A 57671-nucleotide genomic window follows, 5' to 3' on the forward strand; every position below is an offset into this window, starting at 1 on the left:
ATCTTTATGCTCGAAACATTATCATTAAATCCAAAAGTTTTAAGGTTATCATAATCCCCCGGATCAAACTCCCTGTGGCCACCTTTCATGTGCTTGTCTTTATACAATACCACTGCTGTACCTACCGGTACTTTCATAGAGGAAATGGTATCATTTTTCAGAAAGGGAAATGCATAATCTGAGCTCTGCCCTACTCCTGCCAGGCTTTGCTTGAAGCCCTTGAATCCGATATGCTCATAAAACTGGATCAAAGGAAAAAGGTCTGTATCATGCTCAAACACTTCAATAGAGCTGATCTTATCATTCCAATTTGGAATAGAAGTATAATCTCCGGCAAAGATCACTCTGTATGGTCCCCTAAAACCAGAATCTCTGTAGAACTTTACGAAAAAGCCATCTTTTACCTTAATCGAACTGATAGAATCATTGCCAATAGGAATTCTGGCATATTCGCCTATTCCCAACTCAGCCTTGCGGCCTTTAAACTTTACATCTCTATAAATTGTAACTGCCATAGTAAATAGATTTAAAAAATTATAGGTTAAACATTAAAATCTCTCTATAACAAATTTACCTAGCAAGCATGTGCTAAAAATATAGCATTACCGCCATTTAATGATACATTTCCGACAAATAAGGCTATAACAAAATCGACAAATTGGTAATATTCCGACGGTGAGTAATGTAAAGGATTCTGGATGAGAGGGTTATTGTTAAGTGTATAACAAGTAGAATTACTATTGAAGCCAAACGAATAGGTGGAGTCTAGAGTCTCACTTTTTTCGGATCTTGTCGGCTATCAAAAACTCGGTTAACAAAAATTTTAGAGCCTTCTTCTCTATATATTAGAAGATAATTACTAATGATTAGTTTTTGATAGTTTATTTCTGGATGAAGATCGCTAATGTAGCGCGTGCCTCCAATGATAGGATTAGAAAGCCTTTCTACCTTAGCCATAATTGAATCAATAATTTTAAAGGATTTTTTCTCTCCTAATAATGGTAAGTTAAATTCATAAATCTGGCGAAGATCAGACTTAGCATGTTCTGTCCAGATTACTTCTTTCTCCAAGATTGAATTTCTTCTTTTAATGATTGGTGGTCTGTTAAACGACCTGCTTTTATGTCAGCCTCAGACGCCTCCAGCATACTATCCATCATTTCTTTGGATATGGACTTTACCTGTCCATCTTGAGAAGATAGCAACGTATAGACCGCCTCCAATAAGCGACTGTCATTGATCTGATCTATGATTCTATGTAGCTCTAGTCTTATCTCTGGTGTATTCATCTGTATGACTTTACAATTTTTTAAAGATAATGGTTTCATTTTAAAGTTGCTGTCTTATTCTACATCTCAATAATATTAATCAAGTATCTATAAAATGACCTAGAGCATTATCCAGACATATCTACCTCAACACCATCACATTTCACATCATCTTTCCTAATTTTAGCAAAAAAGCTACTATGACTAAATTCTTTCAGTGTTTCCTCCTATCACTTTTATTTATTTCAGGCGCCGCATGTGCTCAAAAATCAGAGCTAGCAACCACAAAAGCCTCAGCCAACTACGGGAAATCTGTGGCTGTATTTGGCGGTTCTGTTTCTGTAATACCTCCCAGTGATAGTGCTAAAGTATTGTGGGAAAGATTTTTAGGAATGAAAATCACAAACTACGGCGTGCCTGGTGCCGGGTTTTCATCATTACAAGGAAAATCTATGCAACAGCAGATAGATGAAGCTGGTGTGTTTGATATATATGTACTTTGGGCCTCCACTAATGATTATACAAATAACAGAGCCATTGGAGAATATACGGACTACACTGAGTTTGACAACTATAATAAAGAAAAACTCACCACTCAGGCAGGGGGCATCAATTACTGCATCAAAAAAATATATGAGCTCAACCCGAAAGCCACCATCTATTTCTTCACTTCAAGTAAGGCCTTTACCGGCAGAGGTGGCTATGATCCGTTTGATGAAAAAGGCATGGTGAAATATGTAGATATGCAGAAAAAAATATGTGAGCTGCACGGTATTCCTTATCTGGATCAGTTTACCCTTGGTGGCTACAGCATTTACAATAAGGATGTATATTATCATGATGCTATCCATATGAACGCTTTGGGCTACACCAAGCTAGGCGAACTTCAAGTATCTTTTCTGGCGTTTCCCAATTAAAATCATTGATAAGTCGCTCGGCTTTCTGCCGGGTAACCAATCTTACTACAATATCTACCAACCTGGCTACAGTATTTGGTAATTAGGTTCACAGCTTTGCATGAATCAATAAATGGAATCATGCAAAATATAAAAAACAAAGTAGTAGCAATAACAGGTGCCAGCAGCGGCATCGGTAAAGCCATAGCAATTACCCTGACAAAGCTGGGAGCCAAAGTAGTTCTGGGAGCCAGAAGAGAACATCAACTTCAGGAGGTAGTGAGCGAAATTAAACACGCACATGGTGAAGCCTTTTATCTACGAGCTGATGTAACACAACAACGTGACTTGCAAAATCTAGCTGAACTTGCCGTGGAAAAATTCGGTAAATTAGATGTGATTGTAAATAATGCAGGCGTAGCGGCCATAAGCAGAATAGACGAACTAGACATCAAAGGCTGGAATAATATGATTGACATTAACCTTAAGGGTACTCTTAATGGTATGGCTGCTGCCCTCCCAATTTTCAAAAAGCAGCATAGCGGACATATCGTGAATATCATTTCTACCTCAGGGATTAAAATCACACCGCTACAAGGAGTCTATGCCGCCACCAAAAATGCCGTTAGAACCCTATCAGAAGCATTTAGGCAAGAGTCTGATGGAAAAATACGTATTACTTCCATATCACCCGGGATGACTAAAACAAGCTTTGTTGATGATATAGATAATGAAGAATTAAAATCAGCGGTTTCAAAAATAGCCATATCACCTGAGGCTATAGCTAACGCAGTGGTATATGCCATAAGTCAGCCCAATGATGTGGAGGTGGGCAGCATCGTTATCAGACCAGCTGTACAAAATTAAACGGTAATGGATCAGGATATCATTCATTATACTAACATATCTGATTTACTCTATGACCTGGGAGAAGCCGGGCCTCGCCATCCGCTTATTGCTCTGGTTGATTATGATCAAGCGACCGTGCGAAACATAAAAATGGGAGCTAAAATAACACTCGACTTTTATAAAATCTCCTTTAAAGATTCGTTCTTCGGACAGGTAAAATATGGTCAGGGCTATTATGATTTCAAAGCTGGTGGACTTGCATTTTTGAAACCTAAGCAGGTGGTAATTGCTCCTGAAAACGAAGACAGTTATCAGGGCAAGGTGATCTACTTCCACCCGGATTTTATTAGGCATCATCAACTAGGAAAAACAATTCATCAATATGGTTTTTTCTCCTATGATGTGGCTGAAGCACTACACCTCTCAGATCATGAGAAGACCATTATCAGCAATTTATTCAAATCAATAGAAAGAGAGCTTCAAAACAACATTGATCAATTCAGTCAGGATGTGTTAGTTTCATCTCTGGAGCTACTACTTAATTATAGCAACAGGTTCTACAATCGACAGTTTATCACAAGAAAAGTCATTAATAATGAGACCATTGCCTCTTTAGATCAACTGCTTGTAGAATATTATAATGGAAACAAAGCCCTGCAAAGCGGATTACCATCTGTACAAGAAATTAGCCATAAGCTTGGTGTTTCTCAGCGTTATTTAAGTGACATGCTAAGACAACTCACAGGTATTAATACTCAGCAATACATTCAAAATAAGATAATTGAGCACTCCAAAGATTTGCTTGGCTCAACTTCATTATCTGTATCGGAAATAGCCTACCAACTCGGTTTTGAGCACCCTCAATCATTTAGCAAACTATTCAAAGCCAAAACCGAGCTAACGCCTCTTCAATTTAGACAAAGCTTTGATAACCAATAAATTTCAATTACCAGCACCTAGTATTTAAAACTTTTCTTGCGTCCGCCTTCTGACAATCCATGTCGAAGTTATCATTCAAATTATTTTTATTGAGTTAAAAACCTCTTATTTGCCTTCAGCATTTTTCACCTTAACCATGAAAAAATATATATCTGAGCTGATAGGCACTTATGGCCTGGTATTCTGCGGTACTGGCGCTATTGTGATTAACGATGTTTCCGGAGGGAGTATTACCCATCCGGGCATAGCGATCACCTTTGGCCTTATTGTAATGGCCATGATCTATACTTTTGGTGAAATTTCAGGAGCTCATATGAATCCGGCCGTTACCATTGCCTTTTGGTTTGCAAAGAGATTTTCCGGGAAGCAGGTTTTGCCCTATATCATTGCGCAACTTGTAGGTGCACTTGCCGCCAGCTTTACGCTGAAAATGCTCTTTCCCAGCCACATCACTTTGGGTGCTACGCTACCTTCTGGAGATATATGGCAAACTTTTGTAATAGAAATTATTCTTACCTTCTTTCTCATGCTGGTGATCATGCACGTATCTACCGGCTCAAAAGAAATTGGAAATCTGGCTGGGATGGCCATTGGAGCCACAGTACTTCTTGAAGCTATGTTTGCCGGACCAATAACAGGGGCTTCCATGAACCCTGCTCGATCCCTAGCCCCGGCACTGGCCTCAGGACAGCTACAGCATTTCTGGGTGTATATTCTTGCTCCTGTAATAGGTGCATCGCTGGCCATCTTGCTATGTAGATTTTTGAATACGGATAAGGAATGCTGTTAGGCATTCTTCTATAATTTGAACATAAATAAACTAAAAATAAGATATGGGATATAACATTACAGGTTACGCCACTAATGCTTCAATACAAAGCAAAGAAGACCTGGAAAGCCTCTGCGGTGTACAGCTTTCAGATCTGGAAAGCGAAGCTCCTGCTTATGAAGAAGCAACGGCAAGCTTTAGAGAAGATGGTCAGTTTTACATTTATTCGAATGACAAAGGGTCTATCATCTTCCCAAATTTCGGTCAGCTGGCTCAGAATATCCCAAGTAGTGGAGAGTTCATTCAGTTCATTGTGTCTGACGTATCTGATACGCACTATTTTGAAATGTACAATAACGGTGAGCTTACCAGAAAACTCATTTTAACTGACGGTGAAGTAGCAGAAGAGTACGGTGAAGGCTTTATTGAAGAAGGCGATGAGGTGTTCGAGAAAGTTTGGGATTATATACAAGAAACAATAGGAGTTTCTGAAGCTGATATTATGGAGTTGCCTTTTAGAGCCTATTCTATCGTTTAAAATATTAAAAACGGCAGTAAACAAAAAAAGCCCTGAAAATTCAGGGCTTTCTTTTTTAGAGGCGCTGAGCGGATTCGAACCGCTGTACAAGGTTTTGCAGACCTCTGCCTAGCCGCTCGGCCACAGCGCCATTTCTAATTAGGTCTGCAAAACTATAAATAAACGGATATCCATCCAACCTTAGTCGTACTTTTTTATTAACCCGTACATAAATTTCCTATCGCTCCTGCAAAACCGATAAAATATTACCTGCAGGATCTTTAAACCAGGCTATATAAGGGCCTTTTTCGTCCCGGCATATTCCTTTGGCATCGGTCTTTATGGGTTCATCATATTTTTCAAATACCACTCCTTTGGCTATAAGTTCGTCCACCGCACTATCAATATCATCTACAGGAAGGTTCATCACAGTGAAAGTAGCCGGTTGATGATTAGGTTTGGGATACACCACAATCGGGTTAATTCCATCGGCCTGAAGATGAATAGGGCCCATGGCGCTGTCTTTTACTTTAAAACCCAATACCTTTTCATAGAACTGTCTGGCTGCTGCCAGATCGTCTACCGAAAAACTTGAGAATATTTTAGATGTAGATATCATAAGCTTAGTGTTTAACTTCTATAATATAAGAGGTCATTTTGCTAATCCTGGGGTCCTTAAGCCCTTTAAAAGTAAAGACATCGCAGAAATGCACTTCACCCTTTTCGCCTTTACTGTTCACGTATGACACCTTTCCATTACAAGTGGCCTCATAACCATGAGTAAGAATATGATCCAGCTTTAAGGATGATTCCATATCGGTAGGCATACTATATAAAAACTCCTTCATTTTTTCCTTACCTTTCAAATGCCTGTCTCCTATTACCTCCCATTCAACATCATCAGTAACCAGGCTTAAAATTTTATCAAAATCGTTGGTAATGAAGCACTCGTTATAGGTTCGGATCAGTTTTACTTTATTATTTATTTTCATCATTGTTTTATTACTGGCACCCACACTTCAACCCCGCCAAGACCTGTTTGTGGCTCAAAGGATGGTCCATATTTTTCAAAAAAGAATCGATTATTAAAATCTGGCTGATATTCATATGCTTCATCCCAGCCTTTGAATATAGCATCTACCGTATTACTCAACTCACTAACATGACCTTCGTGCAGAAAAACTCCATATTCATGAGCTTTCAGGCTTCTGTGCTCAAATTCTGAAGGTAGCTGATCAGCAGGATTAACTTTAGTGGCAGCCCAGTACTCCATTTCATCGTCGCTGATATGCCAGCACACGCCATAAGTCATGCTGAGATTACCAGACTTGAGCTTAGGGAAATAGCGAAGAAACTCAATCCACTGACTGGTTAAATCCATCTTCCCCGGAATGGCATACTTTTTTACCAGACACCCCAAGTGAAGCGGCTCTTCGATTGCTTGTATATTATTAGGTATCATAAGATGAACATGGGTAAACTAAATACATCATCAGGTAGCGGTTCAGCCACTACCTGCTGTTCTCTTAAAAGGGATATTACCTTGCTATTATCAATCCAGACCGAACTTTTTACCCTCAAAATATTGTCGCAGTCGTCAAGATCAAAGTTGACTTCAAATTCAGGAAAAAGATCTTCCATGAGCGTGATTAAAGCATCTGCTTTATTCTTGTTAGTTAAATTGGTTTTGTAAACTTCTACCATAAGCGGTTAGTTAATGTAAGTTTCTATATGCTCTATTTGGTGTAGATGGCGTTTGGTATGGCAAACCATAAAATCTATCCATTCGTATTTGGTCAGCTCTCCATAGCCAGGATGATCCACTACACATATCTCTTCAAGGTCTGTAGTACTCAGAGCCTCCTCCATTTTAGCCAGTCGTTCATTTAAATCTGCCAAGAGTTTTTCCTTTTTAATAAAACCTTCGGATGGCAAAAGCATTGAAGGAGATTCATATTTTACAGTAAAATCAAGGAAATCACTATGGATGTCTGGCACAAACTGTTCAGGATCTCTTGTACATTTCTCTCCCGGAACTTTAATTCCGTCTGCCAGATTATAAGATCGGTATAAATGGTCGGCCACCTGGGCTACGGACCAGCTACCCTCAAACGGCTTGAGGTTCAGTTGCTTCTCGCTCAATTTTTCAATACGAGCCATCAGTTGGCTTGTAGATTCTTTAAATTGAGATACTATGTTTTTGGTATTTGAAGTGATCATATACAAAGTTTGTATCTATAATTATTTCATGCATGGTGCAAACCCGTCTATCTATGGGGTTGATCACGACCGTAAGGGATGCTATTTTTGATACTATGAAACTCACTTAAATTATGAAACACATATCTCTGATCATACCGCAAGGCGATACCAGCTTTAGTAATCTGGAAGCCACCTTTAAAATGTTTACCATGACCAACGCTCAGCTGGAGCGCGAAGGAAAGCAACCTCTTTTTGATCTTCATTTGGTAGGCCTTACCATGGAAAGCTATGCCAGCAATGGCTTTTTTAGTGTAACACCAGATGTCACCATCCATGAAGTGCGCCATACAGACATGATTATAGTGCCCGCCATTCACGGAGACGTAGATGAAATATTAAAGGCCAATGCGGACTTCATCCCCTGGATAAAAAATCATTATGAAAATGGTTCCGAAGTGGCCAGCCTATGCATAGGTGCCTTTTTATTGGCTAAAACAGGGGTGCTTAAGAACAAATGCTGCTCTACCCACTGGCTCATGGCCGATGAGTTTAGAAGCCGATACCCAGAAGTGAATCTGGTAGATGACAAGGTGATTACAGATGAAAAAGGCACCTACACCAGCGGAGGCGCATATTCTTCACTCAACCTTAATCTATATTTGATAGAGAAATTTGCCGGCAGAGAAATGGCCATTTTATCCTCAAAGATCTTTGAAATAGACTTTGACAGAGATAGCCAGGCGCCCTTCATCATCTTCAAAGGACTTAAAGAACATTCTGATGATCAGGTTATTAAAGCTCAAAATCATATTGAAGAGAACTACACCGAGAAAATGCAGGTAAGTGACCTGGCCGACATGGTAGGTGTAGGGAGAAGAAGTTTTGAACGCAGATTCAAGAAAGCCACAGGAAATACAGTAGTAGAATACATGCAGCGTGTGAAGGTAGAAGCCGCTAAAAAAGAGCTGGAAAGCAGCAGAAAGACCATTAACGAGGTGATGTACGATGTGGGCTACAATGACACCAAAGCCTTCAGAGAAGTATTCAGAAGATTCACCGGAGTTACTCCTTTGGGGTATAAGAATAAGTATAATAAGGAATTGGTGGTGGCGTAACGCTTTCACCAATACTATTTTACCAGAAAATCACTAAGCATTATTAAAAGAAAGGCGGGCTCCTAACCTGCCTTAAACATTGCGGATATTATAAATTTCACAAATAAACCTCCTATAAAAATTTATATGATAATTATCTGCGTATGTGGTACATATTTTTAAAACCTTTCCTTACTTTGAGGTGTATAAAACTTAGCACCAATTAACACCCGCTATGTTAAAAATAGGACTAGCAGCAGACCACGGAGGGTATGACCTCAAAGAAGAACTAAAAACATCCCTGCTAGACGCCTCTCTATATGAAATTATAGATTTTGGAGCTTCCTCCTATGATAAAGATGACGACTATCCTGATAAAATTATCCCTTTGGCAGAGGCCATGTCTTCAGGAAAAATTGACAAAGGCATAGCCATTTGTGGTAGTGGCGTAGGCGCATCTATTGTAGCTAATAAATTTACTGGTGTAAGAGCCGCTCTGATCACAGAAACGTATTCTGCACATCAGGGTGTAGAGCATGATGATATGAACATTTTATGCCTGGGCGGCCGGGTGTTGGGTACAGCTTTGGTTACTGAGATAGTAAATGCCTTTCTAAAGGCTAAATATATTGGAGAAGGTAGGTTTGAGCGAAGATTACAAAAATTAATTCAAACAGAAGAAAACAATTTAAAAAAATGAGCGACACAGGTTATGACTTCGGAATGGTAGGTCTTGGGGTAATGGGTAGAAACCTATTATTAAACATTGCCGATAGCGGCTACAGCGTTATAGGTTTAGACAAAGACCCTGAAAAGGTTTCATCTTTAACGGCTGAGTCTGAAAAAGAACATGTAAAAGCTACTACCAGTGCAGAAGAATTTATCTCATCATTAAAATCTCCTAGAAAGATAATGATGCTGGTACCGGCAGGTGCACCTGTAGACTCTGTGATAGCCGAGCTTACTCCGCTCCTATCTGAAGGTGATCTTCTTATGGACGGAGGTAACTCTTACTTCCCAGACACGGACAGAAGATATGCTGCACTTACTGAGAAAGGCATCCATTACATGGGTGTGGGTATTTCCGGTGGTGAAGAGGGAGCCAGAAGAGGACCTAGTATTATGCCTGGTGGCAGCGCTGATTCCTATGACATGATCAAACCTATTTTAGAAGCTGCGGCGGCCAAAGTAAATGGTGAGCCGTGTGTTACTTTCATAGGTCATAAAAGTGCTGGTAACTATGTAAAAATGGTGCATAACGGCATTGAGTATGCACTTATGCAGTTAATTTCAGAGTCATACCACCTGTTAAAGAAAGGCGTAGGCCTTACGGATGGTGAGCTACAAAAGCTTTACTCTGAATGGAATGAAGGTGAATTAAATTCATTCCTTATGGAAATCACCGCTGACATCTTCGCTAAGAAAGATGACGATGGCGAAGCACTTATTCTTAATAATATTCTAGACAGAGCTAGATCTAAAGGCACAGGAAAATGGACTTCTCAAAATGCAATGGATCTGCAAGTTGCCGCTCCTACCATTGACATGGCTGTAGTGGTAAGAGATATCTCTGCCATTAAAGAAGAGCGTGTGGCCGCTGGCAAGGTATTCCCTGTAGAAGAATATAAAATGGATGCTGATAAGCAAACGGTGATCAAGCACGTAGAAAACATGCTGAAGTTTGCCTACATCACAGCTTATGCTCAGGGGTTTGCTATGATCAAAAAGGCCAGCGCAGAGTACGGTTATGAAGTAAACATGGCCGAAGTAGCTAAGATCTGGAGAGGTGGATGTATCATTAGAGCCACTATGCTTGAAGATTTCAGACAAGCCTTCACTGAAAATGAGTCTTTAGATAATATCATGATCAACAGTGGGTTAGCAGAAAAACTAAGCAGCTACCAAACAGATATTAGAGAAGCTATTAAGCTAGGAATGGATGCAAAGATTCCAATGCCTGCTACCATGGCTTCATTATCATATTTTGATTTGTACAGAAGCAGCTGGTTGCCTCTAAACCTGATCCAGGCGCAAAGAGACTTCTTCGGTGCTCATACTTATGAAAGAATAGGAAAAGAAGGTGTATTCCATACTATTTGGAAATAATCATAAATAAGACCCTTAAAAAAATTCATTAATCTCATGATGATTGATTCAATAAAAAAGCCAGGACCTACCGTATTGGTAATCTTCGGTGCCTCGGGAGATCTTAGCCAGCGCAAGTTGGTACCCGCACTATATAACCTTATGCTGGATCATTGGCTACCCGATAATTTTGCCATGGTAGGTGTTAGCCACCATGACAGAACTACGGATGACCTGAGAGAAATCCTAAAGGAGGGCGTTAGTGAGCACTCGAGACAGGACTTTAAGGGTAATGGGGATTGGGACACGCTGTCTGAAAGCATTACTTATTACAAGGCAGATTTTACAGATCCTGAAGCTTATAAAGGTCTGGCCAAAGAGCTGGATAGCTACGATGAGAAATGGAATACTTCTGCCAGCAGAATCTTCTATTTGTCAGTGTCTCCGCAGTTCATTGAGCCGATTGCTCAAAACATCAATACTTCTGGTATTGCCAACAATGTGAAGACCAGCCGAATAGTGGTAGAAAAACCTTTTGGTAGAGACTATGAGTCAGCCAAGCACCTGAATAAAAAGCTTCGTGGGCATTTCCTTGAAAGTCAGATTTATAGAATCGATCATTATCTGGGTAAGGAAACCGTTCAGAACATCATGGCTTTCAGATTTGCCAATGCCATTTTTGAGCCTTTATGGAATAGAAACTACATAGATCATGTACAGATCACCGTATCTGAAACGGTAGGTGTAGAGCACAGAGGAAACTACTATGATAAGTCTGGTGCCCTAAGAGATATGATCCAAAACCACTTACTTCAGCTCTTGTGTATGATAGCCATGGAACCACCCATCACCTATCATGCAGATGAGATTCAGAACAGAAAAGTGGATGTACTGAATGCCATTCGCCCGTTTTCTTCGGAAGAAAAAGTGAAAGACAATGCCGTAAGAGGACAATATACTGCCGGTAAAGTAGACGGAGAGACTATAGAAGGTTATAGAGATGCTAAAGGTACTGATGAGAAATCTAACACAGAGACCTATGCAGCCATGAAGGTGTATCTGGATAACTGGAGATGGAAAGATGTGCCATTCTATTTAAGAACAGGAAAGAGTCTGCCGGAGAAAAATACGTCCATCACCATTCAGTTTAAGCCGGTGTCTCATCAGCTTTTCCCTTGTGACGCTACGAACACCATTCCTAACCGCTTGGTAATCCACATCCAACCTACTATGGGCATAAAATTGTGTATGCAGGCCAAAAAACCGGGCATTAAAATGTCTCTGAATAATGTAGAAATGAACTTCGACTATGATGATGCCTTCTCTGAAGCAACACCTGAAGCTTATGAAACATTGTTATTAGATGTAATGCAAGGAGACTCTACCTTATTTATGAGAGCAGATCAGGTAGAAGCTGCATGGAAAATAGTGATGCCTATCTTAGAATACTGGGAGAATAACAAAGATGAAGACTTCCCTAACTATCCTGCAGGATCGTGGGGACCTAAAAAAGCCGATGACCTACTAGAAAGAGATGGTAGAACATGGCTCGTACTTTAAAAAATAGAATATGATTAAAGTTTATAAAGATAAAATCGAGGCTAGTGAAGCAATGGCCGAAGATTTAAAAACAATTGCTTTAAACAGTGTAAAGGAAAACGGAAGATTTACCATAGCCTTAACCGGTGGTAGCTCACCAATTCCTTTGTATAATCTACTGAAGGAAAAGCCTTTAGTTGATGAAATCCCATGGGATAAAACCTACATTTTCTGGGGTGATGAAAGATGTGTGCCCTTCGATCATGAAGATAATAATGCTAAAATGGCATGGGACACTTTTCTGGATTTCATTCCTATTCCTCTAGACCATGTTTATAGAATGAACAGTGAAGTTCATCCCAGACAAGGCGCGGAAGAATACGAAAAAGAGCTGAAAAACCATTTTAAAGATAGTGACCCCGTATTTGATCTAATCTTACTAGGCATGGGAGCCGACGGGCATACTGCCAGTATATTCCCAGGCTCAGGAGTGATCCATGAAAAGGAGAAATGGGTAGATCGTGGGTATAATATGGAGTTAAATTCTGATAGAATTACTTTAACAGCACCTTTAATCAATCAGGCTAAGAACATCTTCTTTGGTGTTTATGGTGAAGGAAAAGCTGAAACATTGAAGAATGTTATTGAAGGAGAATATAATCCTCTGGAACTGCCTTCTCAACTTATTAAGCCAGACCATGGAAACCTGGTTTGGTATACAGATGAGGCTGCAGCGGCACTTTTAGAAAGTAAATAATAGCATTTAAATCATAATGATCCCAACAGATAATCGGCTATTGCTGAGCAATTGTTGGGATTTTTTTTGCCTTGAATAATAAAATTCAATTCCTGCCCCCTATTCTTCTGACTGTTTAAGTCATTTTATCAGCATAAGCCGTAAAAAACAAGGTAGCCTACCATTTAAATCCGCCCACAAATGATTATATTAATATAGAATCATTTGGGCCAAGCTGTCATAGTGTGATCAGCCGCCTTCAGGCTTATTTTAAATATGACTACAGAATCAATTGAAATTAAAAAGCAACTGAGCAAGGTAGATGATATTCTGAAAAACCTTACGGCCATTGTCCAATCAGAATTTCATTACATATCTAACTACCTTAGAAATTTCTCTTCAATTACCTACGCCCACCCCGAACATCAAAAAGCTGTTCATGCCGTTATTAGAGAACTACAATATTTTGATCTCCTTCATCAGAAAGTAAGCCATGTCATTGATATTCATAATAAAATAGGTGAAGCAGCACCTTTTAATATTGAGTCGTCTCACAAGTTGTCTGGTTTTTCAGTGTTTAAGCTCAACCTTCTTCAAATGGGGGTAGCTATCAAAGAGCTGAAGGAAAAGATGGACATAGTCAATCGCTATCTTTCTATGCTGGACTATAGCTTCAGCATAAGAGGTGATTTTATTGACATGGTCAGCTCTTTTCAAAATAATCTTAAAATTCATTATCTCATCCTTCAGAATAAATATGAGCACCTGCAGTTCATAGATGTCACTGCAGCAGAAAATGCTATCATGCAGACATATTCTACCTTTTCTGAACGCAAAGTGATGGAATTATACCTGGAAGACCATACCGTGACAATAGATAGAATTAGTGATTATCTGAGCACCGTTCAAGATGACTCTTCTTCAGTTGATCTTTTTTAATATGGAAGCAATAGTAAAACTAAAACCGGATGTTAAATCAAGAAGTCTACAGGTTCTTTTTACGGGCTCCTTAACTTCTACATATGCCACGAAAATCCATCAAGAATTAGATAAAATCGAATTTGAAAAATACGAAACCTTAATAATGAGTATCCAGAATTCTGACATCATAGACCTGAGTTTTTTACAGATACTTTGGGCTTTTACAGAGCACTGTAAAACCTTAAATATTGAACTGTCCTTGAATTCAGAAATTGCTGAAGAGCAACTTCAACTCATTGAGGTAACAGGTTTAAAACCATTAATAGAACTATAAAAGGCTTTAACCATGAGTAAAACTATATTGGCAGTAGATGATTCTAATAGCATAAGAGTACTCATTGATATTACTCTGAGCAATGCCGGGTATAAGGTAATCATCGCTGCAGATGGAGACAAGGCAATAGAACAGCTAAATGGCCAACATATCGACCTGATTATCACTGACTTGAACATGCCTAATCTTGATGGTATATCCTTGATAAAACAGGTGAGATCTCATGAAAATTATAGCAAGGTTCCCATTCTGCTATTATCCACTGAGTCTCAGGCCGTAAAGAAAGAGGAAGCAAAAGCGGCGGGTGCTACAGGCTGGCTGGTAAAGCCGTTTGAACATGACAAGTTACTGGCGGTAGTGAAGAAAGTAATCAGATAAACTATGGATCAACTCCAAAAGACTTTTTTGCTTGAAGCTGAGGAGCTGATCACTGATTTAGAAGAAGCTCTGCTTGCCCAGGAACAAGACCTGCATAATGAAGCGCATGTAAAAGAAATATTCAGAATACTACATTCCTTAAAAGGCGGTGGAAGCATGTTTGGATTTAATACCATAAGTACCGTAACACATCATTTGGAAAGTATTTATGATGAAATAAGAAACCACAGGCTAGCGCCCACCAAAGAAATTCTAAACATCACTTTTGAAGCATTGGATCATATTAAAGCCACTCTGCATGATCAGGAGCTATCAATCCCAAGAAACAAGGCCAATCATGATAAGATAAATGCCCGAATTGAAGTATTAATAGGAGAAGAACTGGAAGCTGAATATATCCCAAATGCTGAACCCTCTGTAATTACTACTTACTACATCCTTATTCAGCCGAAATCTACCATATTTCAAAATGGCACTAATCCACTGTATCTGGTAGATGATGTGATTAGCCTGGGAACTGGTATAGTGCTACCATCACTTAGCAAGGCACCCTACTGGGACACTCTGAATCCTGAGCTTTGCTTCACTGACTTTGAAATAATATTGGCAACCTCCGAACCAGAGTCAGAAATAGAAGACGTTTTCATTTTTGCTCAGGATCAGTGCGAGCTAAGCATTCAAACCATTGGCGAGGGAAGCCTGCTTGAATTGGACGGTTTCAAATTATCTTTACTCAGTAAGCCGATTAACGCTGAAATATATGGCTATGAAACTATAGAAGAACTAGCCAAAACCTATATAAACGAGCGTACGAAACCAAAGCCCCAATCAAACGGGCAGCCTAAATTAATTTTAGAAAGCAGCATAAGAGTACCTTCTAGCAAGCTGGATGAGCTCATGGACCTTACCAGCGAGCTGGTCACCACTCAGGCTCAGCTTTCGCTCATAGCAGAAAAATTAAAAGCCGCTGATCTTATTGATCTGTCAGAAAGTTTCGAGAAAATAACCCGGAGATTAAAAGACAATACCTTCTCCATGTGTCTGGTGCCCGTTGAAACCATGATCAGCCGATTCAGACGGTTAGTTAGGGATCTCAGCAACACCTTGGAGAAAGAAGTGAATTTCAAAGTTACAGGTTCTGAAACTGAGCTGGACAAAGCCATTATTGAGAGCATCAGTGATCCTATTCTTCATTTGATCAGAAATAGCATGGATCATGGTCTGGAGCAGGGTAATGAAAGAGAAAAACTAGGCAAACCGGCTCAAGGCACACTTGAATTTAAAGCTTATCATTCCGGTCCATTTGTCTTCATACAAATCATTGATGACGGAAAGGGTATAGATCCTGCAAAAGTCAGAAAAAAGGCCTTGCAAAATGGATTAGAGGCCGCTAAAGATCAAAATGATCAAGAAGTGCTGCAGATGATATTTACCCCCGGCTTCTCCACTGCCGAAGAAGTCACGGACATTTCAGGCAGAGGTGTAGGCATGGATGTGGTGAAACGAAAAATCGAATCATTAAAAGGTGAAGTCAACATCGAATCTACCGTTAATATAGGCACCACCATAACGATAAAACTTCCTTTGACTTTGTCCATCATTGATGGCATGGTAGTACAAATATCAGGGAATCGGTATGTCATTCCACTGCCCTATGTAGACAAGTGCCTGGAGATTAAAACTAACGAACTTACCTCGGCCATTAGTCAGAAACAGATCATTGATGGGATGTCGCTACAATTATTTCATTTAAGATCCTATTTCAACGAAGAACCATATGATGAAGAAATCACTCAGGTCATCAAGCTAAATTACAACCAACGGGCAGTTGCCATTAGCATAGATTTTATTATTGGTCAGTTTCAAACGGTGGTAAAACCGTTGAGCAAGCACTATGCCTCGCAGCCTGAGTTTAGCGGCGCTTCTGTTCTGGGAGATGGCGGCATAGCTTTAATTCTGGATATCAATCGGTTAATTCAAGCTTTGATCAATGAAAACAATATTTAATTTACAAGACATAGATTTAGACGATAATGTCTTTCAGTTTTATCTGGTGTTTTCACTTGGCCAGGAGAATTTTGGTGCTCCGGCAAAAATGATTACGGAAATTTTGGAGGTGCCTACCATTACCAAAGTGCCCCGGTCTTCTCCTGAAATGAGAGGTGTTATAAATCTTCGAGGCAGTGTAGTACCCATCGTTGACATTAGGAATAAACTGGGCCTCAACTATGCTGAGGACACTGAAGATACTCGAATCATCATCATGGAGATACTTATGGATGACCACTATGAAAAAGTAGGAGCGGTTGTAGATGATATGCAGGAGGTGCTGGACATAAGACCGGAGCAAATCAAGGAAATAGGCTCCTCTAACAGGAAATACGAAGCTGCTTTCACCAATGAAATAGCAGAAGTACAAGATCAGACAATCTATCTATTACAGCCTGATCATGTTTTTGCACCCTGATACTGTAGACCAAAAATGTAGCCTGTATGCCAAATACTAAAATAAAAGTTCTGATCATAGATGACTCCGTGGTGATGAGGCAAACACTGAGTCACATCCTTAGCAAGGATCGACAGATCAAGGTAATAGGCACAGCCGCGGATCCTTTTATAGCTGCAGAAATGATTAGCAAAGAACCCCCAGATGTGATTACACTGGATATAGAGATGCCTCGCATGGATGGCCTTACCTTTCTTTCCAAAATTATGTCACAAAGGCCCATCCCCACGGTAATTATATCTCGATTTACTGAGAAAGGAAGTGGAAATGCAATAAGAGCATTAGAAATCGGCGCTATAGAGGTGATTGATAAAAACACGCTGGGTGCTAAAAGCAAAACCGAAACAGAACAGCATATTATACATCTGGTAAAAGTGGCTTCCAAGGCCATGGTAAGACGGAAAAACTTAACAGGTCACAGCACTTTCAAGAGGTCATCCATGAACGATGCGAAGAGTTTACCTTCTGAGCAAGTGATCGCCTTCGGTGCATCTACCGGTGGCACAGTGGCGCTGGCCAGCATACTCCAAAATATGCCTCCCAATTGCCCTGGAATAGTTATAGTACAGCACATGCCTCAAGCTTTTACCCGCTCTTTTGCAGAACATTTAAATAGCATTTGTCAGATTACAGTAAAAGAAGCAGAAGATCTCACTCCTATACTTAAAGGCCAGGCCCTAATAGCTCCAGGCAATCAGCATATGACGGTGATAAACACCGGTAGGCATTTCAGCGTAAGCCTAAACGATGCAGAGGCCATCAATAGACATAAACCATCAGTAGATGTGTTATTTTATTCATTGGCAGAATGTGCCGCCAGCAAATCGGTAGGAATAATACTTACCGGCATGGGTACAGACGGCTCACAAGGCCTCCTGGCTTTAAAGCAGGCTGGGGCCATGACAATAGCGCAAGATGAAAATTCTTGCAGTGTATATGGCATGCCGAAAGAGGCCATCAGGCTTCACGCGGCTGAGCATATATTACCATTAAGTGAAATTGCACCATTCTTAATCAAATCATTAGATAAGAAATAAGTGTCTGGAAATATTGAGATTCTATAAGAATTTAATTTTGCTTATACTCTGGTATTTATTCATTTTTTGGTACTTTCGGAATCGATTGTATTTAACTTATTCTAATTATGAGTGACTTCCCTTGGATTAAAAGCTACCCGAAAGGCATACCTGCTACAATAGCCCCTTTAAAGCATCAATCATTGGCAGAGATGTTTGAAGAAGGGTTTCAGAAATATAAAAACCTGGAAGCTTATGAAAACATGGGCGCTTCTCTCACTTATGATGAAGTGGATCACTTATCAAAAAAATTCGCTGCCTTCCTTCAAGGCCACTGCCAGCTAAAAAAAGGAGATAGAATAGCGATACAAATGCCTAATCTACTGCAATATCCTATAGTATTAATAGGCGCTCTTCGAGCTGGTATCATTGTAGTGAATACCAACCCTCTTTACACACCAAGAGAAATGGAACATCAGTTTAAAGATGCTGATGTAAAGGCGGTGATTATTGTGGCTAACTTTGCCAGCAATCTGGAAAAAGTATTAGCCAGCACCGGCATAAAGAACATAGTGATCACTGAAATAGGCGATCTCATGGGGGGCTTAAAGGGTAAACTGGTAAACTTTGCTGTAAAGCACATCAAGAAAATGGTGCCTAAGTACAATATCCCTCAGGCCATTTCCTTCAAAAAAGCATTATCAATAGGCGAAAGTCACAGCTTCACGGCTCCTGAGCTCAAGCAAGATGACTTGGCCTTTTTACAATATACAGGAGGCACCACCGGTGTTTCTAAAGGAGCGCAGCTTTCACATGGTAATATCCTGGCGCATACTGTGCAAGTAACGCATTGGTTCTCACCACTGTTAGAAGACGGCAAGCACGAAACTATGATCACAGCCATTCCGCTTTATCATATTTTCGCACTTTCAGTAAATGGCATTTTCATGTTTAAAATAGGTGCTAAAAACATACTTATCACCAACCCAAGAGACATGAAAGGCTTCATTAAGGAGCTTAAAAAACACAAGTTCACCTTAATGACTGGCGTTAACACTCTTTTCAATGGTTTGCTTAACCAGGAAGATTTCAAGACGGTAGACTTCAGCCAATTAAAGACCTGTATAGGCGGTGGTATGGCCGTACAAGATTTCGTAGCCAAAAAATGGGAGACTGTTACTGGAGGTCCTTTGGTAGAGGGTTACGGACTTAGTGAGACTTCACCGGTTTTATCAGTAAACCCGCTGGACGGAACTCATCAATTAGGTACAATTGGCTTACCTACACCAAGCACTGAAATGGCTGTTTTTGATGAAGAGGGCAATAAACTTAACGATGGCGAAGTAGGAGAAATCTGTGCCAGAGGTCCTCAGGTAATGTCTGGCTACTGGAATAAGAGTAATGACAATGTTTTCTTTGAAGGCAACTGGTTCAGAACAGGAGACATGGGTACCATGAACGAAAACGGCTTCTTTAAAATTGTAGACCGTAAGAAAGATATGATCAACGTATCTGGCTTTAACGTTTACCCGAACGAAGTAGAAAATGTAGTGGCTAATCACCCTAAAGTATCTGAGGTAGCCGCTGTGGGGGTACCTGATGAAAGGTCTACGGAAGTAGTGAAAATCTTTGTAGTGAAAAGCGATCCTTCATTGACAGAAGAAGAACTGAAGGAATTCTGCCATGAAAACCTTACGGGATATAAACGCCCTAAACACATTGAGTTTAGAGATGAACTTCCAAAATCAAATGTAGGTAAAATTTTACGCAGGGAACTGAGAGAATCCTAACATAGAACTACCTATTCCTTAATATTAAGTTTTAAAACCCGCTTACAGGATTTCATATCTTCAATCAAGAATGATTGAAACGGTCTCTTTTACAGAGCCACATGCAGATATGAACATCTTATTCCTCACCTACCAGGGCGATATTGCGGGTTCTACGAACTCTATCAGCTATTTATCCCAGGGACTTGCAGAGAAAGGTCATAACGTGATTATGGGCTGCCGCAAGGAGTCTTTGCTATATAAAAACCTTTCCAACTCCAAGGTAGGGCTCATCCCTATGACTTTTGACTCCCGCTTCGATGTAGACAACATGAAGCAAATTAAAGAAACTGTTAAGAAGCATAACATTCAAGTAATAAATGCTCAGAGCAGCCTGGATAGGTATACCTCTATCCTCGCCCGATGGAGATACCAACTGCCTGTTAAATTAGTACACACGCGCAGGCAGGTTTCCAGAAGTGTGGGAGGCATTCAGAATGTATTTTATCAGACCGGGACGGATAAAATCGTAGCCGTGAGTGATGGTATTAAAAAATCATTGATGGCCAAAGGAATTAAAGAGAAGAATATAGAGGTCATCTACAACGGCACTCCTCCTCAAAAATACAATAACATTGACCCAAAAGAGGTTGAACTACTCAAAGCCAAGTTCGATATTCAGCCCGGTGATTTCGTTATTGGATGTGTGGCCCGTGCTAAAGAGCAAGTGCAGCTTCTACAAGCATTGGCACATGTGAATTTTAAGGCTAAAGTGATCTTTGCTGGCATAGAAGAGACCGCTGAATACAAAAAGATTATAAGAGAAAACAATCTAAAACATGACATATTCTTTGAGGGCATGGTGTCATCAGAGAACATATTGCCATACTATAAAATATTCGATGTAAAGGTGCTCCCCTCAAAAATCGAAGGCCTTTCTCAATCTTTATTAGAAGCCATGTTTTTAAAAGTACCGGTTATAGCCACTGCCTTAGCAGGAAATCTCGACTTGATTAATAATAGAATTAACGGCCTTCTTTTTGAAGATGAAAACATTCAGGACCTGGCAGAAGTGCTCACAGCCGTATATCATAATAAAGACTTAAGGGCCTCTCTCGCATCTGAGGGTTTTAAAACCGCCCAGGAATTTTCGGTTGACAGAACGGTCAATAACTTTGAGACTCTTTTCACTTCATTGTTAAAATAGGGCATGCGCTTAAACCTTGATTTCAAACAATATAAAAACTAGCTTTGCCGATCACTAAATTTTTTCAGATTGGCAGATCTTAAGAATAACTCTATCAAACAGTATTATCAAGCTCATCCTTTGAGAACAATTTTACTGGCAGCACTCTTTTTAAGACTACTAGCGGCATTTTTTTCAGAGGGTTACGCCTTTCATGATGATCACTTCTGCGTGACACGTGTGGCTCAAAGCTGGGCTCAGGGCATTCCGCACTGGGTTAATATGGATCATCCGCCAATGCACAGTATGCCTTATGCAGGTATTAATGCCATTATCATTTGGATAGTAGAGCACCTGGGCATTACTGATTCAATTGCAAAAACTACCATCTTAAGAATTTTCCACGCATTCTATTCACTGCTAACCGTTTACTTTGCTTATAAAATCACGAATCTCATTTCCAATAAAAAGAATGCCGCTAAAGTAGGTTGGATACTCACCATACTGTGGTTTATGCCTTATCTAAGCGTGAAATTCTTGGCTGAATTAGTATGTGTACCTCCACTTTTGGCTGGTTTTTATCTCATTCTTAGAGAAAAAGCGGAAAGCAAAAAGCTACTCCCCTATCTATGTGCGGGAGCTTTATTCGGTTTGGCATTTACCTTCAGGATGCACAGTGTCCTCTTTGCCGGTGGACTAGGGATCATTTTATTATTCAGGAAAAAGTGGCTCGAAAGTGTAGTTTTCACTGCGGGCTTTCTAATCATCACTTTTATATTGATAGCTATTCCTGATATGATTTTCTTTGACTATCCATATCAGTATATCGTGGGTTATTTCACTTACAACAGCGAAAACGCTTACAATTATGTCACTGGTGGGCCATTTAAATTTCTTCTTACCACCTTTGGATTTCTTGTTCCTCCGGTAAGTGTATTTCTCATCTGGGGCTACATAAAGGGAAGAAAAATAGAGCCGATGATGTACCTGGGCATTCTAATTTTCTTTATAGTTCACTCTATTTTCCCTAATAAACAAGAGCGATTTATCCTACCTATGTATCCATTTCTAATCATCATAGGAACAATAGGATGGACCAATTTTGTGGAACATTCTAAGTTTTGGATCAAGCACCCAAAGTTACACAATGGCCTTTGGAATTTCTTTTGGGGTATAAATATCATTGCTACTCTGGCCATGGCCTTAACTTTCACTAAACGAGATCGTATAGAGCCTCTGCATTACCTTTCTAAAAAAACTGATGTCACCTCAGTAATTGTAGAAAGCGAGCGTGGCGGTGTGAAACAGGTACCTGTATACTACCTGGGTACTAACTGTGTAGATTATGATGAGCTACATGCCGGCCTATTAGGTTTGGAGGAATTTGAAGCTAATCAAAAATACCTGGACCCTAACTTTAAAGTAGTATTTGACTTTGGTGCTGACAAAAGCCCGGAAAGACTCCAGTTCGAAATGGACAGCGTGCAGAAGCAGCCCAATTATATTATTTTCAAGGGAGAAAATAATTTTGATCAGAGGAAACAACGGGTCAATGCCTTGTTTCCAGGAAAGAAGCTAACCTTAGAAAAGGAAATAAATCCTTCTCATTTCGATCAGCTTTTACACATCCTTAATCCAAGGGTACATAGAAACGATGTAGCTCGCGTTTACAAAATTGACTAAACCATTGAAATTATCAGATAATTAGATATATTGATTTATTTAATTAAACCTCTGAATAATGATTGGCTTTTTCGAACATCAATACCTGTCTTATAAGAAGACACACTTAAAAAACCTTATCGCATTAGCCAAAGCCGATGGTGAGCTGCATGCCGATGAAGAGAAGATGCTTTATGTAATGGGAGAACGATATGGCTTGAAAGATCGCCAGATTGCCTCCTTAATCAGAAGCAATAAACCCATCGAATTTCAGGTGCCTGAAGGCTTTGAAGACAGAATGAATCAGCTTTATGACTTGATTATCATGGTCTACGCTGATGGCATTGTGGAAGAAAGTGAAGTTGCCTTTTGCGAGAACCTTATGGATCAGTTTGCTTTCAGAAAAGAGATAGTAAACTGGATGATAGAAATGTTTGATAAGGGAAATCCTCCCACTCTTGAAGAATGGGAGAATATCAAAACTAAGGCTAAAGATTTTATTATCTAGATCAGCATTATTCCGAAGAACTTGGCAAGCACTGTATTAATAAACAGGAAGCCAAGTACAAACGGGCAGATCACTGTAATCATAATATTGATAAACTTCTCAAGGAAAGACCCTTTGTATTTAGGGTTTCCTTGTGCTATCTCATCACTGAAGTTTTCTTTACGCCACTTCACCGCAATGAAGATAGACATTAAGCATCCTCCAAGAGGTAAACTGATATCACTAAACACTTCTGCCACAAAAGTTAAGAAGTCTTTGTCTCCGTAGAATCCAAGCTTTGAGAATATCTCAACAGCGCCTTGAGACAGCATACTTGGTATACCCACTAAGAAAACGAAAAGCGCTAGCAACCACACCACTCTCTTTCTTGGCCATTTTTTCTCATCTACAAGATAAGCTACTGGCACTTCTAATAAGCTGATAGTAGAAGTTAAAGCAGCGAAGCATAGTAATAAGAAGAATCCTCCTCCTATTATTCTACCTACTAGAGGCCCCATAGCTTCAAACACACCCGGTAATACTACGAATACCAATCCTGGGCCAGCAGTTGGCTCAAGGTTTTGAGAGAAAATTAATGGGAAGATTAACAGACCAGCTAAGAAAGCTACACTGGCATCCATCACCGTGATCATGGCTGCAGAAGAAATGATATTGTCATTCTTACTGATGTAAGAACCATAAGTAATCAAAGCACCCATACCTAAAGATAATGAGAAGAATGCCTGACCAAGTGCTGAATAAAGCGCCTCACCTTTAAAGTTACTGAAGTCAGGAAGTAAATAATACTTCACCCCCTCCATAGCGTTAGGCAATGTTACCGCATATATGATAAGCCCAATAAGGATGATGAATAATACAGGCATCAAAATCTTTGAAGCACGCTCAATTCCTCCTTGTACACCTTTAACAACTATAAAGGCGGTGATGATCATAAAGCAAAATGAAAATATAAAGTTATCAGTAATGTCAGCTACATAATCGCCGAAGAACTCACTGAAATTACCATTCTGAAGAAGATTACCGAAGGAGATCTCAAGGAAATAACCAAAGGCCCAGCCTGCTACTACATTATAAAAAGAAAGAATCATTACACCGCAGAGAATACCGAAAAGACCAATAATCCCCCACTTCTTTCCTCCTAATTTCTTATAAGATCCATAGGCATCTGCCTGCGCTCTTCTACCAATGGCAATTTCACCTACCATTATAGGATAACAAACCACCACGGTAAGTATTAAGTATATAATAAGGAATACTGCTCCTCCGTTAAGTCCCGCTTCATAAGGAAACTTCCAAATATTTCCCAGCCCCACCGCAGAGCCCGCGGCTGCGAATATGAAACCTAATTTACTACTAAATCCACCTCGGTTTGCCATAATGTAATGTAAGTTTTAAGCGCTGAAAATATGGACAATTTATCATTTATCAAAAGAAAAACTGAAGCATAGGCGCATTTATGTATAAACGGCGATATAAATAATCAAAATCAGCAATAATAACTTAATCCTGTGCAATATAGGAGCATGTATCATTAAGTTTAGGTAAAGATTTTTATTATTATTCTCCGATAATACCGGTGACTTTTAAGTGTTAAAAAGGTCTAATTGTAAACCCTTTATGCTTAAGTTTGTAATGTATAAAAGCAGGGTTAAATTTTATATAAAAAATTGATCTCAGATCTAATTTGAGATTTTATTACAACTGGCATGGACTCACTTAGAAAACTTACCACCAAGGAAAAAGCACTACAAATTAACCTTAGCAAAGACATCTACGGGTCTTTCGCTGAAATTGGAGCTGGCCAGGAGGTGGCAGCCAATTTCTTTAAGGCTGGTGGTGCGTCCGGCACAATAGCCAAAACCATGTCTGCCTATGACATGAGCTTTAGTGATGCCATATACGGTTACTGTGAACGATATGTATGTGAGCCCAGACTCATGAAAATGTTGGAGCATGAGTACGACCTGCTTATTGAAAGGCTCCCTCACAGAGCACCAAACACTAAATTCTTTGCTTTCGCCAATACCGTGGAAGCACTCAATTATAAAAGAAGTAATCAGCCTCACGGCTGGATCGGCCTGAGATTTCAGTGCCATCCCGGAGGTGAGTACAATGAATGTGTGCTTCACGTAAAAATGAGCGACAACGATGTACTCCTGCAGCAGCAAGCACTGGGAATAATTGGTGTGAACCTGATTTTTGGCTGTTTCTACATCAATGACGCTGAGCAACTGCTAGAATCTCTGATGGATGGACTTACTCCCGGCAGACTCGAAATTGATATGTTTAGAATCAGCGGCCCTGACTTTAAGCATGTGGATAACAGGCTGATGAGTCTTAAGCTGGTAAAAAGTGGATTCACCCATGCCGCCATGTTCGGACCTGATGGCAATGCAATGCAGCCATCTGAAGCACTTTACAAGAAAAACGTGCTCATTTTAAGAGGCCGCTTCAGACCAGTGACTCATGTTAATGTAGATATGCTTCTGGCCTCTCGAAGACATTTCAAAAATGAACCGGATGTAGATAGAGATAAAATAGTGGTACTCACAGAGCTTACCCTGAGTGATCTAAGAACAGAAGGAGAAATTGATGAGAAAGATTTCTTAAACAGGGTAGATATTATTTGCTCTTTGGGCCAAAATGTAATGATTTCCAACTATCCTGAATATTACAAGCTGGTAAGCTACCTATCTGAAATTACTAAAGGCCGTAAGATTGGTATCATCCTGGGTATCTACAACTTACAGCGCGTATTTGATGAGAAGTATTACACTGATCTAAGAGGTGGAGTATTAGAAGCTTTTGGTACTCTCTTTGGTAACAACGTTAAAATTTACGTGTATCCAGCCAGAAAAGAGGGCGATGAGGAGCAACTTTACACACTGGACAACTTTGAGCTGCCTGATAAGCTAAAAGGCTTATTCAGCTTCCTTACTGATAATGATAAACTGGAAAACATCCAGGGAGCGAATGTAGACAACCTGCATATCATCTCTGATAATGTTCTTTCTATGATCAAGTCAGGTGAAGAAGGCTGGGAAGCAATGGTGCCACGCAAAGTGGTAAGTGCCATCAAAGAAAAGTGCTTGTTTGACTATCCTTGTGAGCCAGAATTAAAGAAGGAGCTCCTTAGAAAAGAAAGAGAGCAACAAAACTCTTAAAAGAACGATCCACTTTTAGAGGCAGCGTCTTCCGTTAACTCATGGGCCTTATCTTTCCCCAGGTATTTATCTATGATATAATGCACCACGTATAAAGATGGTGTCATAACAAGTGCTATTATAAACTTGTAAATGTAATTTATAGTACCTACAGCTATCACTTGCTGAAAAGGCCATTGAGTATCATCAGCGGCTAGTAAGTAGAATGCGATATAAAGTACTACAAAGCTATCTACTAACTGAGATACTAACGTAGAGCCAGTCGCTCTTAACCAAAGTCTTTTGCTCCCGGTGATTTTTCGTAGCTTATGAAAAACATATACATCCAGCAACTGACCTACAAGAAAGGCTACCAAAGATCCTATTATAATTCTGGCACCCTGTAAAAACACCTTATTGAAGGCATAATTAATATCTAAGGCCTTACCAGAATCGTCAGTGCTATATAAATCCAGCCAAAATTGAGCTGGCTTCAGCCAACTGACCACGGTAATAACTAAAAATGCATAAATGATAAAGACCACGGTGAGATAGCTGATTTTTTTCACACCAGCTTTACCAAAATACTCGTTTATGATGTCCGTAGTTACAAATACCACTGGCCATAAAACCACCCCTGCCGTAAGATTGAAATCAAGCACCCAATCTCCAAATAGATGGATCTGAGCAGGTTCTAGACCTAATGTGGTCTCAAGCGAAAAGATTTTAGTGCCTACCAGCTCAGCCAGTAAGGCATTGGTAAGAAATATTCCACTTAAAACTATAAATAAATTGGTCTTCTTATCTAGCGAGTTCTTCATTCAGGTATGTGTATAGACTCACCTTCTGTGGCCAGGTAAGTATTATCAAACACAGATTTAGCCTCTTCCAGAAATGGCGTAAGGTCTTTATAGCGAGCGGAATAATGTCCAATCAGCAGCTGCTTCACTTGAGCAGCCTTGGCAATACCCGCTGCCTGCTCTGTGGTACTATGAAAAGTTTGCTCTGCCCAAAAAGCTTTTTCCTGTAAAAACGTGGCTTCATGATACAGCAGGTCAACCCCTTTGATAATGGGAATTATGCTTTCATCATACTTAGTATCTGAGCAGTAAGCGTATGATCTACTTTCTCTGGGAGGCAAAGTCAAATCGCTGTTTTTATAGATTAACTCACCAGCTTCGTTATAGACATCCTCACCTTTTTTCAACGTACCTATCTGTGCGAGTGTAAGGTTTTCAGGTAGCTTCTCTTTATTTAACCGAATAGGTTTAGGCTTTTCTTTGAATATAAATCCACAACATGCTATTCTATGATTCAATGGAAAGCTCTCCACCGTGAGGTACTTATCTTCAAAAATTAGCTCAGGCTTATCCGTTCTTAATTCATGAAAATGAATTTTATAATTCAGAGAAGTATCAGAATATTTCAGCTGCGTAGTTATGATTTCCTGAAGACCACGCTGCCCGTAAATATAAAGGTCATCTTTCCTTTGCAGCAGGTGCAAAGTAAAGATGAGCCCCATAAGTCCTAAATAATGATCACCATGCAGGTGACTGATAAAGATATGATTAATACGAATGGTCTTGCATTTATACCTGGTAAGCTGGGTTTGAGTAGATTCACCACAGTCTATCAGAAAATTATGCGCTCTAATCTTTAAAAGCTGGGCAGTATGATGCCTGCCATATGCAGGCGTTGCCGAATTAGACCCAAGTATTTTTAGTTCGAATGACAAATTTTAGTTTACTCAGTTTTCCTCTTCTCCCTCTTTCAAATCATTTTCCAGCTCATTCATGAACACTGCATCTACTGCCTCTTCTACGGTAGGAAGAATATTCAACACACTGTCTAACTGAGATATCTTTATAAGCTTAAGTGTATGCTCAGAAAGACCCGCTAACACAAAGATTCCACCATCTTCCTGAATTACTCTGTTACCCACAAGAAGGGCGCTAAGACCAGAAGAGTCTGTATATTTTACTTCAGAAAGATCTAAAATGATATTTTTAACACCTTCAGCATGAGTTGTTATTAGCTCAGATTTTAAATTAGGTGCAATGTTAGAATCTAATTTCTCTTCATGAAGCTTTAACAAACTGTATTTATCCTGCTTATCTATAGTATATTTCATTACCTTATTTATGGTTTAGTTATGATTATAATTCCTTAAACTGAAATCTTCATTATTCAGTTTTGATATAATCAAGAATTTTCTTTTCAATACGATTCTCGACCTCCGAATAGTCCTGCTTTTGCAGCACATCACCAGTCACTTTTTCAAAGAGCTCAAGATACCTATCTGAAATTGATTTTACAACCTCATCAGTCATTTCCGGAACCGTTTGCCCGTCTTTACCTTGAAATCCATTTGCGATAAGCCACTGACGTACAAACTCTTTTGAAAGTTGCTTTTGCTCCTCGCCAGCATCTTGCCTTTGTTGGTAGCCTTCCTTATAAAAGTAACGAGATGAATCCGGTGTATGAACCTCATCGATCAGGTAGATCTCATCGGCCAGCTTTCCGAATTCATATTTGGTATCTACCAAAATAAGACCTCTATCAGCAGCCAGCTCAGTACCTCTTTGGAAAAGGGCTCTGGTGTATTTTTCTAGCACCACATAGTCCGCTTCTGTAACAAGGCCGTTAGCTAAAATTTCTTCTCTTGAGATATCTTCGTCATGACCTTCGTGTGCCTTAGTGGTAGGTGTAATGATCGGCTCAGGAAGCTTATCATTTTCTTTTAAGCCTTCCGGCAATGGCACACCGCAAAGCATTCTTTTGCCGTCACGGTATTCTCTCCAAGCATGGCCTGCCAGGTAGCCACGGATCACCATTTCCACTGGAAAAGGATCACACATAAGGCCGACAGCCACATTAGGATCAGGGCTGGCTTCCAACCAGTTAGGACAAATATCTCTGGTGGCTTCAAGGTTTTTCTGGGCCACTTGATTAAGCACTTGTCCTTTAAAAGGAATTGCTCTAGGTAGCACTACATCAAAAGCAGATATCCTGTCTGACGCTACCATTACCATCTTCTTATCGAAATAGTAAATATCCCTTACCTTACCTCTGTAAAAGTTGCTCTGGCCGGGAAAACTGAAGTTTGTTTCTTTTAGGGCTTTCATAGGTGCTGACAAATTTAATTAGCCCCAACCATTTTAAAAATTTATTCCTTTTTTTCTTCTTCAAAAGGTCCGGTATTGGTTTTGGTCAACTTACCTCTGGTGTAGGTTTCTATCTTTTCCAGCTCCCCTTTTTCATTGTAAAAATGCCACAGAGCCACTTTTCTCCCACTTACATACTGACCTTCCTCTTTCAACTGACCATTTTCATAGTAAGCCTTATAATTTCCATGAATCTCACTGGCGTGGAATGGCAGAATTTCTTTCACCTGACCACTTTCATAATACTGAGTATAAGGACCATAGCGTAAATCGAACTTAAACTCCAAATCAGAGGCCTTCTTACCATTTTCATGATAGGTGGTAACAATACCATTCAATTTGCCTTTTAAATAAGTCTCCTTTTTCTCCACCTGCCCTGAAGGGTAGTAGTAAACCCAATCATCTGCCGGCTTGCCATTCTCAAATTTCTTAACGGAGATTAAATGCTCTAATGAATCATAATCCTTTTTGGTAAGGTAGGTATTTGCTTTGGACATAGCGTAAGTGGCTTTAATTTTCCCATTTTCATGGAAAGATGTACCCTCCTTATTGCCTTCTACATAGTTAAATTCATGCTCTAAGCTGCCATCAGCATAATAACCCAGGTTTTCGCCATGCATCACTCCACCTTTGTAGTGTCCTAACAGCCTGAGTTGACCATTTCGATCATAATTCTTGAAAACGCCTGTTTTCTTTCCTTCTTCAAGCTGAGATTCTGTCTCTATTTTACCGTTGTCGTAGTAGGTTTTATAGAAACCATCTAACACCCCGTTTTTATAGTTACCTTCATTCATAAGCAGACCGGTCTCATAAAATACTTTTGTAATACCCGTTTGCTTGCCTCCGGTGTAGGTAATATCTCTCTTAATTACACCATCAGGGTAAAACTCTAACAGTTTGCCTTCCGGCTTTCCATCTATGAAGTATCCTTTGCTGCGCAAGGCACCATCATCATAATAAATATGCAGGCTGTCCGCTATTTCATTTCCATTAAAGCTGGCCTTTTGGATCAATCTTCCCTTATCATTATAGACTTTTACCGGCCCTGCTTTTTCACCATTCTCAAAAATCAGAGTTCTTTTTAGCTGTCCGTTCTGATAATACTCATGAAACTCACCACTTTTAAAGCCATTTACAAAAGCACCTTCCACCTCCACTTCCTGGCTAGGATAATATTTTTTGTAGGCGCCTTCCAAAAGACTAGGGTTATCCCGCCTTACATGATAAATCTCTTTAAGCACGGTTTTATTCTCATCATAATAGGTTCGCACCTCTTCCTGGGCATAAATAATATGAGGCAGAGTTAATAACGCACAAAAAATAAATCTAATCATAGGCCAAAGATAACTATGGATTAAAATGAAAAAAAGCCTTTCGATCGTAAACGAAAGGCTTTGTGCTATATTTTATAAAGTAGTTAATTCTACATTTTTTCGATAACAATGGCAGAAGCTCCTCCACCACCATTACAGATGCCAGCGACACCTATTTTACCACTGTTTTGAGCCAAAACACTGTTCAAAGTAGTGATAATCCTGGCGCCGGAACATCCTAGCGGGTGACCTAAAGCAACGGCACCACCGTTAACATTTACCTTTGACGGATCAAGGTCAAGCTCCTTCATGTTAGCCAAAGCTACTGCAGAGAAAGCCTCATTGATCTCGTAAAAATCAACGGCCGATTTATCAATTCCTGCGTTTTTAATGGCCTTTGGAATAGCCAAGGCAGGAGCAGTAGTAAACCACAATGGATCTTGAGCCGCATCTGCAAAACCTGTGATTTTCGCTATAGGAGTTAGGTTAAGCTCCTTAAGTTTCTGTTCACTTACCAGAACGAGAGCAGAAGCTCCATCATTAATAGTAGAAGCATTAGCTGCTGTTACAGTACCTTCTTTAGAGAATACAGGTCTTAATGATGGTATTTTATCAAACATCACATTTTTGTATTCTTCATCATGATCGAAGATTACAGGATCACCTTTTCGCTGCGGAATTTCTACAGGGATGATCTCATCTGCAAATTTACCAGCCTCCCATGCAGCAGCTGACCTTTTGTATGAGTTGATGGCATACTCATCTTGCTGCTCACGGGTGATATTCATTTTAGACGCCGTGTTATCAGCACAATTACCCATAGGGAACTCATTGTAAGCTTCCCATAAGCCATCATGCATAAGGCCATCTATAAGTTGACCATGGCCATATTTATATCCATATCTTGCTTTTGGCACGTAATAAGGCACATTAGACATGCTCTCTGCACCACCAGCAACTACCACATCATTTTGCCCCAACATAATACTTTGAGCAGCCAGCATTACCGACTTCATACCTGATGAGCAAACTTTATTGATTGTAGTACAAGGCACATTATATCCTAAACCAGCACCAACAGCTGCCTGACGAGCAGGAGCCTGACCAAGACCGGCAGAAATTACATTACCTAAAAATACTTCGTTAACCTGAGATGGATCTACGCCGGCTCTTTCAAGAGCTCCTTTGATAGCAGTAGAACCTAATTGAACAGCAGTAAGACTTGCTAAGCTGCCTCCGAAACTCCCAATGGGCGTTCTTACAGCAGACACAATATAAACTTCTTGCATAATATTTTTTTATTTTATGAGGGAACCTAACAATAGTTAGGTAACAAAAATAGAGATTTCACTGAACAATAAAAGAGCTTTAGCAAAACTCTTCCATTGTTATAAAATCTCTATTCAAATATCTTTTCAGGCCTTCGCCCTTGAGGCCACAACAAACCTATTACCAATCTGGTTTTCCCGAAGCGCGGGATTTGGTGGCCTTATGTTGATTTTGCTGATAATATTGTTTCTCCTTATTCTTCAATGCTTCCAGAATCATCTTGGCCTTTTCTTCCGAGATTTTCATTTCCTTCAGCTTTTCTGAAACAGAGTTTGACTTATCTTTATTATCCGTCATTTTATCATCAGACTTTTCGTCTGACGGCTTCATAGCATCTTCTTCTTTTCCTTGCTTCTCCTCTCCTTTTTCATCTTTCTCACCTTTCTCCCCTTTTTCTTCACTCTCTTTTCCTTCTTTCTCCTGCTTCTTCTGCTGATCTTCTTTACCCTCTTTATCCTTGCCTTCCTGATCTTTTCCTTCCTGTTCTTGCTGATCCTTCTTATCGCCGTCTTTCTTTTCCTGATCTTGCTGCTGCTGATCTTTTTGCTGCTGTTCTTTATCCTTCTGCTCCTGATCCTTGTCTTTCTGATCCTTATTTTGGTCTTTATTCTGATCCTCGTTTTGATCCTTATCTTTTTCCATGGCCTTTTTCACCATTTCATAATTATAACGAGCTTCATCATTTTTAGGATTAGCCCTTAAAGCCTGCTTGAAATGATCCAGGGCCTCCTGATATTTCTTATCACGATTAGCCATGATGCCCAATTGCTGATGGGCCACAGAACGCACCACCTGATTTTCGCTATCAGAAATATTCTCATAATAGCTCAAAGCATTGGCCGTATCTTTTTTATGAAAATAACTATTTGCCAGGTTGAGAGTGATGTTATCATCTTCCAGGTGCAGTGAATCAAGAAGATAATTATAGTTCTCTATGGCTTTATCATAATTAGCATTATTGTAGGCCTCCTTGGCTTCCTTTTTCATCCGGTTGATCTTAGAAATAAGATCTAAACCTCCAGTGAAAGAGCCTACCATTACTAAAACCGATAAAATAAGATGTTTCATATTTATATTTTAATGGTTTTCACATTAATCAAAACGTCAAGAAGAATCAGCAAAAGTGCTGCCGCTAAAAAGTAGTAATACCTATTAGCAGAAACATCCATCTGTTTTGTATCTCTTAACTCTCCTTCTATGCCGTTTATTGTATTTATCAATCGAGTTACGTCATTATTAGTTTCGTTGATCTCAAAATACTTACCATCAGTATCTGCAGCAAGTCTTTTAAGGTTACGACTATCTAGTTTAGTGAGTACATCCCGACCATTCGCATCCTTTTTGTATTTTCCATTTTCCATCAGCTTACTACCTCTGGCGGTACCTACTCCTAAAGTAAATAATTTTATACCATCCTCCTCTATTGCATCGGCCACTTCTTCAGTGTCTTCACCAAAATCTTCTCCATCGCTAATCAAAACAATAACTTTAGACTTTTGCTGCGTCACCGGTGAGTCCTCGTCATTCAGTTTGTCGAGGGCCATGGTTAGTGGTGGAGCAAAGTCAGTACCGGCATTAGGCACTAATGATGTATTCAAAGTTTCAATGAAAAGGTTCAGCGCATTTTGATCGTAAGTGAGCGGTGCTTGCATAAAAGCTTCGGAAGAGAAAATGATGATACCAATTCTATCCGAACTGAAAGCCTCCACAATATTTTTTAGCTCAAACTTCACTTTGGCTAACCTGGAAGGCTGCACATCGGTAGCATTCATAGACTGAGAAAGATCTACCAGCACAAAAATATCTTTACCCACAGATTTCACCTCTCTTTTGGTTTCCCCAAAAGATGGACCTAGCAAGGCCACCATGATTAAGGCAAAATATATGGTTCTTAACCCAGCTTTAATAAAAACCTGTCCATAAGGTGTCTGTAGCTTTCTACCAATATTCACCACCCTAATGATGTAGGCTATATAGAATACTACAAACAGTATTAGGAATACCAGCTCAAGGCTGCTTAAAGTGTATAGCCAATTCATTCGTTAATCGTCTCCTTTTATCATTTGACAAAGAGCAAATATATAAAAGCTCTATGTGCACACAAATAGCTAGTCTATATAATACAAGACCGGTGAATAAACGGGTTAAATGCGGTTTTAGTTTGAAAGAAAAAAAATATTTAAAAAAGTTCACGATAGTGTTTGGTTAAATGAAAAGAGTTCAGTTATATTTGCACTCGCTTTTAGGGAACAGCGCGAGAGAGAAAGCAAACAAGTGTGAAAAGAAGCTGTTTTTGAAGCACACAAATATTGGTTAACGAACCTTGGAGAGGTGGGTGAGTGGCTGAAACCAGCAGTTTGCTAAACTGCCGTACCTGTAAAGGTACCGGGGGGTTCGAATCCCCCTCTCTCCGCAGAGAAAATAATAAGTTCGGGGCGTAGCGCAGTCCGGTTAGCGTACCTGGTTTGGGACCAGGGGGTCGCAGGTTCGAATCCTGCCGCCCCGACATTTAACATGACAAATGTTGGTAAAACCCTCTAAATCGTATGATTTAGAGGGTTTTTTATTTTTATCCTACCAATTAAAACCATCTTATTTCATCTAAAAGGTGCCCTATTCGGTGCCCCTTTTTATTTCTTATATTTGGGGCACCTATCACGGTTTAATTAGCTGTTAGTCAGTGTATTAAACCATATTTTCTATACTCAAAACGAGTTATTTGGAGGCAAAAAAAGTATTACCAGGTGCCCCGGGTCATCAAATCGAAACAATTTAAAGTTGAAATTATGATGCAAACCAAAACAAACACATTCGGCGTTATCTTCTATTTAAGACGATACAAAGCTAAAAAAGGTAAATCTCCAATCTATGCACGCATTACCGTGGATGGAAAACGCGCTGAACTTTCGATAAAACAATCCATTGAAGAAAGTCATTGGAATAATGGTAAAGGACTAGCTAAAGGTAATAGCGATGAAATAAAAAGTTTAAATGTGTATCTAGAACAGGTAAGGGCCAAACTGGTGCAACACTACCAAAATATGATATTACAAGATAAGCTGGTTAATGCTGAGGCGATAAAAAATAAATTCTTGGGCTACGATCAAAGAGAATACACCTTATGTAAGCTTGTAGAATATCATAACACTGAAATGAAACATAGCCTAGCTTGGGGGACTATGAAAAACTACTTTACTACTCAGAAGTACCTGACACGCTTTCTTAAAATGAAATGCAAAACATCAGATGTCTTCCTAACTCAAATCAATTATAGGTTCATAACTCAATTTGAATTTTTTCTACGTAATTGGAAACCCTTGGATCATCATAAGCCTTTAAAAAATAATGGCATTATGAAACACATGGAGCGTTTCCGAAAAATGATCAATTTAGCCATTCGCTTGGAGTGGATGAAACACGACCCTTTCTCACAGTATAAACCAAAATTTGACAAAATAGAAAGAGGCTTTCTTTCTGAGGATGAATTGAGACTCATCGAAAACAAAAGCTTCAAAATAGAACGGCTCCGACAAGTTCGAGATCTTTTTGTTTTCAGCTGCTACACCGGATTAGCTTATATTGATGTTATCAACCTGACAACCGATAATTTAATTAGAGGTATTGATGGAGGGTTATGGATAACTACAAGTAGACAAAAGACTAACAATGTCGTTCAGGTCCCTTTGTTGCAACAAGCAATGAACATCATCGAAACCTATAAAGAACATCCAAAAGTTTTGCAAACAGGATCGTTACTTCCAAGAATGTCTAATCAGAAACTTAATTCCTACCTCAAAGAGATCGCTGACTTATGCGGTGTAGAAAAAAACCTTACCTTTCATTTAGCTAGACACACTTTCGCTACTACAGTCACTTTGAGCAATGGAGTCCCAATTGAGTCTGTTAGTAAAATGCTGGGGCATTCCAGAATTACTACCACTCAGGTTTATGCTAAAGTCATAGAAAAAAAGGTTAGTGAAGACATGGATGCACTAAGAAAAAAACTTACTAAGAAATAAATTGGGATTTACACAAAATTGAAAGGATCTTCCTGAAAGCAAAACTTGGCCTAAGAAATGAAAGTGATGAGATTAGACAGAACATATAGGTAAAGTTTTGGTGAAGAGGGGTTATTAGCTACAGAGTTCCTCTCGCTGCGGGTTCCGAAAGCTACCGAGTTGAGGTGCCGAATGAAACTGATGGAGAATGAGGGCTCTATTTAAATATTGCCATGTTAAATCCTTACCATCTTTCCCTCTACTTGTGAAAAAAGTATAGCATATCTCTACATTTTAGTATTACAACTAAACGTAAAGATTATGGCAACAGAAATTATCACCAAAGACGATCTAAGAGAATTTAAACTTGAATTAATCGATGAGTTTAAAAAGATTTTAAAAGAGCATGCTGGAACACCTGTAAAAAAATGGCTCAGATCTCCAGAGGTAAGGACCATATTACACATTTCGCCAGGCACATTGCAAAATCTAAGAGTAAACGGCACTCTACCATTCACTAAAATAGGCGGAGTTCTATATTATGATTACCAGGATATTCATAAAATGCTAACGGAAAATAGAGTTCAAAACAGGCGCAATTTTGATCCAATTTTAAAATAACATATCAAGACATATAGTATGCTAATACTATAAATATATGATCCAAAAGAAAAATGGTTTGATTTAAATTCTACTCCATAAACAAACAACCAAAAATCCCAATAATTTGACAAACCCATATTGTCTTAAATTGTTTCATATTTAAAGCATTAATGCTGAATTAAGAATTTAATGTATTAAATTTAAAGCATGGATTTTGCATTTAAATCAGACAAAGAAATATTAGCTGAACTGGGCAGGAGGTTTAAAGAGGCTCGAATCAATAGCTCTTTTACACAGCAGGAGCTGGCGAAGCACACTGGTGTGAGCAGGACCACTATCACCAGATTAGAAGGTGGCCTCGGTATCTCCCTGACTCATTTTATTGCACTAATTAGAGCCGTAGATCATATCAATGATCTATCCAAAATCATCAATGTAAGGCAGTTCATAGATCCGGAAAAAGAATTTAAAAAACAACAAGCACAAAGCAAAAGGGTAAGACATTAACTATCAAATACTCCTCGGGATTATTAGTGGTGAGTATTATCACAGACATCATCAGGGTAGGTTTGAAACTGATTGAAGCAAACGAGCGTATTACGATACTTTAAAGAGCAAGAAGAATAGCTGAGTTATTAGATAAATGTAAGGCTCGTGTTTATCGAACAAATTGCCCAACCTTAGCTATTTTCATAACTTTCAAGAATATGGTTAGCTGGAGTAAAGTATTAAGTAATAACTTTAGAGTGACCATTTTGTGGACTTTTAAAAAACTAGAAACATCTGATTTAGTCATAACAAATAACCACGAATAGTTATACCATCATACCGAGCATGATGGCAACGGGTGGCTTCAATATCCCAACCTAAGGCTAATCCCCCATGCCAGGGTTTGTTCAACAATGTCTTCATAGCGATCTCAATGAGCCACACGAAGACTTAGTTATTGGGAGTACCCAATTATTTCGTTATGTCATTCTGGTGCTTCTCAGAAAGACAAGGTTCAGCATATTCTAAGATGCTTTGCTGTTCATATTTGTCCAGTAGAAGCGTGATGGTTTTATAATCTGTGGATTTAAGTATTTCCACGGAAAAGAACTTCTCGTTGAGACCTTCGGAGAGACAGTTGAGTTTCTTGAGTTCGTCTCGAATAACCTGCTTATCCATTTCATCAGTCATCATAATTACTTGGACTATTGAGTTACCAGAATGTTTGGTCGTTCTCCTGAAAGTTAACCTTTGTTCCTGTTCGTCAAACTCCGCAAAAAATTCGTCATCAGTCGCAATTACAGGTCCATAAAATGGAATGCTGTCCAATTTATAGATACCGTTAGCAGGGTCAATCTTCTGTGCCCACATTGTCTCGACCGTTAGTTCGTCAAGTAAGTTGCTGTGATATTTGAAAACTATTTTTTCTTGTTCGTTCGATGTGTCCGTCATGCAGTCCTGATTACCCCAACATCCGTGTAAGAGAAACAAGACATCCGCTCATTTCTTTTATAGGGTCAATCTAACCAATTTAATATTAAAAATGAATAGAAGCGTTTTGTGAGACTCTAAAAAGCTATTAAAAAGGCATTAATTCTATACATGTGTCTACTGCAGAACTTAAAGTCCGGACTAGAAGCTCGAACTAGCAACTATCCTTAATGCTCGAACCAGGCAGGTGAAGATAGGAACTTAGAGTTCTCTGCGAGTAACTCTCAGTAAGGACAATCTTTTTTTCTCGGAGATTGGGTCAGTTGGATCAAAATCGTTTTTATATCCACTTAGCTTACAACGAAGTATAACATTGCTTATAGCAAGACAGTTACCTACATGAATAGTTTGAAATTACTTCGGACTTAATATGATAATACATTATTTAAAATGACCTATCTATTATTTATCACCGGTTTACTTTGTACAATAATTACAATATACGATATGATCTACACTATACTAGCACCCCGTGGGGCTGGTTTCATAGCGGATAGGATTTCAAGAAAAGTCTGGCGATTTGCCCTTACACTGGCCTCCCATGATGGTAGAAGTAAGATGCTTAGGTTTATCGGACCTCTAAACTTATTATTCATATTACTGACCTGGATCATTCTGCTATGGTTAAGCAATACTTTAATGGTTTATTCTGACCCTCATTCTTTATGGTCTTCCTCTGATAATGAATACGTTCAAGGCTTTGTGGAAAGTTTATATTTTACATCATATGTGTTATCCTCAATGGGCAGTGGTGACTACACACCAGCATCTGACTGGTGGCTGATATACACCGGTTTCATCTCCTATACAGGGGTAGTATTCATAAGTTTGGGTATATCGTTCTTGCTTCCAGTAATAGAGGCCATAATACTAAAAAGAAAGGTGAGCGTAATAATTAACGGATTAGGTAAAAATCCAAAGCAAATTTTAAACAACTATAAGCATGAAAACTTTAAATCATTTTGTCAAAAATTAGAAGATCTAGAGCCCGAGTTAATAAAATTAGCACAAAACCACCTAGCCTATCCTGTGATACATTACTTTCATTCTGAAAATCTCTATGAATCTCTTTCAGTGCAACTAGTAACACTAGATGAAACCATGTCAGTCATCTTATATAAAATTAAGGATGAAAACATTGAAAACAGACTTGTTGTAGAACGATGTTACAAAGCAATGACCTATTATCTATCTACTCTGGCCGCGGCATTCATTGAACCAAAAGATGATGAGCCAGAACGCCCCAATACAAATTACCTCAATGACATTAGCAAATCAGATGCTGCTCTGAGTAATAGTGATGATACAAGCTTAAGTGACAGAAGAAAATTACTATTGGCCTACTTACAAAATGATGGTTGGAGCTGGGACGACATCGAGCAAGAAAAGGATGAAATTAAATTGAGTAAGTGAAAATAAATCGTTGTAGATGGTACATTAATTTTTTTCTCATTTTATTTATTAACTCTAATTCCCACTTTCATAGTTTCCTAAGACATACTAACAACTACCACACAAAGACCCGATACCATTACCTAGATCATTTCTATTAATACCCTATGCAGCTTCCAAGTACCAACATGCAAATAGGAGTTAGCAACATTTAAGACCAAGAGCGTCCTGTATGACTAATTATTAAAAGCTTAATATAAATCAGATCAATAATCTGCTTTAACACTTGCTGCAAGTGGACAGCTTTTCATTTATAATCATAATATGATTAACCTAGAGCGGATTATACAATCTTGAGATTTGTAGCGGTTTAACTAAGCCCTTCAAAATGTCCCTTAAACACCTGTTGAGCAGCGTGAAACCCGCACATACCATGAACACCCCCTCCTGGTGGTGTTGATGATGAACATAAGTAAATTTGTGAATTGGACGTATTATAGGGAGAAATTTTCATCACAGGTCGGGTGAAGAGTTGGGTAATGTCTTGTTTGCCACCGTTAATGTCTCCTCCGATAATATTGGGATTAAAGGCTTGCATTTCTTTAGTATTCTTGGTGGACCGAGCTAGAATGATCTTTTTAAATCCTGGTGCAACTTGTTCTATCTGATTTTCAATCGCTTCTGTTCGATCCTCAGTACTTCCATTAGGCACATGGCAATAGGCCCATGCAGTATGTTTTCCCTTCGGCGCACGAGTTTCATCAAACACTGTATGCTGAACTAAAAGAACATATGGAGCATTTGTAAGTCGTCCTTCATTACAGCTTTTTTCAGATTCTTTAAGTTCTGCTGTAGAATATCCTAAGTGGATTGTACCTGCTTTACGGCACTTTTCATTGGTAAAGGGAATAGGATCATCTAAGGCCCAGTCCACCTTAAAAATTCCCGCGCCATATTGAAAATTGCTTAGTCTTTTACGGTAGAAATTACTCAAATTAGTATTTCTGATTTTAAGCAGTTGTTTAGGGGTTACATCACAAATATAAGTTTTGGCACTTGGCACCTGTCTCATATCAGTAACAGGAGCATTCAGCACCAGCTCTCCTCCCATAGATTCATAATAGGAAACTAAGGCGTTAATAATGGATTTTGCACCACCTTCAGGAAAAGGCCAGTTATATTTATGTGCCATGCAACTTAGCACTAGCCCGAATGCGCTGGAAGCCCACGCATCTAAAGGTAAAGTAGCGTGAGCAGAGGCGCCATAAAAAAAGGCTTTTGTTTTTTCATTTTGAAAGTAATGGTTACTTAACCGCTCTGCTGATAGCATAGCTTTGAGTCCAAACTGTATAAAATCTAATGGATGTTTGGGAATGGTAAGTGGCCCTAGCATGTCAGGGGCTATGCCTTCCCATTTTTTAGTAAGATTATCAAAAATATGGCAATAAGCTTTCTGATCTACACCCAATTGGGCAGCTGTTTGAGAAACGTCTGCATAGGCCGCCAATGCACTCCCATCCAAAAATGGATGAGCATATGGAATTTCTGGAAAAATCCATTTTAGACCATGTTTTTCCAACGGAAGGGTTTTTAAAAAAGGAGATGCAAAAGCCATTGGATGAATAGCCGACCCCGTATCATGTAAGAAACCGGGTAAGGTCAATGATTCGGTTTTCGTGGAACCACCAGGAATACTCCCACCCTCATAAATAATGGTTTTGAGTCCGTGCTGCTGCAGATAAATGGCTGCTGAAAGTCCATTGACGCCACTTCCTAAAATAATGCAATCGTAATGCTTCATCAGGGTAGATCATTTTCATCTATTGTATTGAGATATTCTTCAAAGGTGATGCTACCATTCTTTTCGCCAATCATATCATGTGTAATGATATATTTAAAAAAACCTATTTTCTCATGTAAATTTTTATCAAAAATCTGCGGTAGTACCGCACCTACATTCGCTACAGTATGAGGAACTTTAATAACTTTACCTCCAAATCGGTCTTGTACCATCTTGGCCATTTCATAACGGGTATGAATTCGTGGACCTCCGATTATATGTACCCCAGTATTTTTATTTTTTAAAGTCCTGATTACCACTTCTGCCATATCTCCCTGTGCAATACTATTTGTTTTTGCTTCACCTTCTCCAATAATTGGGATGACCTGGTGCTTCGCCATGATTGCTAAATCGTGTAAGCCGGAATAAAAACCCACTGGCCTTAGAATACAATGATTAATTTTTGAATTCTGAAGACTTTCTTCAAAATGTTTGTGGCTCCTAGGAATTGCAAACTCGTCATTGTTCCCTGCCTCTTTTATAGATATATATATATAGTAGGATACTTTATTTTCAATAGCGTCTGAAAGTATTTCAGCATTTGCAAGATAATCAACTTCATAAAACGAATCTGCGGAATTTGAAAAGAGGCTAACGCTCTTACCCATGCCCGAAATTACAGTACTTATACCGTCAGTAATCCCCACAACACTCTTTGGATTCTCAACCGGATCTGCAATCCAAATATCATCGGTATAAGGTTTAAGCTTTTCTAAACCGCTAGAAGAGGTGGTATGACCTCTGAACGGAATAGCATCTCGCTTTAGTCTTTTAGCAATTTCCAAACCCAAAGATCCGGATGCTCCCATTAGTAATATATTTGCTTGCATACTATTGTAGATGGATAATATAATATGAACATGAACTTACATTATTGTTATAAGGTTCAACTATGACAGCTAACACCCGTAGATTCCATTCAGCCATAAGAAGATAAGCCTCAAAATTCTTAGACCATCAGTAATAAGACAACTGTGCTTTCTAAATGTTATATTAAATAAAATTCTCCCATAGTCAGTCTAGGTTAGCTTAAATATCAAGTTACAGAACCGCCGGATTTTACTTAAGCACCAAATGTGTTTAGGAATACTTTTTAACTTCTTCTACTAGATGTAAATAGCTAATTCCTGCATCACCTAAAAGCTTATCCATAGAACCAGATCGAGAAATCTTTTCTACAGCCATTTTTTTGATGATTTTAGAATTGATTGTCCCATTTAAGGCTGAGCCGATAAAATCTCCCATTCCACCATGAGCAAAATGATCCTCAATTGAAATTATTATTGGTCGTTCAGTTTCCTTAAGGCAATTATTTAGTGTTTTCTTGTCGATTGGATTAATTGAGTAACAATCTACGACTCTCACATGAATTCCATCAGCCTCCAAACTATCTGCAGCTTTGAGTGCTTCGAAAACTGTTATACCCGTTGCTACAATGGTTAAAAGGTCATTTGATGTCTTTCGTAACACCTTGGATCCTCCAATTCTAAACTCATCGAGATTTGAATAAATAATTGGTGTTTCCGGACGTAAAATACGCATATAGCTAAAACCTTCATGCATTAAGGTTAATGGCATAAGTTTAGTAACCGCCATAGCATCAGCTGGTTGTAAAATTATTGTGTCAGGAATGGCTCCAAACAGAGCTATATCTTCCAGTGCCATTTGGGAAGGTCCATCTTCTCCTATAGAAACACCTACATGGGTACCTATAAATTTTATATTTGCATTGGATACTCTCGCCATGCGTATTTGATCAGCGGCTCTCGTAAGAAAGGCTCCAAAAGTTACGACAAATGGCACTTTCCCCAGACGAGATAATCCTACGGCTGCAGAAACCATATTTTGCTCAGCTATAAAACACTCCACAAAACGTTCAGGTAGTGTCTCGCAAAATTTTTCAGTGTAAGTTGAATTTTTGACATCTGCATCTAAAACCCACAGGTCGGACCTTTGCTTACCTAATCCTGCAAGAAACTCACCAAAGACCTTCCTCAAGCTAGTTTTTTCACCGGGATTGAAGGAAAAATCCAATGAGACATCATCATTTTTAAGAGTTTCACCCTCAGTGACGTGAACTCTCTTCAACTCAAACTTTAACTGGTCATCTACATTCCCAATTTCTTCAAGTGCATTTTTCAACTGTTCATTATCAAGCCCCTTACCATGCCATTGATCAGAATTTTCTAAAAATGAAACCCCTTTACCTTTGTAAGTTTTCATTATGATAATCGTGGGGCTACCATCATTATTAGCAACAGCCGTTTGTAGAGCCTGATCACATGCTAGCATGTCATGTCCATCAATTGTAATTACTTTAAACCCAAAAGCACGAAAGCGATTTTCATAGGATACTAAATTATGACCAAACATGGTTTCCCCGCTTTGAGCTAGTCTATTTATATCGGCAATTGCAATAAGATTATCTAACTGATGGTAAGAAGCAAAGTTAGCAGCTTCCCAATTCTGTCCCTCAGACAACTCACCATCTCCAAGCAGTGCAAATGTTTTAAATGTTTTATTCTCCCTTTTTGCCAATAAAGCTAAACCTGCTGCAACAGAAAGTCCCTGCCCCAAAGAACCTGTAGCGGCTTCTGTAAACTTAAAATCTGGAACAGGATGACCTTGAAATCGGCTTCCAAACTTACGCAGTGTCTTTAACTCCTCTAAGGGATAAGCACCTGCGACTCCAAACAAAGTATATAATAATGGGGCCGCATGACCCTTTGACAATACAAAACGATCATTATTACTATTTAAGGGGTTTTTAAGATCATACTTAATGTATTTATCAAATAAAACAGTGGTTATGTCTACAGCAGACAAACAGGAGGTGGGGTGACCAGACCCCGCTGCTGTAGTAGATATTAAGCACCATTTTCTTACTACCGCCGCTTTACGATTCCATAATTCTACTAATTCTGATTGGCTTTTCATAGGAAGGTATTTTGAAGATTAGGTTGAGATAACAAATCATCATTTCCTTGAGTAATTCGTATTGTCCTATCTTAAAATCAATAACAGGATAATTGCAAAACAGTTATGTTTTTATAACATAATTTTGCAATTACAGCTAGTAAAAAATGGAACCTTGACTTAAATTTTCTCATTATTTTGTATGCCTAAAAAATGAGCTGTGATGATCATAATATAAACAGGCGGGATCAGGCGAGATTGGTCATATTATAGTGAATAAGAAGTCTCATTCATCAATTCCAAGGATGTATTTCAGAATTTCAATTTATTAAATTATTCACAAACTTTGTAAATAAGGGAGAAACATCCCTTTATACCCAGGAGCCAATCTAACTATGTCACACTAACTCATAATGAAAGGCCTAACGTAGTGTTATAAGCGAATGATGTATCAGTAGAGTCAAATGATCTACTGGACCTGCTACATTTGATTGGACAGTAAGTTAAGCGCTTTTGAGTTAAATTTACTAAATATGAAAAGAGCAAGAAGAGAGTTTGACAAGGAGTTTAAACAAATGGCAGTGAACCTGTGTCTGTCAGGAAAAAGTACAAGGGAAGTAGCTAATGAGCTTGGTTTAAGAACTGAACTGGTTACCCGATGGAAACGTGAATACAATGAGTACAAAGAAGGTAGTTTTTCAGGTCACGGTAAGCAGAATTTAACCTCAGAACAAAAGGAGATAGCCCGTTTAAAACGAGAACTGCATGAAGCCCAGCTAGAAAGGGATATCTTAAAAAAGGCAGTAAGCATCTTCTCCAAGGGAGACAACAAATATTCCGGTTCATAAAGGAATACAACCACAAATTTGGTGTTGAGAGGATGTGTAAAGTACTTAAAGTCAGTAGAAGTGGTTTCTATAATTGGAGCAACAGAAGGCCATCAATGAGAAAGCTGGAGAACGAAAAGGTATCCGCATGTATCAGGACTATACATAGCAATAGTAGAGGAAGGTATGGTAGCCCCAAAATCACCGAGGAGTTACGAGACCTGGGTTGGCGTATTTCTCGCCCCAGAGTGGCAAGAATCATGCGTGAGCAGGGCATTAGAAGTATTATTTGCAGAAAGTTCAGAGGAACTACCACCCAATCAAGACACAACTATCCAGTAGCTAAAAACCTGTTAAACAGAGATTTTCAGACAAAACTTCCGGGGCATAAATGGGTTTCTGATATTACCTACATCCCCACTAATCAAGGCTGGATGTATTTAACCATCATAATGGATTTGTACGATCGAAAGATTATAGGATGGTCATTGAGTAGGTCTATGGCCTGCCATGATACAATATGGCCAGCCTGGAGAATGGCTTTAATTAATAGGCCAACAACAAACCAATTAATATTTCATTCCGACCGGGGAGTTCAGTATGCCACCTATTCCTTTTCAGATCACCTCAAAAGTAAGGGTATACAACAAAGCATGAGTAGAAAAGGTAATTGCTGGGATAATGCCGTGGCCGAAAATTTCTTTAAGATACTGAAGTCAGAACTGGTCAAGCATACCAATTTCTATAGTATTCTTCAAGCCAAGAATGACCTGTTCGAATTCATAGAAATATGGTATAATAGAAAAAGAAAACATTCACACTTAGGATATAAAACGCCTGAACAATTTAATAATCATAACTATTCAAAATGTGCTTAACTTATTGTCCAGTTTTTTGTTGCAAATCCACTACTAAAGATTTACATTATTGCTAAAAGGGAAAAAATTTCAGATTAAGTGCAATAACACAAAATCTAATTTTAATCCTTTTATAGGCATTTCAAATTATTTCAATTATGCGTGTAAAAGTAAATTATCACCATTATACTCGATAAATCTTATAAATAAGTTAAGAATAAACATTTACGTATCTTTATACTTATAAACATTGGCAAGTATCATCATTACATGTGGTACTTCAAAACCTACACATAACGATTTCCTTATGCCTTCATCACAGAACCCATTGATCATTGGAATTGGCGCCTCGGCAGGAGGACTAAAAGCCTTGCAGAAATTTTTTGATAGTGTGCCTGTTGATTTACCTATTGCCTATTTTGTAATACAGCATTTGGATCCTAATCATTCAAGCATGTTGAGTGAATTACTTGGAAAAAATACTATGCTAAAAGTGGTTGATGCTTCTGATAATACATCTATATCTAGCGGCCACGTATATATTATCCCTCCAGCGAAATATATGGAGATAAGTTCAAGTATGATAAGAATAACGCCAAAGAAAGAACTAACAGGGAAACGTACAGCAATTGATCACTTTTTTAGATCTTTGGCACGTCAATGTGGTGAGAAATGTGTAGGTATCATTCTTTCGGGATCTGGAAGTGATGGTACTGCGGGTTTAAGGGAAATTAAAGCTGCCGGGGGGTTAACATTAGCTCAAAATCCACAATCAGCCGAGCACCAAGGCATGCCAAAATCGGCAATACAGGCTGGTGCAATAGATAAGGTAGCATTAGTAGAAGAGATGCCATCACTCCTACTAAATTATATTAAGCACCCCCTAGCACTTAAAGAAGAAAAGCAATTAGTTGACAAAATATCTAATAATACTTTAGAACGCGTAACTGAAATACTAGCTATACATGAAAAATTTGAATTAAGTCAGTATAAGCCAAATACCATATATCGCAGAATCACTAGGAGAATGAGTTTAACTGGCTTTAAAGACTATTATGACTACATACAAGAATTAGAAAGAAACGCCGACGAACGAAAACAACTGACAGAAGATCTCCTGATAAACGTGACAGATTTCTTTAGAGATAAAGAAGCCTTTGAGGTTTTACAAAAGCAGGTGATACCCGATATTATTAAAAAAGTAGATAAAGGGGAAGATATTCGTGTTTGGGTGGCTGGCTGCGCGAGTGGAGAAGAGGCTTATTCCATCGCCATTGTTATACTCGAAGCCATCGAGAAACACAATATAAAAAATGAACTTAAGATTTTTGCCACCGACATTGATGAGGGCGCTATTAAATTGGCACGTAAAGGTGTTTATCCTTCTAGCATCATTAAAGAAATTCCCGAAAACTACATTGGTAAATACTTTATTGATCAAGGAAATGGGACTTATCAAATCAAAAGTACAGTACGAGATCTGATTTCTTTTGCACACCAGAATGTAGCAAGCCACCCTCCTTTTTCTCACATGCATCTCATTAGTTGTAGAAATCTTTTAATATATGTAAGGAGGAAGGTACAAGAAAAGATTCTAAATGCATTTTATTTTGCTCTAGAGGGTGACTCATTTCTTTTTCTTGGTAGCTCAGAGACAATCAGCAATAAAACTGACTTTTTTAGATCAGTATCTAAAAAATGGAGGATATACAGAAAAATACCTGGAAGAGATAAAGAGACCTTACTTTTACATCATCTTCATTTAGAGAAGAATAGTCCTCCCACATTATCTATTCCTTCTTATTCTGTAAGGAAATCAAAAGATGAGCTTAGTTCTAGAATTGATCTAATGCGAATCGCACTTTTGGATGCTCAACTTTCTGCTTCTGTAATTATAGATGAATCCGGGGAAATATTATATTATCATGGGAACCTGAAGCCCTTTATGAATTTTCCTATGGGTGAACCCCAAAATAATATTATGCAACTGATTCATTCTGATATTCGATCCAGACTCAGAGGTTGCCTTTACAAACTAAGAAAGAACGGCCAAAAGCAAATTTTTCATTGCTCGCTGGCTATTAGGGAAGAACCTAATACTCAAAGTGAAATAATTGTTAAATTAAGCATATTACCAAATCAAAAGTTCACTGAAGGTCAAGCCATTTTAATAACTTTTACTGAATCATCAGAAATCATTAAAGACAGAATTGATTTACCAAGTGAAGAAGAACAAAATATTAACCGAAGCCTTGAGATAGAGCTATCAGAAACTAAGGAAGAATTACAGAATACTATTGAAGAACTTGAAAGTAGCACGGAGGAACTAAAAGCTTCTCACGAAGAGGCTTTATCTACTAATGAGGAATTACAGTCAGCCAATGAAGAGCTAGAAGCGGGGTCGGAAGAATTAAGATCTTTGAACGAAGAGTTGAGCACCGTTAACAATCAGTTGAAAGAGAAGATAGAATTATTGCAACAGACCAACAATGATATAAATAATTTTTTTTCCAGCACGGACATCCCTACCCTGTTTCTGAATACTAAATTAGAAATTCAGCGATATACACCTGCTACAGAAAATTTACTTAAGATAGGCAGCCAAGATATCGACAGGCCAATTTCATCTTTAGGTCGAGATTTAGTAGATGATAACTTAGTAGAGGAGTGTCATAAAGTATTAAAAAACTTTCAGCCTATACAAAAAGAAAAAGCAGGTCCAGATGATAAATGGTATATAAGAAGAATTACACCATATCGTACGGAAGAATTAAAAATTGAAGGTGTAGTGATTTCATTTCAGGATATAACTGAAGTTAAACAGCTATCTAAAAGAGCAGAAGCCCGAGAGCGTCAGCAATTAGTGGTTGCTCAATTAGGAATGATGGCACTAGAGGGTGCAGAGCCAGAAGAAATGATGCACCAAGCCATTAGACAAGTGGCACACGTACTGAATGCGGACTATGCCAAAATTTTAAAATACCAACCTGAAGAGCATAATTTACTACTAATTGCAGGTACAGGCTGGAATCCAAATTCAGTAGGTCATATCACAGTGCCAGATGATTATAATTCACAGGCTGGTTATACTTTGCTTTCAAAAGAACCAATCATTGTGAAAAATCTATCAGAAGAAAAACGCTTTAAGGGACCAGAATTACTGCTCAAGCATAATGTGGTGAGTGGGATTAGCTGCCTAATCAACCATACCAAGCCTCCTTTCGGAATTATTGCAGTACACACAACTACCTACAGAGAATTTACATCAGAGGATGCTCATTTTTTGCAATCTGTAGCTAACATGATATCAACTGCACTGAAGACCAGGGAGCATCAAGAAAAATTACATGCCAGTGAGGAGCAATTTAAAACCATATCCAACTCCATCCCTCAACTGGCCTGGATAGCTGATCCTTCAGGTTATGTTTATTGGTATAATCATAGATGGTATGACTATACAGGTACCTCCAAAGAAGAAATGGAAGGTTGGAAATGGAAAAGCGTCCATAAAAAAGAGGAAGTCGATCGTATAATCGAAAAATTTAAATTGCATATTAACAATGAAGAGGAATGGGAAGACACTTTTCAATTACGTGCAGCCGACGGTACCTATAGATGGTTTTTGTCACGAGCAAAACCTGTAAAGGATAAGCATGGAAAAGTCTTAAGCTGGCTAGGAACAAACACGGATATTAGTGAGCATTTAGAACTTGAAAACTCTCTTCGAAATGTAATTAAGGAATTAGAAAATACAGATCAGAGAAAAAATGAGTTTTTAGCAGTATTAGGTCATGAACTTCGCAACCCACTGGCATCTTTGCAAGCTGGAATAGAACTTTTAGACACTGAGCAGCTGCCAGCAAAGAAGATAATAGACATTCTTGGCAGAAGTGTGTCATCAATAGGACGGTTATTAGATGATTTACTGGATTTATCTCGTATTTCCCGTAAAAAAATTGATCTAAAACCTGAGATTATTAACATCAGTGAACACTTAAATCAATGCCTTACTAGTTTAAAGGGTCTGATGGATCAGAAAAAGCAAACAATATCGGTCCATATCAATAGAGGTATATACATTTATGCAGATCCACTCCGGCTCGAGCAAATATTTGTCAACATACTCACTAATGCTCATAAATATTCTCATGAGGGTGGAAAAATTCATGTAGACGCTTGGCAAGAGCGGGAAGCTGTTTATATTAAAATTGAAGATAATGGCATTGGTATTCCAGTAGATAAACAAGAAGAAATTTTTAAAGATTTTTATCAAATACCTCAAACTGGGAAGGCAGCAGCTGGTTTAGGTATTGGACTTGCGTTAGTGAAGCATTTAGTAAGTCTGCACAAAGGAGAAGTAAGAGTAGAAAGCAAAGGTTATGGGCATGGCGCATGTTTTACTCTCACTTTTCCCGCCAAGCAAGCCCCTTCTAATTTTGAACCAAATAAGATGAAAGTTCACTTAGCGGAAGAAAACCCGAAAGACGCAAAAATCGTTCTTATTGAAGATAATCCGGATATTTCTCTGATGATGAGAATGATATTAGAAACATTAACCTGTGAGGTTTTTAGCGCCAATAATGGTTTGGATGGGACTAAGCTAATCATAGAAGAAAAACCAGATATTTCCTTCATAGATATTGGGTTGCCAGATATTACAGGTTATGAAATTGCCATGAGGCTGAGAAAAAAGAAATATAATGGGATTCTCCTTGCCTTATCAGGATACAGCCACCAGGCAGCGAGAGTAAGGTCATTAGAGTCTGGTTTTAATGATCATCTAGCTAAACCATTGGGAAAGGAACAAATAGTATCGATTTTTAGAAAGTATATATGGAATCAGCTGCAGGCCACATCAACTTAAGGATTCAAAAGCAGGCGTTTAATTAATTATTAGAGGGGCTCTAGCTTAGGCAGTTCTACCTAGAAATGGTAAATTTTGTTATTGTTAAATTAGACCTATCAATCAATTTAATGCAGTCTAAATTTAATCATAAATGGATTTAAATAACATAGATAAAGATTAATTTAGCCTATAATTCGTTACCAATAATACCTTAATACCATTTAAATCACCAATATAATTCAACGGAGTAATATATAAATTAGCTATCGGCAGTGATGTGTTAAATGTAATATTCAAATTCTACAACTATGGAAAATTTTAAACTATTTTTCATCGTATTATTATTGGTCAGCTGTAATAATCACGAATTTATCAATGAAGATTTCGCGATTGGATGGAAATTATCATCTTTAGAATTAGGGTTATCTGGTGAGATTGTAAAATCAGAGGATTTGTCTTTTGAAGAAACTTACTATTTTAATCAGAATAATAGTTTTACAAAAATTAGGACTGAAAAAGACCAAATCCTAAAAGCTGAAGGAACCTATCTATTTGAAAGCTCTGGTGATGTCACAAAATTAATTTTAACTTATAATCAAATAAATGAGTTAATTGAAAATTGTGATGGAAGTGATACTGAAATCCTTATCAATGAAGATAATCAACAATTAATCGGTGGCCCCAGCTCTTGTGATGGCCCTATATATACATATATGCCTTTTATTAAAAGGGATTAATTGGTTCAAGATAATTTTTTCTCGCAACCTGCACTTGATTTTCTATAATGATGAAGTAGCATCCTGCTGATAAAAAATCTATGTTAAGTATAGTACTTTGATCTTTTATGTATCTGCGGATTAATAACTGTCCAAGGCTATTATAAATAGTAAAATAATACGGTTCGAAACATGATTCAGTAACTGAAATATTAATTATTCCTTCATTTGGATTAGGACCTATTTGAAATTCATTTCACTATCACATGGAATAGTAGGATTGTTAGTAGGAGTTAATCCTTTAAAGAGACTTTGAATATAATTCGGTAAATCAATCCCAATTCGTTTATCAGTCCAATCCGGAGAATTAATGGTTACATTAGAATCTTTCCCGATTTCATTTGGGTTATTAATAACCATTAACAAATTGACTCCTACAGATGCATTTTGTGAAAGGTTCCAGCTCCATATATTTTACCGTCTGGACCTATTTGTAGACTAATGTTAGCAAGGCCATAATAATCTTTTGCCTCAGAATTATTTTTTAATAATCCAATTCTACTTTTGGCAGGTTCAGGAATAGTTAAATCAATTGATAAAGTAAATCTCCCTGATTAATTCCACTATCAGCGAAACCATGAAGATAAAGAATTTCACTATTTGGGGAGAATGAAACGCCATATTGTAAGGCATAATTTCCTAAGGATCTAGGGTAGGATATCACACCTGTCTTATTATTAAAATCAAAAATTTCAAATGGAGCCGAAACTGCTAATTTACCTGTTTCATCGGTTTGTCTTAAAGTTACTGCCAGCATACCATTGTCTGGTGAAGCTTTCATATGACCTTGTAACTCAGTGAGATTATATTTATGAATTTGACCTACAGATATAGTTTGGTGTAACAATAAACCATTTTCACTCAGAAGATAAATTTTAAATAAATTATTATCTATACCGTGCAATATTATCCAGTAATCTTTTTCATTTGCATGAGGAATAGCCGCTATTTTTTCAGTTACAGTATATGTTTGTGACTAGTTTCAACATCATAACAAGAGACATATTTTTATAGAATAATGGATAGATGATTGCCTAGATGTCTGTTTGCAGAACATTCTTAGTTTCTCAGAAATAAAAAAAGTACACCAACAACAAATGATGGGTGGGAGATCACTAGAAGGGGTTGCCGGTGTACCTAAAATCTGATTACATTACAGAGAAACCCGCTTGCTTTTCTTAGAACTCACCTCTTTCTTATTTTCAGCTTTGAGCTCTTTGAGTTGATAATCTGAAAGTTTTTCAGACTTCATTTTCTCATTAAAGGCATGTATCATACGTCCCTGAGGGTAGGCCATTAAATACAATGTCTTTTCATCATTACTGCTAGTAGCGATAGTGACTTTTTGTAAATTACCCTTTTCTAAAGACCGTATCATACGCTGTTTTAGGTGCTCTTGCTGCAATTCTTTAATAGGATATCTATTCAAAGATTTTTCTAAATTAAAACCCCAGTTTTCATGATATCGATGCACCAAAAAGTTACCTTTTCCATCCTTCTGGGCCATATTAAGTTTCAGCCAACTTTTATATGGTTGATTTTCTTGATTGTATTGCAATTTATATACAGACCTTCCTTCAAGCAGATTAAACATTTCCTTCGCAGATAGACCATGTCCATTATTAATGTAAAATGCTTGTGATTTTTCACTTTTGCCATTTAGTAAAGTTGCTTGAATCTGATACAGAAAAAACAAATCCGTTTTTTTTGATTGGCTAAAACTCAATTCATAGTTCATGATTTTTTCTTTTTCATCCACTCCGTTAAAATATTTGGAGGTCGTAATCTGAAACTTATCCTTACCTTTATTTATTTGTTCCTCCAGGTTCTTGTTCAAGTGATCCTGAAAACCCAAATAGAATAATCTTTCCTTAAGGTATTCTACGTTTTGATCATTCATGACATTTAAATTTAATTAGGGTATTAATAGATTTGCCTCGAGTAACTGAGCGGGAGTTAGCTTTATTTTTAAATTCCTTTGATTCGAATTTCCCATTACCTCAACATGCAGCATTTTACCTTTAGTCAAGACTTGATTTGGAAAAGCTATGACAACATTTATGGCATCCTTTGTATGATTTGTTATTAAACTTTTCACTGGTATCTCTTGCTCTTGGTATGACACTCTTTTAAGCTTTTGACGGCTTTTAATGTATAGGCGAACAGATGCTAAATCCCACGGTATGGAAGTATGGTTGTTAATTTTCATATGCATCAACATATATTCATTGAAAACCTTTAATCGAGGGTATTTTACTTCAATTCCTTGTTCAACGCACTTCTTAAAAGATGGGTAGGACCGATTAATCAAACTTTCCATAGCTTGACCCAACGTTAATTTTGCCTGATCATATTCTAGTGCTTGTTGTTCCTTGAGATGAAAATACAGGGTATCAGGTTGTTGGTTATAGCAAATATTCAACTGAAACAAACTCCCATTGGCCGTTCTTACCGTTAAATTAGATTCTTCAAAGCCTGTATAAGCAGCTTTTAGTAACAGTGCACGAGGCATTCCATCTAATTTTTTAACCATATAGCCATCACTCCCTCTATCCACAGTCTGTACATCGTGGTCAAAGGTTATGGTAGTGGTTTTTAAATAACTTAACGGTATACAATTATCTTGAGCTGCTATGTACAGTGTCGGAAAAGCGGCTATCAATAATGTTAAAATGATCTTTTTCATAGCAGTGGATTTTGATTAAATGATAACTGGCTTCTTGCTTGACTCCTGTCTACTAATATCACTTGGTAACCCTGAGCCAGTGTTACTGCCGTTTGTTTCACTTTCTTACCCAGCATGTGTTGTGCAGTTGTAATACCTGCAGTGGTCATTTGAGCAACCGTATTTTGGTTTATCCCAAATTCTGGAATATCATTGAGTATATCCTGGGAACTTCGCTGCACCACTTGACGTCCAATGGCATCAGGCACATAAATGCCCTCAATTCCATCTAAATCATATACAGATAAAGCAACTGGAAGGATGTTTTGCTTATGATAGATACCTTTGATTTCAATTAATAGCCTCTCACCTCGTAATTGACATTCGCCGAATACAGGTGTTCCTGCGTTTAGAAGATATTCACCTACTTTCATTGAATGGGATAAGTATAGCTTGACAGTAGCTCCATTGATCAAACGTTGCTCTTCCTTTATATAAGCACTCAAATTTGGCTGAAAAGAAGTTTCCTCTCTGTTTTCATCCGAAAAACCATAAAATCGATTATATCTGTTTTGATTTGATCTTTTCGTAAATTCAGCGGAGACCACAGGAAGGGCTCCTAAATCCTCCTCGTTTCTCAATTTTTCCATTCTGTGCTCCACACGTTCCGGATGTTGAACATCTAGCACTTTGTCCAACAAATTGGCGATTTGCTGCATTTCAGGGTCTTGTTCTTCTTGTACCTGAAGCTGCCGCATTAATAACTCCAACTTCTCGATTTCCGGGTCCTCCGGCTCTAAATTCAATTCCTCGTTTAATTCTATACGTGCTACAGAATGCGGTATAAAAGTTGTGCGCTCTTCTAAAACCTCTAGACTTTTCCCCAGTCGTTGTTGCTGCTGCTGAAGGACGCTATCAGCCTTACGAGTAGTGATTTCATTAATGAGCTGATCTGTTATAGTGTCTCCTGACAATGCTACTATTGGATAGTATGGATCATTCTTTCTTTTCTGTTGCAGTTTCACAGAATCGCGATCCGATATTTGATAAATATTCAATTTATCCCAGAGATCCCCATCACTAACCAAAGCTTCAGGCAAATTTAAGTTTAGTCCTCCTGCAAACAGGGACCGGTTAGGGTTTTTCTTTTCGCCTAAGGCCCAAAATAATAAAACTAGAAACGGTAATATTATCAATGGTAAAATGACCAGAGAACGCGGATTTTTATGGGTGGTTAATGATTTCATTATAATTGATTTAGTGGTTAGGATATTGTTGGCATAGCATTTTCCTTGATTATTGAGAATATATCTATCGCTTAATCTTATTAAGATTTTTATTCTCCAAGGTATGCCAACGTTCTATAAGTAAACCATGTGGATTATGGTCAGTGCGTGCCACCTGCCTGAGGTAGCCTTCTGTAATCAAACTTCTTTCTACAATTGAGGTAGGCCTTATTATTTTCTGCCGTCCATAATATCGAAAGTAAAATGGGTATGATTCAATGTCGACAAAGACACTGTCAAGTTTAATTTCTTGACTGATATTACCAGAGATGATATTTGCATAATAACGATTCTCAACCAAGTTATCATATTGGCGTTTAGCACTCTGATCTGCCATATACAACGCCTGATGTAAAGATCTCTTTATTGCCTCATCATCAGGATCCAGGGTAAAGAAGTAATGATGAAACATTTTAACATGATCTCTCGCTTCAACAGGTATATTATCTTTACTTGAACTTGCTAACGCCTGCAATACCTGTCCTTCAGACAGAAGATAAATTCTACTCTGCGCTTCATTCACTTGCTGACGACATTGATATACCATGTAGACATTCAATGCGACAGAGGCTGAAATTAAAAACATTGTGAACCCTCTGACAAATTGAAAAGCATGTTCAATATTTTGGAGTTGCTTAAAGATCATGATTACCCACTGATTTTTTGAGATTTATAATCCCGAGTATTACCAGGTGATGGGGAAATTGTTGTGCCAGCAATCACTTGAGGTGCCTTTCCTCCTATTTGGATCGGTGATGCAATAAATACATGTGATACTTTGTGTAACAAACTATTTACACCTGATGCATGAACAATATAATTAGCTACTGAAGGCACTGTGAAATACCCAGCAACACCAATGATCAGGAATACTAAATAGGCTGTATCAGCAGTGCTGAAAAAAGTCTGTCCTCCCTGATCTATTTGTCCCAGATCAATTACCAACATATTTTCTTGGATTCTACCAATGATACTCCCAAAAATATTAGCCACAGGGAGCCAGAGGTAAACATTGATATATCGGGCCAGCCAGACAGTCAAGGTATGTTGAAACCCGTCATAAACTGAAAGTGCAAATACCAAAGGACCAATGATGGCCAATATAATGAGATAGAAAGTCCGAATTGTATTAATGCATAATGAAGCGGCCTCGAATAGCAATTGTAAAACTTCAGACAACCATTGCTTTATAGCATAGCGAAAATTAAAAGCTGCCTTTGCCATTGCAAATCGCATACTATTACTGATGCCTTCAAAAACGCCTTCCTCTCCTTCTCCAGGATGGGTATAGCGGTACCACAAATCATAATCTCCTTCGCCAATAAACATTTGTCCCGCTGGCGTCTCCATCAAGGCTTGCTCTTTACGTTTTAATAACTCATCAATGGCCACCTGAGTATTATTAACCATGCTGGCTGTACCTTTTACTAATGGTGATAAAACTCCGTTGATCAAACTTATTACTCCAGGAAAAAGCATAATTGCCAAGCCTAAGGCAAATGGTCTTAACAGCGGATAAAATTCGATAGCTTCCGCTGAGGCAATATGTTTATAAACTCTCGATGCTATATACCACATCGCTCCAAAGGCTGCTATACCCTGTCCAACCCCCAGTAATTGCTCACACAAGGGTAACATGTCATTATATAGATCGTCTAATACAAGTTGGAAACTATGAATCTCAGAAGTTTGAGCGTATGTAGGCACGACCAACAGACATAGCAAAAAACAACAAATGATTTTTGGGCGTAACATAATATTTCGGTTAAGGTTGTAACCAGTTACGGTAACTTTGGATTTCTTTACTCTCGCTTTCTCTAGACTTTAGAACAGCTAGAACGACATCATTGAAGTAGCATACTCCCTGGTATAATTGCTCAGACTGATCTGCTATTCTATCGATAGTCATCAATCTTTCTTCATCACTCATCCTTAATTGACGATCTGTTGTGACCATGATGAGTTCTTCTAGTCCTTTTTGACAATGATCGAAAAAAGCTGAGTAAATTTTCGTTGCATAACTAAGCTCTTCTGATTTAATTAATGGGTTGCCTTTAAGCGCT

General features: G+C 38.4%; 57 protein-coding genes and 3 tRNA genes (2 of these 60 cut by a window edge). 30 read left to right on the forward strand and 30 right to left on the reverse strand.

From position 1 onward, the window contains the following. From LVD16_RS23170 to LVD16_RS23180, 3 genes are all read right to left on the reverse strand, one after another. Positions 1–515, reverse strand: partial view of a beta/gamma crystallin-related protein gene (locus tag LVD16_RS23170; protein WP_233770679.1) — the start only. Its footprint begins 532 nt before the window's first position; only the first 515 of its 1047 coding nucleotides appear in the window; it begins with the start codon at positions 513–515; the stop codon falls past the left edge of the window. Between the two features lie 250 nt (positions 516–765). After that, positions 766–1071 carry a type II toxin-antitoxin system RelE/ParE family toxin gene (locus LVD16_RS23175; protein ID WP_233770680.1) on the reverse strand — a complete coding sequence of 102 codons (306 nt, stop codon included), beginning with the start codon at positions 1069–1071 and terminating at the stop codon, positions 766–768. Beyond that, entirely contained in the window at positions 1056–1289 is a 234-nt protein-coding gene (locus LVD16_RS23180) for a hypothetical protein (protein WP_233770681.1), read from the reverse strand. Before LVD16_RS23180 ends, LVD16_RS23175 begins: the two co-directional genes overlap by 16 nt. Before the next feature lie 179 nt (positions 1290–1468). Between LVD16_RS23180 and LVD16_RS23185 the strand changes: the two genes are divergently transcribed. From LVD16_RS23185 to LVD16_RS23205, 5 genes are all read left to right on the forward strand, one after another. Next, entirely contained in the window at positions 1469–2185 is a 717-nt protein-coding gene (locus LVD16_RS23185) for an SGNH/GDSL hydrolase family protein (protein WP_233770682.1), read from the forward strand. A gap of 120 nt (positions 2186–2305) precedes the next feature. Next, entirely contained in the window at positions 2306–3031 is a 726-nt protein-coding gene (locus LVD16_RS23190) for an SDR family oxidoreductase (RefSeq protein WP_233770683.1), read from the forward strand. 6 nt (positions 3032–3037) lie between these two features. Next, complete coding sequence (locus LVD16_RS23195) at positions 3038–3952, forward strand: helix-turn-helix domain-containing protein (protein ID WP_233770684.1); 915 nt, start codon at positions 3038–3040, stop codon at positions 3950–3952. Positions 3953–4088: 136 nt separating this feature from the next. Next, entirely contained in the window at positions 4089–4742 is a 654-nt protein-coding gene (locus LVD16_RS23200; protein ID WP_233770685.1) for an MIP/aquaporin family protein, read from the forward strand. 43 nt (positions 4743–4785) lie between these two features. Next, positions 4786–5259: a hypothetical protein gene (locus tag LVD16_RS23205; RefSeq protein WP_233770686.1), complete on the forward strand. Its 474-nt coding sequence runs from the start codon at positions 4786–4788 to the stop codon at positions 5257–5259. 59 nt (positions 5260–5318) lie between these two features. On the opposite strand, the gene LVD16_RS23210 is transcribed toward LVD16_RS23205, so the two are convergent. The 6 genes from LVD16_RS23210 to LVD16_RS23235 all read right to left on the reverse strand — a co-directional run bounded on the left by LVD16_RS23210 (position 5319) and on the right by LVD16_RS23235 (position 7458). Beyond that, a tRNA-Cys gene (locus tag LVD16_RS23210) sits at positions 5319–5389 on the reverse strand. 87 nt (positions 5390–5476) lie between these two features. Then, a complete protein-coding gene (locus LVD16_RS23215; protein ID WP_233770687.1) occupies positions 5477–5857 on the reverse strand; it encodes a VOC family protein in 381 nt (126 codons plus the stop codon). A 4-nt stretch (positions 5858–5861) separates the two neighbouring features. Continuing rightward, on the reverse strand, positions 5862–6233 hold the full coding sequence (locus LVD16_RS23220; protein ID WP_233770688.1) for a nuclear transport factor 2 family protein: 372 nt from the start codon (positions 6231–6233) through the stop codon (positions 5862–5864). Continuing rightward, the gene (locus LVD16_RS23225; RefSeq protein WP_233770689.1) at positions 6230–6700 is read right to left on the reverse strand and encodes a GyrI-like domain-containing protein; all 471 of its coding nucleotides are present in this window, start codon (positions 6698–6700) and stop codon (positions 6230–6232) included. Before LVD16_RS23225 ends, LVD16_RS23220 begins: the two co-directional genes overlap by 4 nt. After that, positions 6697–6942 (reverse strand): hypothetical protein, encoded by a 246-nt coding sequence (locus LVD16_RS23230; protein ID WP_233770690.1) that lies wholly within the window; start codon positions 6940–6942, stop codon positions 6697–6699. Before LVD16_RS23230 ends, LVD16_RS23225 begins: the two co-directional genes overlap by 4 nt. A 6-nt stretch (positions 6943–6948) precedes the next feature. Further along, positions 6949–7458 (reverse strand): DinB family protein, encoded by a 510-nt coding sequence (locus tag LVD16_RS23235; RefSeq protein ID WP_233770691.1) that lies wholly within the window; start codon positions 7456–7458, stop codon positions 6949–6951. A gap of 113 nt (positions 7459–7571) precedes the next feature. Between LVD16_RS23235 and LVD16_RS23240 the strand changes: the two genes are divergently transcribed. From LVD16_RS23240 to LVD16_RS23310, 15 genes are all read left to right on the forward strand, one after another. After that, positions 7572–8555: a GlxA family transcriptional regulator gene (locus tag LVD16_RS23240; protein ID WP_233770692.1), complete on the forward strand. Its 984-nt coding sequence runs from the start codon at positions 7572–7574 to the stop codon at positions 8553–8555. Positions 8556–8769: 214 nt separating this feature from the next. Continuing rightward, the gene (locus tag LVD16_RS23245) at positions 8770–9234 is read left to right on the forward strand and encodes an RpiB/LacA/LacB family sugar-phosphate isomerase (RefSeq protein ID WP_233770693.1); all 465 of its coding nucleotides are present in this window, start codon (positions 8770–8772) and stop codon (positions 9232–9234) included. Next, entirely contained in the window at positions 9231–10640 is a 1410-nt protein-coding gene (gnd, locus tag LVD16_RS23250; RefSeq protein ID WP_233770694.1) for an NADP-dependent phosphogluconate dehydrogenase, read from the forward strand. The genes LVD16_RS23245 and gnd overlap by 4 nt, the downstream gene beginning before the upstream one ends. A gap of 36 nt (positions 10641–10676) precedes the next feature. After that, the gene (gene zwf, locus LVD16_RS23255; protein ID WP_233770695.1) at positions 10677–12179 is read left to right on the forward strand and encodes a glucose-6-phosphate dehydrogenase; all 1503 of its coding nucleotides are present in this window, start codon (positions 10677–10679) and stop codon (positions 12177–12179) included. Between the two features lie 10 nt (positions 12180–12189). Then, positions 12190–12915, forward strand: a complete 726-nt coding sequence (pgl, locus tag LVD16_RS23260; protein ID WP_233770696.1) for a 6-phosphogluconolactonase — start codon at positions 12190–12192, stop codon at positions 12913–12915. 255 nt (positions 12916–13170) lie between these two features. Continuing rightward, positions 13171–13833 (forward strand): hypothetical protein, encoded by a 663-nt coding sequence (locus LVD16_RS23265; protein ID WP_233770697.1) that lies wholly within the window; start codon positions 13171–13173, stop codon positions 13831–13833. A 1-nt stretch (position 13834) separates the two neighbouring features. Then, entirely contained in the window at positions 13835–14149 is a 315-nt protein-coding gene (locus LVD16_RS23270) for a hypothetical protein (protein ID WP_233770698.1), read from the forward strand. Positions 14150–14161: 12 nt separating this feature from the next. Beyond that, positions 14162–14527, forward strand: a complete 366-nt coding sequence (locus tag LVD16_RS23275) for a response regulator (RefSeq protein ID WP_233770699.1) — start codon at positions 14162–14164, stop codon at positions 14525–14527. A 3-nt stretch (positions 14528–14530) separates the two neighbouring features. Beyond that, positions 14531–16534, forward strand: a complete 2004-nt coding sequence (locus LVD16_RS23280) for a chemotaxis protein CheA (RefSeq protein WP_233770700.1) — start codon at positions 14531–14533, stop codon at positions 16532–16534. Then, positions 16518–16994, forward strand: a complete 477-nt coding sequence (locus LVD16_RS23285) for a chemotaxis protein CheW (protein WP_233770701.1) — start codon at positions 16518–16520, stop codon at positions 16992–16994. Before LVD16_RS23280 ends, LVD16_RS23285 begins: the two co-directional genes overlap by 17 nt. A gap of 26 nt (positions 16995–17020) precedes the next feature. Further along, positions 17021–18070, forward strand: a complete 1050-nt coding sequence (locus LVD16_RS23290; protein ID WP_233770702.1) for a protein-glutamate methylesterase/protein-glutamine glutaminase — start codon at positions 17021–17023, stop codon at positions 18068–18070. A 107-nt stretch (positions 18071–18177) separates the two neighbouring features. Beyond that, positions 18178–19839, forward strand: a complete 1662-nt coding sequence (locus tag LVD16_RS23295) for an AMP-binding protein (protein ID WP_233770703.1) — start codon at positions 18178–18180, stop codon at positions 19837–19839. Between the two features lie 70 nt (positions 19840–19909). Next, entirely contained in the window at positions 19910–21025 is a 1116-nt protein-coding gene (locus tag LVD16_RS23300) for a glycosyltransferase family 4 protein (RefSeq protein WP_233770704.1), read from the forward strand. 69 nt (positions 21026–21094) lie between these two features. Further along, complete coding sequence (locus LVD16_RS23305) at positions 21095–22687, forward strand: glycosyltransferase family 39 protein (RefSeq protein ID WP_233770705.1); 1593 nt, start codon at positions 21095–21097, stop codon at positions 22685–22687. A 58-nt stretch (positions 22688–22745) separates the two neighbouring features. Beyond that, entirely contained in the window at positions 22746–23174 is a 429-nt protein-coding gene (locus LVD16_RS23310) for a tellurite resistance TerB family protein (RefSeq protein ID WP_233770706.1), read from the forward strand. On the opposite strand, the gene LVD16_RS23315 is transcribed toward LVD16_RS23310, so the two are convergent. After that, a complete protein-coding gene (locus tag LVD16_RS23315) occupies positions 23171–24550 on the reverse strand; it encodes a sodium-dependent transporter (RefSeq protein ID WP_233770707.1) in 1380 nt (459 codons plus the stop codon). The genes LVD16_RS23310 and LVD16_RS23315 overlap by 4 nt on opposite strands. Before the next feature lie 330 nt (positions 24551–24880). Between LVD16_RS23315 and LVD16_RS23320 the strand changes: the two genes are divergently transcribed. Beyond that, on the forward strand, positions 24881–26338 hold the full coding sequence (locus tag LVD16_RS23320; protein WP_233770708.1) for a TonB-dependent receptor: 1458 nt from the start codon (positions 24881–24883) through the stop codon (positions 26336–26338). Here LVD16_RS23320 and LVD16_RS23325 read toward each other — a convergent pair. From LVD16_RS23325 to LVD16_RS23360, 8 genes are all read right to left on the reverse strand, one after another. Then, on the reverse strand, positions 26335–27138 hold the full coding sequence (locus LVD16_RS23325) for a queuosine precursor transporter (protein ID WP_233770709.1): 804 nt from the start codon (positions 27136–27138) through the stop codon (positions 26335–26337). The two genes, LVD16_RS23320 and LVD16_RS23325, sit on opposite strands and share 4 nt — an antisense overlap. Then, complete coding sequence (locus LVD16_RS23330; RefSeq protein ID WP_233770710.1) at positions 27135–28052, reverse strand: ribonuclease Z; 918 nt, start codon at positions 28050–28052, stop codon at positions 27135–27137. Before LVD16_RS23330 ends, LVD16_RS23325 begins: the two co-directional genes overlap by 4 nt. Positions 28053–28064: 12 nt before the next feature. After that, positions 28065–28448 (reverse strand): STAS domain-containing protein, encoded by a 384-nt coding sequence (locus LVD16_RS23335; RefSeq protein WP_233770711.1) that lies wholly within the window; start codon positions 28446–28448, stop codon positions 28065–28067. 52 nt (positions 28449–28500) lie between these two features. Then, on the reverse strand, positions 28501–29442 hold the full coding sequence (locus LVD16_RS23340) for a phosphoribosylaminoimidazolesuccinocarboxamide synthase (protein WP_233770712.1): 942 nt from the start codon (positions 29440–29442) through the stop codon (positions 28501–28503). 41 nt (positions 29443–29483) lie between these two features. Next, complete coding sequence (locus LVD16_RS23345) at positions 29484–30815, reverse strand: toxin-antitoxin system YwqK family antitoxin (protein ID WP_233770713.1); 1332 nt, start codon at positions 30813–30815, stop codon at positions 29484–29486. Positions 30816–30904: 89 nt separating this feature from the next. Further along, positions 30905–32083: an acetyl-CoA C-acyltransferase gene (locus LVD16_RS23350; protein ID WP_233770714.1), complete on the reverse strand. Its 1179-nt coding sequence runs from the start codon at positions 32081–32083 to the stop codon at positions 30905–30907. A gap of 160 nt (positions 32084–32243) precedes the next feature. Further along, positions 32244–33191 carry a tetratricopeptide repeat protein gene (locus tag LVD16_RS23355; RefSeq protein WP_233770715.1) on the reverse strand — a complete coding sequence of 316 codons (948 nt, stop codon included), beginning with the start codon at positions 33189–33191 and terminating at the stop codon, positions 32244–32246. 2 nt (positions 33192–33193) lie between these two features. After that, positions 33194–34162: a vWA domain-containing protein gene (locus LVD16_RS23360; protein WP_233770716.1), complete on the reverse strand. Its 969-nt coding sequence runs from the start codon at positions 34160–34162 to the stop codon at positions 33194–33196. A 286-nt stretch (positions 34163–34448) separates the two neighbouring features. Here LVD16_RS23360 and LVD16_RS23365 point away from each other — a divergent pair. The 5 genes from LVD16_RS23365 (at position 34449) to LVD16_RS23385 (ending at position 37231) form a co-directional block, all read left to right on the forward strand. Next, positions 34449–34536 (forward strand) — tRNA-Ser (locus tag LVD16_RS23365). Between the two features lie 18 nt (positions 34537–34554). Further along, a tRNA-Pro gene (locus LVD16_RS23370) sits at positions 34555–34629 on the forward strand. 280 nt (positions 34630–34909) lie between these two features. Continuing rightward, positions 34910–36142 carry a site-specific integrase gene (locus tag LVD16_RS23375; RefSeq protein WP_233770717.1) on the forward strand — a complete coding sequence of 411 codons (1233 nt, stop codon included), beginning with the start codon at positions 34910–34912 and terminating at the stop codon, positions 36140–36142. 300 nt (positions 36143–36442) lie between these two features. Then, on the forward strand, positions 36443–36742 hold the full coding sequence (locus tag LVD16_RS23380) for a helix-turn-helix domain-containing protein (protein ID WP_233770718.1): 300 nt from the start codon (positions 36443–36445) through the stop codon (positions 36740–36742). A 189-nt stretch (positions 36743–36931) separates the two neighbouring features. Further along, a complete protein-coding gene (locus LVD16_RS23385) occupies positions 36932–37231 on the forward strand; it encodes a helix-turn-helix domain-containing protein (RefSeq protein WP_233770719.1) in 300 nt (99 codons plus the stop codon). A gap of 453 nt (positions 37232–37684) precedes the next feature. Here the strand turns inward: LVD16_RS23385 and LVD16_RS23390 are convergent, their stop codons facing one another. Beyond that, on the reverse strand, positions 37685–38164 hold the full coding sequence (locus tag LVD16_RS23390) for a DUF4265 domain-containing protein (protein WP_233770720.1): 480 nt from the start codon (positions 38162–38164) through the stop codon (positions 37685–37687). A 486-nt stretch (positions 38165–38650) separates the two neighbouring features. On the opposite strand from LVD16_RS23390, the gene LVD16_RS23395 reads away from it, so the two are divergent. Further along, positions 38651–39616, forward strand: coding sequence for a potassium channel family protein (locus LVD16_RS23395; protein WP_233770721.1), 966 nt, complete (start codon positions 38651–38653; stop codon positions 39614–39616). 349 nt (positions 39617–39965) lie between these two features. Here the strand turns inward: LVD16_RS23395 and LVD16_RS23400 are convergent, their stop codons facing one another. The 3 genes from LVD16_RS23400 to LVD16_RS23410 form a co-directional block, all read right to left on the reverse strand. Then, positions 39966–41396 carry a phytoene desaturase family protein gene (locus tag LVD16_RS23400; protein ID WP_233770722.1) on the reverse strand — a complete coding sequence of 477 codons (1431 nt, stop codon included), beginning with the start codon at positions 41394–41396 and terminating at the stop codon, positions 39966–39968. Further along, positions 41396–42265, reverse strand: a complete 870-nt coding sequence (locus LVD16_RS23405; RefSeq protein ID WP_233770723.1) for an SDR family oxidoreductase — start codon at positions 42263–42265, stop codon at positions 41396–41398. The genes LVD16_RS23400 and LVD16_RS23405 overlap by 1 nt, the downstream gene beginning before the upstream one ends. A gap of 250 nt (positions 42266–42515) precedes the next feature. Continuing rightward, positions 42516–44372, reverse strand: coding sequence for a transketolase (locus LVD16_RS23410; RefSeq protein WP_233770724.1), 1857 nt, complete (start codon positions 44370–44372; stop codon positions 42516–42518). 512 nt (positions 44373–44884) lie between these two features. Between LVD16_RS23410 and LVD16_RS23415 the strand changes: the two genes are divergently transcribed. From LVD16_RS23415 to LVD16_RS23425, 3 genes are all read left to right on the forward strand, one after another. Then, a protein-coding gene (locus LVD16_RS23415; protein WP_233770725.1) for an IS3 family transposase occupies positions 44885–46056 on the forward strand; the annotation gives its coding sequence in 2 pieces (ribosomal slippage) (positions 44885–45152 and positions 45152–46056; 1173 coding nt in all). Positions 46057–46342: 286 nt separating this feature from the next. After that, complete coding sequence (locus LVD16_RS23420; protein WP_233770726.1) at positions 46343–50899, forward strand: chemotaxis protein CheB; 4557 nt, start codon at positions 46343–46345, stop codon at positions 50897–50899. A 290-nt stretch (positions 50900–51189) separates the two neighbouring features. Then, the gene (locus tag LVD16_RS23425) at positions 51190–51618 is read left to right on the forward strand and encodes a hypothetical protein (RefSeq protein WP_233770727.1); all 429 of its coding nucleotides are present in this window, start codon (positions 51190–51192) and stop codon (positions 51616–51618) included. Here the strand turns inward: LVD16_RS23425 and LVD16_RS27900 are convergent. From LVD16_RS27900 to LVD16_RS23460, 8 genes are all read right to left on the reverse strand, one after another. Further along, positions 51605–51841, reverse strand: a complete 237-nt coding sequence (locus LVD16_RS27900; RefSeq protein WP_370687651.1) for a T9SS type A sorting domain-containing protein — start codon at positions 51839–51841, stop codon at positions 51605–51607. The genes LVD16_RS23425 and LVD16_RS27900 overlap by 14 nt on opposite strands. A 339-nt stretch (positions 51842–52180) precedes the next feature. Then, positions 52181–52561, reverse strand: a complete 381-nt coding sequence (locus LVD16_RS23430) for a hypothetical protein (RefSeq protein WP_233770728.1) — start codon at positions 52559–52561, stop codon at positions 52181–52183. A 249-nt stretch (positions 52562–52810) separates the two neighbouring features. Beyond that, positions 52811–53557, reverse strand: a complete 747-nt coding sequence (locus LVD16_RS23435; RefSeq protein ID WP_233770729.1) for a hypothetical protein — start codon at positions 53555–53557, stop codon at positions 52811–52813. Between the two features lie 15 nt (positions 53558–53572). Further along, the gene (locus LVD16_RS23440; RefSeq protein ID WP_233770730.1) at positions 53573–54343 is read right to left on the reverse strand and encodes a DUF8473 domain-containing protein; all 771 of its coding nucleotides are present in this window, start codon (positions 54341–54343) and stop codon (positions 53573–53575) included. Further along, complete coding sequence (gene traM / locus LVD16_RS23445) at positions 54340–55569, reverse strand: conjugative transposon protein TraM (protein ID WP_233770731.1); 1230 nt, start codon at positions 55567–55569, stop codon at positions 54340–54342. Before traM ends, LVD16_RS23440 begins: the two co-directional genes overlap by 4 nt. 64 nt (positions 55570–55633) lie before the next feature. Beyond that, the gene (gene traK / locus LVD16_RS23450; protein WP_233770732.1) at positions 55634–56254 is read right to left on the reverse strand and encodes a conjugative transposon protein TraK; all 621 of its coding nucleotides are present in this window, start codon (positions 56252–56254) and stop codon (positions 55634–55636) included. Positions 56255–56256: 2 nt separating this feature from the next. Continuing rightward, a complete protein-coding gene (traJ, locus tag LVD16_RS23455) occupies positions 56257–57363 on the reverse strand; it encodes a conjugative transposon protein TraJ (protein WP_233770733.1) in 1107 nt (368 codons plus the stop codon). Positions 57364–57373: 10 nt separating this feature from the next. Then, positions 57374–57671: the end of a TerB family tellurite resistance protein gene (locus tag LVD16_RS23460; RefSeq protein ID WP_233770734.1), read on the reverse strand. Its footprint extends 326 nt past the window's final position; the window shows 298 of its 624 coding nt (coding positions 327–624); the start codon falls outside the window, past its right edge; its stop codon occupies positions 57374–57376.

This window comes from Fulvivirga ligni (assembly GCF_021389935.1).
In the GTDB taxonomy this organism is placed as follows: Bacteria; Bacteroidota; Bacteroidia; order Cytophagales; family Cyclobacteriaceae; genus Fulvivirga; species Fulvivirga ligni.

What these genes read in the sequence shown, in the direction of transcription:
- LVD16_RS23240 (WP_233770692.1), top strand. Translation starts at nt 7,572, where the DNA reads ATGAAACACATATCTCTGATCATACCGCAAGGCGATACCAGCTTTAGT.
- LVD16_RS23285 (WP_233770701.1), top strand. Translation starts at nt 16,518, where the DNA reads ATGAAAACAATATTTAATTTACAAGACATAGATTTAGACGATAATGTC.
- LVD16_RS23355 (WP_233770715.1), bottom strand. Translation starts at nt 33,191, where the DNA reads ATGAAACATCTTATTTTATCGGTTTTAGTAATGGTAGGCTCTTTCACT.
- LVD16_RS23380 (WP_233770718.1), top strand. Translation starts at nt 36,443, where the DNA reads ATGGCAACAGAAATTATCACCAAAGACGATCTAAGAGAATTTAAACTT.
- LVD16_RS23385 (WP_233770719.1), top strand. Translation starts at nt 36,932, where the DNA reads ATGGATTTTGCATTTAAATCAGACAAAGAAATATTAGCTGAACTGGGC.
- LVD16_RS23340 (WP_233770712.1), bottom strand. Translation starts at nt 29,442, where the DNA reads ATGAAAGCCCTAAAAGAAACAAACTTCAGTTTTCCCGGCCAGAGCAAC.
- LVD16_RS23395 (WP_233770721.1), top strand. Translation starts at nt 38,651, where the DNA reads ATGATCTACACTATACTAGCACCCCGTGGGGCTGGTTTCATAGCGGAT.
- LVD16_RS23425 (WP_233770727.1), top strand. Translation starts at nt 51,190, where the DNA reads ATGGAAAATTTTAAACTATTTTTCATCGTATTATTATTGGTCAGCTGT.
- gnd (WP_233770694.1), top strand. Translation starts at nt 9,231, where the DNA reads ATGAGCGACACAGGTTATGACTTCGGAATGGTAGGTCTTGGGGTAATG.
- LVD16_RS23290 (WP_233770702.1), top strand. Translation starts at nt 17,021, where the DNA reads ATGCCAAATACTAAAATAAAAGTTCTGATCATAGATGACTCCGTGGTG.
- traM (WP_233770731.1), bottom strand. Translation starts at nt 55,569, where the DNA reads ATGAAATCATTAACCACCCATAAAAATCCGCGTTCTCTGGTCATTTTA.
- LVD16_RS23295 (WP_233770703.1), top strand. Translation starts at nt 18,178, where the DNA reads ATGAGTGACTTCCCTTGGATTAAAAGCTACCCGAAAGGCATACCTGCT.
- LVD16_RS23390 (WP_233770720.1), bottom strand. Translation starts at nt 38,164, where the DNA reads ATGACGGACACATCGAACGAACAAGAAAAAATAGTTTTCAAATATCAC.
- LVD16_RS23205 (WP_233770686.1), top strand. Translation starts at nt 4,786, where the DNA reads ATGGGATATAACATTACAGGTTACGCCACTAATGCTTCAATACAAAGC.
- LVD16_RS23230 (WP_233770690.1), bottom strand. Translation starts at nt 6,942, where the DNA reads ATGGTAGAAGTTTACAAAACCAATTTAACTAACAAGAATAAAGCAGAT.
- LVD16_RS23185 (WP_233770682.1), top strand. Translation starts at nt 1,469, where the DNA reads ATGACTAAATTCTTTCAGTGTTTCCTCCTATCACTTTTATTTATTTCA.
- LVD16_RS23245 (WP_233770693.1), top strand. Translation starts at nt 8,770, where the DNA reads ATGTTAAAAATAGGACTAGCAGCAGACCACGGAGGGTATGACCTCAAA.
- LVD16_RS23180 (WP_233770681.1), bottom strand. Translation starts at nt 1,289, where the DNA reads ATGAATACACCAGAGATAAGACTAGAGCTACATAGAATCATAGATCAG.
- LVD16_RS23280 (WP_233770700.1), top strand. Translation starts at nt 14,531, where the DNA reads ATGGATCAACTCCAAAAGACTTTTTTGCTTGAAGCTGAGGAGCTGATC.
- LVD16_RS23300 (WP_233770704.1), top strand. Translation starts at nt 19,910, where the DNA reads ATGATTGAAACGGTCTCTTTTACAGAGCCACATGCAGATATGAACATC.
- LVD16_RS23345 (WP_233770713.1), bottom strand. Translation starts at nt 30,815, where the DNA reads ATGATTAGATTTATTTTTTGTGCGTTATTAACTCTGCCTCATATTATT.
- LVD16_RS23360 (WP_233770716.1), bottom strand. Translation starts at nt 34,162, where the DNA reads ATGAATTGGCTATACACTTTAAGCAGCCTTGAGCTGGTATTCCTAATA.
- pgl (WP_233770696.1), top strand. Translation starts at nt 12,190, where the DNA reads ATGATTAAAGTTTATAAAGATAAAATCGAGGCTAGTGAAGCAATGGCC.
- LVD16_RS23225 (WP_233770689.1), bottom strand. Translation starts at nt 6,700, where the DNA reads ATGATACCTAATAATATACAAGCAATCGAAGAGCCGCTTCACTTGGGG.
- LVD16_RS23315 (WP_233770707.1), bottom strand. Translation starts at nt 24,550, where the DNA reads ATGGCAAACCGAGGTGGATTTAGTAGTAAATTAGGTTTCATATTCGCA.
- LVD16_RS23215 (WP_233770687.1), bottom strand. Translation starts at nt 5,857, where the DNA reads ATGATATCTACATCTAAAATATTCTCAAGTTTTTCGGTAGACGATCTG.
- LVD16_RS23265 (WP_233770697.1), top strand. Translation starts at nt 13,171, where the DNA reads ATGACTACAGAATCAATTGAAATTAAAAAGCAACTGAGCAAGGTAGAT.
- LVD16_RS23400 (WP_233770722.1), bottom strand. Translation starts at nt 41,396, where the DNA reads ATGAAGCATTACGATTGCATTATTTTAGGAAGTGGCGTCAATGGACTT.
- LVD16_RS23190 (WP_233770683.1), top strand. Translation starts at nt 2,306, where the DNA reads ATGCAAAATATAAAAAACAAAGTAGTAGCAATAACAGGTGCCAGCAGC.
- LVD16_RS23440 (WP_233770730.1), bottom strand. Translation starts at nt 54,343, where the DNA reads ATGAAAAAGATCATTTTAACATTATTGATAGCCGCTTTTCCGACACTG.
- LVD16_RS23220 (WP_233770688.1), bottom strand. Translation starts at nt 6,233, where the DNA reads ATGATGAAAATAAATAATAAAGTAAAACTGATCCGAACCTATAACGAG.
- zwf (WP_233770695.1), top strand. Translation starts at nt 10,677, where the DNA reads ATGATGATTGATTCAATAAAAAAGCCAGGACCTACCGTATTGGTAATC.
- LVD16_RS23420 (WP_233770726.1), top strand. Translation starts at nt 46,343, where the DNA reads ATGCCTTCATCACAGAACCCATTGATCATTGGAATTGGCGCCTCGGCA.
- traJ (WP_233770733.1), bottom strand. Translation starts at nt 57,363, where the DNA reads ATGTTACGCCCAAAAATCATTTGTTGTTTTTTGCTATGTCTGTTGGTC.
- LVD16_RS23405 (WP_233770723.1), bottom strand. Translation starts at nt 42,265, where the DNA reads ATGCAAGCAAATATATTACTAATGGGAGCATCCGGATCTTTGGGTTTG.
- LVD16_RS23435 (WP_233770729.1), bottom strand. Translation starts at nt 53,557, where the DNA reads ATGAATGATCAAAACGTAGAATACCTTAAGGAAAGATTATTCTATTTG.
- LVD16_RS23325 (WP_233770709.1), bottom strand. Translation starts at nt 27,138, where the DNA reads ATGAAGAACTCGCTAGATAAGAAGACCAATTTATTTATAGTTTTAAGT.
- LVD16_RS23270 (WP_233770698.1), top strand. Translation starts at nt 13,835, where the DNA reads ATGGAAGCAATAGTAAAACTAAAACCGGATGTTAAATCAAGAAGTCTA.
- LVD16_RS23235 (WP_233770691.1), bottom strand. Translation starts at nt 7,458, where the DNA reads ATGATCACTTCAAATACCAAAAACATAGTATCTCAATTTAAAGAATCT.
- LVD16_RS23335 (WP_233770711.1), bottom strand. Translation starts at nt 28,448, where the DNA reads ATGAAATATACTATAGATAAGCAGGATAAATACAGTTTGTTAAAGCTT.
- LVD16_RS23275 (WP_233770699.1), top strand. Translation starts at nt 14,162, where the DNA reads ATGAGTAAAACTATATTGGCAGTAGATGATTCTAATAGCATAAGAGTA.
- LVD16_RS23195 (WP_233770684.1), top strand. Translation starts at nt 3,038, where the DNA reads ATGGATCAGGATATCATTCATTATACTAACATATCTGATTTACTCTAT.
- LVD16_RS23320 (WP_233770708.1), top strand. Translation starts at nt 24,881, where the DNA reads ATGGACTCACTTAGAAAACTTACCACCAAGGAAAAAGCACTACAAATT.
- LVD16_RS23350 (WP_233770714.1), bottom strand. Translation starts at nt 32,083, where the DNA reads ATGCAAGAAGTTTATATTGTGTCTGCTGTAAGAACGCCCATTGGGAGT.
- LVD16_RS23410 (WP_233770724.1), bottom strand. Translation starts at nt 44,372, where the DNA reads ATGAAAAGCCAATCAGAATTAGTAGAATTATGGAATCGTAAAGCGGCG.
- traK (WP_233770732.1), bottom strand. Translation starts at nt 56,254, where the DNA reads ATGATCTTTAAGCAACTCCAAAATATTGAACATGCTTTTCAATTTGTC.
- LVD16_RS23310 (WP_233770706.1), top strand. Translation starts at nt 22,746, where the DNA reads ATGATTGGCTTTTTCGAACATCAATACCTGTCTTATAAGAAGACACAC.
- LVD16_RS23375 (WP_233770717.1), top strand. Translation starts at nt 34,910, where the DNA reads ATGATGCAAACCAAAACAAACACATTCGGCGTTATCTTCTATTTAAGA.
- LVD16_RS23200 (WP_233770685.1), top strand. Translation starts at nt 4,089, where the DNA reads ATGAAAAAATATATATCTGAGCTGATAGGCACTTATGGCCTGGTATTC.